The following is a 55681-nucleotide window of genomic DNA, read 5'->3' as shown; positions in this document are numbered from 1 at the left end:
GCAACGGACAGGCGGACATGAAGCCGCCCGCCACCGATCCCGGCATACCCGTCCCGCCTGTGCTGGACGCCTTCTTCGCCGCCGTGCAGGCGCTGGTCGGCGACAGCAGCGACACCGCCGAGCCGGCGGCAGTCGATACCGTCGCCGTCACCATGCCGGAAGACGGCGAACCGAGGCCGCTGAAGTAGCGCGAAGCACGACGGCACCCACCGCGCCGGCATCGATCCGCGTCGACGCCGGCGCCGGCGGGCGCAAAGCAAAGCAACGCAACGCATTTCATTTCATCAGGACCGACCATGGCACATTCAACCATTCACGCTCTGGCGACCTTGCTGGCATTGGCGGCATTGGCGCCAGCGCCGGCATCCCAAGCCGCGCCCTACATTCCGGCCAACGGCAGCCAAGTCGTCGAGCTGCTGCCGCGCCGCGCCGACGCCACCCAGCGCGAGCTGCGCGAGTTGCGCGACTCGCTCAGCGCGCATCCCGCCAACCTGGCGCTGGCCACCGACCTGGCGCAACGCTACATCGCGCTGGGCCGCGCCAGCAGCGATCCGCGCTACCTCGGCTACGCGCAGGCGGCGCTGGCGCCGTGGTGGCGCCTGGCCGCGCCGCCGCCCGAGGTGCGCCTGCTGCGCGCCACGCTGCTGCAAAGCGCCCACCATTTCGACGCCGCGCTGGCCGACCTCGACCAAGTGGTCGCGGCGCGGCCCAAGCTGGCCCAGGCCTGGCTGACGCGCGCCACCGTGCAAACGGTGCGCGGCGACTACGTCGGCGCCACCGCCAGTTGCGCCCGCGTCTCCGCGCTGGCCAACGAACTGGTCGCCGTGACCTGCCTCGCCAACGTCGGCGCCGTCACCGGCCGCGCCCAGCACAGCGAGCAGCTGCTGGACTTGACGCTGCAACGCAGCGCCGGCGCGCCGCCCGAGGTGGCGGTGTGGTCGCTCACGCTGCTGGCCGAAATGGCCGCCCGGCGCGGCGCCGCCGACGTGGCCGAGACGCGCTTCCGCCGCGCGCTGGCGCTGGCCCCGCGCGACGGCTACCTGCTGGGCGCCTACGCCGACTTCCTGCTCGACCAACAGCGGCCGGCCGAGGTGCTCGCCCTGCTGCGCGAGCACACTCGCGTCGACGCCCTGCTGCTGCGCCGCGCCCTCGCCCTGGCCTTGGCCCTCACCTCGCAGCAGACGCCAAACATGGCAGCCGCGCTGGCCGCCGACGTGAGCGAGCTGGCCGCGCGCTTCGACGCCGCGATGCGGCGCGGCGACAACTTCCACCAGCGCGAGCAGGCGCGCTTCGAGTTGTCCCTGCGACGCAATGCCAGCGCGGCCCTGGCACTGGCGCGGCAGAACTGGCAGGTGCAAAAGGAACCGGCCGACATCCGCATCTACCTCGACGCGGCGCTGCATGCGCACAATGCCGGCGCGGCGCGGCCGGTGCTCGACTGGATCGCCGCCCACGGCAGCGAGGACGTCGCCATCGCCCGGCTAGCGCGGCAATTGAAAGGCGGTGTGTGATGGGCCATTTGCGCAGAGGATGGGCGCTGCCGACATCGACGGCGGTTGACGAATACCGTGCGGCGAGCGGCCCGCACAAGCCACCGTCGTCGCCGGCGCTGCACGCTCGGCAGCGTTTTCTACACTTGCCTCGCTTGCCGCAGTTGCCGCAGTTGCTGCACTTACTGCTCCTGCTGCTTCTGCTGTGCTGCCTCGCCCCGCCCGCCCACGCCCACAAGCCCAGCGACAGCTACCTGTCGCTGACCGTGGACGGCACGCACATCGACGGCCAGTGGAACATCGCGCTGCGCGACCTGGACTTCGCCATCGGCCTGGACGGCGACGGCGACGGCCGCCTGACCTGGGACGAGATCCGCGCCCACCACCCGGCCATCGCCGCCTACGCGCTGCGGCACCTGACGCTGGCCAGCGCGCAGGGCGCCTGCACCGTCGCCGTGGTCGAGCAGCTGATCGACCGCCACACCGACGGCGCCTACAGTGTGCTGCGGCTGCGTGCCGACTGCCCCGGCGCCATCACCGCGCTGAGCGTCGGCTACCGCCTGTTCGCCGAGCTCGACCCGCAGCACAAGGGCCTGCTGCGCCTGGTCCACGACGGCCGCACCAGCAGCGCCATCCTCGATCCGGAACACGCGCGCCAGACCTTGTCGCTGGCCGCGCCGGACCGGCTGGGCCAGTTCGCCGCCTACGTCAAGAACGGCGTCTGGCATATCTGGATAGGCTACGACCACATCCTGTTCCTGCTGTCGCTGCTGCTGCCGGCCGTGCTGGCGGCGCCGGGCGCGCCGGCGGCCAGCCTGCGCGCCGCCTTTGTCGACGTGCTCAAGGTGGTCAGCGCCTTCACACTGGCGCACTCGCTGACACTGACCTTGGCCGGCCTGCAACTGGTGGCGCTGCCCTCGCGCTGGGTCGAGTCGGCCATCGCCGCCTCGGTACTGCTGGCCGCGCTGAACAACCTGCTGCCGCTGTTCCGTGGCCGCCGGCCGCTGGCCGCCTTCGCCTTCGGCCTGATCCACGGCTTCGGCTTCGCCAGCGTGCTTGGCGACCTGGGTCTGGCGCGGGCGTCGCTGCTGAGCAGTCTGTTGGGATTCAATCTGGGGGTGGAGGCGGGCCAGTTGTGCATCGTCGCGCTGTTCCTGCCGCTGGCCTTCGCGCTGCGCGCGACACGCCTGTATCGCGGCGTGTTCAGCGGCGGCTCGGCGGCCATCGCACTGCTGGCCACTGTGTGGCTGGTCGAACGCGCCTTCGACCTGCGCCTGCTCGGCGGATGAGGCCGCAGTGTTGTGGCGCCCGCCATGAAGTGTTCCGTTTTGTCGTCACCTTTCTAGAAGTGGAGACAAAATGGAACATGCTCCATGCCGGTAGGTGGCCGCCTTCCGGCTAGCCGCCCTGCCCCAGCCCCAGCTTCTCGGCCAGGCCGATGCGCTGCAGCTTGCCGGTGGCGCCCTTGGGGATCTCGTCGAGGAAGACGATCTTGCGCGGCACCTTGAAGTCGGCCAGGCGGATCGCGGCGAACTCGCGCAGCTCCTTCTCGCTGGCGCTGTGGCCCTCGTGCAGCACCACCGCCGCGCCGACGTCCTCGCCCAGCTTGTCGTGCGGGATGCCGAAGGTGACCACCTGCTGCACCGCCGGATGGTCCATCAAGATCTCGTCGACCTCGCGCGGCGAGATCTTCTCGCCGCCACGGCTGATGATCTCCTTGAGCCGGCCGGTGATGCGCACATAGCCCTGCTCGTCCATCACGCCCTGGTCGCCGGTGCGGAACCACTGGCCGACATAGGCCTCGGCATTGGCCTTCGGGTTGTTCTCGTAGCCGGCCGTGACGTTGGCGCCGTGGATGACGATCTCGCCGGTCTCGCCGGCCGCCAGCAACTGGCCCTGCTGGTCCATGATGGCCACCTCCGGGCCGGCCGCCAAGCCCACCGAGCCGGGCACGCGCAGCGCCGGCGGCAGCGGGTTGCAGGCCATCTGGTGCGCCGCCTCGGTCATGCCGTAGGCCTCGATCAGCGGCGCGCCGAAGGCCGCCTCCAGCTCGGCGATCACCTGTGGCGGCATCGACGCCGACGACGAACGCAGGAAGCGCAGCGGGTTGGCCAGGATCACCGCGCTGTTCTGCGGCGCGCGCGCAAGGATGGTCTGGTGCATGGTCGGCACCGCCGTGTACCAGCTCGGCTTGGCCTCCTGCATCCAGCCGAAGAACTTCAGCGCGTTGAAGCCGGGCGTGCAGAACACCGCGCCGCCGGCCGCCAGCGGCGCCAGCAGGCCGGCGATCAGGCCGTGGATGTGGAACAGCGGCATGATGTTCAGGCCGGTGTCGGCGGCGTCCAGCCGCAGCGAGGCGCCGACGTTGCGCGCCGAGGCGCACACGTTGGCCTGGGTCAGCGGCACGATCTTCGGCCGCGAGGTGGTGCCGGAGGTGTGCAGGATCAGCGCCAGGTCGCCGGCGGCGGCGACGCTGGCCGGCGCCGCCACCAGGCCGGCCGGATCGGCCTTGAGCGGGCGCAGGCGGAAGGCGCCGGCGCCCTCGTCCGACGCCAGCAGCTCGAGCACCAGGATGCCCAGCTTGTCGGCCACGGCCAGCGCCGCCGACTCGCTGCCGTGTTCGACGATCAGCGCCTTGGCGTTCAGGTCACCCAGGTAGAACTCGAACTCCTCGGCGCGGTAGCCCGGGTTGAGCGGCGCGGCGCAGGCGGCGGCGGCGACGCCGACGAAGGCGCTGGCCATCTGCGGCCCGTTCGGCAGCACGATGGCGACGCGGTCGCGGCGGCCCACGCCGAAGGCGTTGAGCGCGGCGACGGCGGCCGCCGTGTTGCGCCGCAGCGCGGCGTAGCTGAGCGGCTGCGCCAGCGGGGCGCGGATGGCGACGGCGTCGTCGGCGCCGCTGTGCAGCAGCTCGGGGATGGTGGTGTAGGCGGACATGGCGGCTTTCTAGGTAGAGGAATTCGGGATGGCGGCCGGGCTAGCTTAGCTCAACGGTCGGCGGGGGCGATGCGCAGGCTGCCGTGCTGCCCCTGCACGCTTTGTGCCAGCAGCGCGGCAAGGGCGTGCACGGCGGCGATGGTCGGCGTCGGCGTGTCGGTCAGGCGGCCCATTTCGAGCACGCTGCCGACCAGCGCGGCCAGCTCCATCGGCCGGCCGGCCTCCAAGTCCTGCAACATCGAGGTCTTGTGCTGGCCGACCGCCGCCGCGCCGTCGATGCGCCGCTCCAGCGACACCTTGAAGACGACGCCGAGCTGCTCGCCGACGCGCTGCGCCTCGCGCATCATGTCGGCGGCCAGCGCGCGGGTCGGCGCGTAGGCGCAGATGTCGGCCAGCGTGGCGTGGCTCAGCGCGCTGATCGGATTGAAGCTCAGGTTGCCCCACAGCTTGACCCACAACTCGCTGCGGATGTCGGCGCTGATCGGCGTCTTGAAGCCCACCGCGCGCATCGCCTCGGCCAGCGCCTGGATGCGCGGCGTGCTTTGGCCGTCCAGCTCGCCCAGCGAGAAGCGGTTGCCCTCGATGTGCCGGACCACGCCGGGCGCCGCCATCTCGCAGGCCGGGTAGACGATGCAGCCGATGACGCGCTCGACATCGAGCGCGGTCGAGACCACGCCGCCCGGATCGACCGCCTCGACGCGCTGGCCCTCGTGCGGCCCGCCGTGTTTGTGGAAGTACCACCAGGGCACGCCGTTCTGCGCCGTGACGATGATCGTGTCCGGCCCCAGCAGCGCCGGGATCTGTGCCGCCACCGGCGCCAGCTGGTGCGCCTTCATGGCCAGGACCACCACGTCCTGCGGCCCCAGCTCGGCGATGTTGTCGCTGGCGCGCAGCGCGGCGCGCGACTCGCTGCCGTCCGCCTGGCGCAGCACCATGCCGTGCCGGCGCACCGCGTCCAAGTTGGCGCCGCGCACCACCACGCTCACCTCGTGCCCTCCCTGCGCCAGCCTGACGGCCAACAGGCCGCCGATGGCGCCGGCCCCCACCACACATATCTTCATATTTCCTGACATTCCCATTGATCGACGGCGCGCGGTCGCGGCCAGCTTAGCACAGGGATTCTAGCGCGCTGGTCGCTTCTTTGCTTGCATTAAAAGCAAAGTGGCCCAAAAGCAACAATTTTCCACGAAATGAATTATTTGCAATTAATTTCCATTGTTAAACATTGCTTTTTATACTATCGTTGACCGACTCACCCCGTTCGCGCGGGGGCGGGTCGACGCGGCGCCTCCAGCCCGCGTCGCGCCGTCCGCCACTCCAACCAAGGATACACAGCATGACTACACTGACTCAAGTGCGGCAAGCCGACGCCGGCGCGCCCGCGCCACGCCGCTGGCTGCAGCTCATCATGGGCATCGTCTGCATGGCCATGATCGCCAACCTGCAGTACGGCTGGACCCTGTTCGTGCTGCCGCTGGAGCAGAAATACCACTGGGGCAAGGCGGCGATCCAGGTCGCCTTCACCATCTTCGTCGTCACCGAGACCTGGCTGGTGCCGGTCGAGGGCTACCTGGTCGACCGCTTCGGCCCGCGCATCGTGGTGATGGTCGGCGGCGTGCTGGTGGCCATCGGCTGGGTGATGAACTCGATGGCCGACAGCCTGCCGCTGCTGTACGCGGCGGCCGCCGTGGGCGGCGTCGGCGCCGGCGCCGTCTACGGCACCTGCATCGGCAACGCCCTCAAATGGTTCCCCGACCGCCGCGGCCTGGCCGCCGGCCTGACGGCGGCCGGCTTCGGCATGGGCTCGGCGCTGACCATCATCCCGATCTCGGCGGTGATCAAGGACAGCGGCTACGAGACGGCCTTCTTCTACTTCGGCCTGGCCCAGGGCGCGGTGGTGTTCGTCCTCGCCTTCTTCCTGCGCGCGCCGCTGGGCGAGGCGCTGCGCGGCGCCGCCAAGGTGGCGCAGAGCGCGGTGAGCATGAAGTGGAGCGAGATGGTGCGCACGCCGGTGTTCTGGGTGCTGTACCTGATGTTCGTGCTGATGGCCGTCGGCGGCCTGGTCGCCACCGCCCAGCTGGCGCCGATCGCCAAGGACTTCGCCATCGCCGACGTGCCCGTCTCCATCCTCGGCCTGACCCTGCCGGCGCTGACCTTCGCGCTGTCGCTCGACCGCATCCTGAACGGCCTGACGCGGCCCTTCTTCGGCTGGGTGTCCGACCAGATCGGCCGCGAGAACACCATGTTCATCGCCTTCGGCCTGGAGGCGGTCGGCATCGTCCTGCTAAGCCAGTTCGGCCACGACCCGTTCTGGTTCGTCGTGCTGACCGGCCTGGTGTTCTTCGGCTGGGGCGAGATCTACAGCCTGTTCCCGTCGACCTGCGGCGACACCTTCGGCAGCCGCTACGCCACCACCAACGCCGGCCTGCTGTACACGGCCAAGGGCACGGCGGCGCTGCTGGTGCCGTTCAGCAGCCTGATCACCGCCGCCACCGGCAGCTGGCACACGGTGTTCTACGTCGCCGCCGGCATGAACGCGCTGGCCGCCGCGATGGCCCTGCTGGTGCTCAAGCCGCTGCGCGCGCGCATGCGCAACCTGCGCCCGGTCAAGCCGGAGATGCTGGTGGTGCACGGCGCCAGCGCCAACGGCTGAGCCTACAACGACACTTGGTTTGGCGGAACAGGGAACGGCGGCCCAAAGCCGCCGTTTGCCGTTAACTCGACGGCTTGCGCGTCAAACGGAATTCCGGCAAGTCGATGGCGCCGGGACCAAACAACGCTTCCAAACGGTCGAGCGGAATAGCTTTCCCACTCAGGACGGCGCGGATTACCCCATCCGATGGCAATACTTCCCCCTCAATGGGGCGCTTGTTGGCGACGAGCTTGGCACGAAACTCGGCGGCGGCAAGCTTGTAGGCTTTGCCGGCATCCGTCGGAGGGTTTTTTACGCGAGTCATGATTAGTCTCCCGCCAGATTCTTGTATAAATAGTGTAGCAGAATCGACCAAGAGCGGCTCCCGGGTGCCAGATCGAAACGCATTGCCCGCGCCGTGCCATTGTGGCACCACCAGTCCGCTTCGAGCGTCAAAATATCCTGCACCGTGTGGCAATTCGCCAGTCCGTTGATGGGCCGCCGGTTCAACTCAACGGCATTGACCTCGGCATCGAAACCAAATTTCGGCCACACCAGGTAACCGACAAAGGCATCGGAATGCTCTGGCGGCAGAGGTCCGTGACCGGCCGCGAACAAACTGATCCACTCAAAGCCCAGGCGGAACGCTGTCACCGCCATCAAACCGAACGCCACGGTGCCCAGCCGTTCCGGTGCATGCTCGGCCAACATCATCCTGTGAATGTGAAGCGCGTCCAACCAAACCTCCGGACCGGCTTCGCCTCGATAGACGATGGCGCTGTTCTGTTCACCTTCGGCCAACAGTGGGCTTGCCGACCGCACGTCCAACCCCGCCGGAGTACCTTGATTTTCTCCCACGGCCAAAGCCCACACTACTGAGCCATCTGGAATCATGAATAGGCGTCCGCATCTGACTTCGTCAAGCTCGAGCTTGCCAACGTTCAACGTATCAATCGTCAAGGCCGTCAGGCGGCCCCCATCACGGCTGTACAGCTCGCCTTGGAAGTACACACGAGCAATCTCATGCTGTAGAAGAATCGCTTCCACACGCCGTACGTTCAAGTCATCAAATTTCTTGTCAGTCGCCATTGAGAAGCTCCGCTCCAGACAATCCATGCTAGCGGCTTACGTGGGTTAAGGCATGACGGCTGTCAGACACTTCACGAAGGATCGGACCGCTGTTTTCGACTGCGTTGCAGGTCGCCAGTTTTCCCCGGCATGCAATCGCAAGAAACGGGGTGCCGCCATCGTTCTACACCGCTAATCTACTGCTTCTTTTACTGACATCGAAGGAGTGAAGATGAATGCATTGAGCGACAAGGTGGCGATCATTACCGGCGCCAGTTCGGGCATCGGCCTGGCCACGGCGCGGCTGTTCGCGCAGCACGGCGCCAGGCTGGTGCTGGTGGCGCGGCGCCGGGCCGAACTCGACGCGCTGGTCGAGCAGCTCGGCGCCGAGCGTGCCGTGGCCTACGTCGGCGACGTCGCCGAGGAGGACTGCGCGCGTGGCGCCGTGGCGCTCGCCGTGGCGCGCTTCGGCGGCCTCGACATCGCCTTCAACAACGCCGGCACGCTCGGCGCGATGGGGCCGACGCCCGGCCTCGACGCCGACGACTGGCGCCGCACGCTGGAGACCAACCTCACCGGCGCCTTCCTCGGCGCCAAGCACCAGTTGCCGGCGATGCTGGCGCGCGGTGGCGGCTCGCTCATCTTCACCTCGTCCTTCGTCGGCCACACGGTCGGCATGCCCGGCATGGCCGCCTACGCCGCCACCAAGGCCGGCCTGGTCGGCCTGACGCAAAGCCTGGCGGCCGAGTTCGGCGCCCGGGGCGTGCGCGTCAACGCCATCCTGCCCGGCGGCACCGACACGCCGATGGGCCGCGCGTCGGCCAACAGCCCCGAGGCGCTGGCCTTCGCCGCCGGCCTGCACGCCCTCAAGCGCCTGGCCGCGCCGGAGGAGATCGCCCGCTCCGTGCTCTACCTGGCCTCGGACGCGTCCAGCTTCACCACCGGCGCGGCGATGCTGGTCGACGGCGGCGTGTCGATCAACCGCACCTGAGCTTGACGGCGCTCAAGCGCGCGCCGGCCGGACGCAACGCCGGCGCCGCCCGCCTGTCCAACCCGGTGGAAGGGGAACGGCATGCGCCTGGCGGAATTCATCACCAACAACATCGACGCCCTGCTCGAGGAGTGGCAGAACTACGCCCGCACCATCAGCGCGGCCGAGAAGATGGACCCGGCCGCGCTGCGCGACCACGCCCGCCAAATGCTCGAATGGATCGCCGCCGACCTGGCCTCGCCGCAGACCGAGGAACAGCAAATCGGCAAGTCGCGCGGCGTGGCGGCGTCCGCCGGCGGGGCGTCCGGCCGGCCCGACACCTCGGGCCGGCAACACGGCGCCGGCCGCTTCGGCTCGGGCTTCAGCATCGAGGACGTGGTGGCCGAGCTGCGCGCGCTGCGCGCCAGCGTGTTGCGCCTGTGGAAGCGGGCCTCGCCGCCGACCATCGCCACCGAGCTCGACGACATGACCCGCTTCAACGAGGCGCTGGACCAGGAGCTGACCGAGTCGGTGGCCAGCTACACGGCGCACAAGGACCAGCAGGTGACGCTGCTGCAGACCATTTTGTCGGCCTCGCCCGACCACAGCTGCGTGCTGGACCGCGACGGCCGCTTCCTGTTCGTCAACAAGTCGCTGGCCGAGCAGTACGGCCTGCCGCCGCGGCGGCTGATCGGCAAGAGCCTGTTCGAGCTCGGCCTGGACGGCGCGGCCGACCTGCGCCACAAGATCGACCAACTGGTGCGCAACCGCGCGCCGCTGCGCGGCGAGCTGAGCTACCCCGCCGACAACGGCAAGGCGCAATGCTACGAATACATCCTGACCCCGGTGCTCGACCGCGAGGGCGAGGTGGAGGCGATCGCCAGCACGGCGCGCAACATCACCGAGCGCAAGGCTTGGGACGAGCGGATCTGGCGCCAGGCCAACTTCGACGCGCTCACCGGCCTGCCCAACCGCAGCCTGTTCCGCGACCGCCTGGAGCAGGAGCTCAAGCACTCCGAGCGCAACGGCGTGCCGGTCGCCCTGCTGTTCATCGACCTCGACCATTTCAAGGAGGCCAACGACAAGCTGGGCCACGACGCCGGCGACACCCTGCTGCAACACGCCGCCGAGCGCATCCGCAGCTGCCTGCGCGAGAAGGACACCGTGGCCCGGCTGGGCGGCGACGAGTTCACCGCCATCCTCACCGACATCGGCGGCGCCGACCACGTGCAGAACATCTGCAACAAGATCCTCGGCGAGCTGGCCCGTCCCTTCGCCATCGGCCCGGAGCGCATCGGCGTGTCCGGCAGCATCGGCGTGACGGTGTTTCCGCAGGACGCCACCAGCGCCAGCCACCTGCTGCGCGGCGCCGACCGGGCCATGTACGCGGCCAAGAACAACGGCGGCAACCAGAGCCGCTTCTTCGCGCGCAACATGCACAAGGCCTCCCAGTTGCGCTACCGCCTGATCGCCGACCTGCGCCAGGCCCTGCCCGCCGGCCAGCTCAGGCTGTACTACCAGCCCATCGTCGAGCTCGTCGACGGCGGCATCCGCAAGGCCGAGGCGCTGCTGCGCTGGTCGCACCCGCAGCGCGGCCTGCTGCCGCCGGCCGAGTTCATCGGCCTGGCCGAGGAGATCGGCCTGATCAACCAGATCGGCGACTGGGTGTTCACCGAGGCGGCGGCGCAGGCAAGGCGATGGGGCGAGCTGCTCGGCGGCAGCTTCCAGGTCAGCGTCAACAAGTCGCCGGCGCAGTTCGCCGCCCACGCCCAGCGCCTGAGCTGGGCGGCCCACCTGCGCCAGCAGGGGCAGGCCGGCAACAGCGTCTCGGTCGAGTTCATGGAGGGCGTGCTGACCAACGTCTCCGAGGCGGCCGGCGACGAGCTGGCCAGCCTGCACCAGGCCGGCATCGAGCTGGCGGTCGACCACTTCGGCGCCGGCGCCTCGTCGATCGCCACGCTGAAGAAGTTCGACGTCGACTACCTGAAGATCGACCGCTCCTTCCTCCACGACATGGCCGCCGACGCTGGCAAGCAGACCATCCTGGAAACCATGATCGCCATGGCCCACAGGCTGGGGCTGAGGGTGATCGCCGAGGGGGTGGAGACGGCCAAGCAGCGCGACTGGCTCAGGGAGGCCGGCGCCGACTACGCGCAGGGCTTCCTGTTCTCCGAGCCGGTGCCGGCCGAGCAGTTCAGCGCGCTGCTGGGCGGCGGGCAGGCGCGGCATTGATGTTCGGTTCGGACCTCGACAAGCAAGTTCTGCGGGCTTCCAATTCCGGGTTCCGCCGCCGGCGCCTCGGCGCGCTGGATGCCGTCACTCGTCCGCTATATCGGTGCCTACCTCAAGCACCTTCGGCCCATTGCCTGCATTGCCTACCTTTGCGACGGCAGGCCGAGCACGCTCTACCTGTACTTTGGCGGCTTGGAGAAGGCGCAAGCCCTCCGCCTGCATCACAGCAGGGTCAATGCCTTCCAGCACTTGGTCATCGGACATCGCGAGTAGTTCATCCACCACCGTGTCGATGAAGCTGTCGAATTCGTTTGTCGCTTTGATCGTCATGTTTTTCGCCGGTCAGGGTCCAGCTCGGATTCTGGAATAGCAGACATAGATAGGGCTTCCTCTCTAGTACTCTCCAACAGCTGACCGTGGACACTACTGCCGTAAGATTTTTTCGCTCATGTGTTATCAAAATCTAGACAATTCGAAAGATCGCCTCGCATATACTTCCACTGTACCGTGCCGGAGAGTCATCTGCTATGTCATTCCGCATTTCGAAGACACCAACCTGCTATCACTGCGACGCCGAAGGCACTGGGCGAGAACACGTGCCGCCTAAATGCCTGTTTCCGAAGGGCGGCGACTGGTCGGGCTTGATGACCGTGCCGTCCTGCGTGGCGCACAACAACGCCCACTCGAAGGCAGACGATTATTTGAAGTTTTTGTTGGGTGCAATCGCCTTGAACATCCCAGGCGCCATCACGAGCAGCGCGGCTAGAAGCGTTGTAAGGCTTGCGCAGATGGGCAGCGGCAACCTGCATAAGTATGGATTTCATCGGAACGGCGACGTTCTGGTGATCGACAACGTTTTTTCGCTCGACTTCGAACTCTTGAGCGCGTGCCTAGAAAAGATGGCGCGCGCAATTTATTTCTATCACCTCAGCGGTCGACGAAAGCTCTTGGGCGACCTGCAGGTCTGGCCACTATTCATTCCTATCGATCCTCGGATTGCCCCCGAACTCGCATCGGCGGTGGCCACAGTTCAGGCCTCGACAGCCCAGGATTTCGAACAGCATGCAAAGCTTGGGTTGCACCAGGATATTTTTGCGTACCAAGTCTTCGAAGGACCGGGGAGCGTTGCCATCAACATGGAGTTCTACAGAGGGCATCGGGTCTCGGTCATGGGCGTGGCGGAGCAAGCTGTGACGCGCATAGGCGCGGGTAACGCCCGCTAGCGCCCCCATTGACCCGCCGAATTCAGCACAGCGTTGTGTGGGTGCCAAAGGCTCCGGCCCCCGGTCACTCCCGAACATTCAGGACTAATGCAGGAAATCCCATATCGCTGCCGGTGCTCTCCGCTGCTGAGGCTACATGCGGGATTTTCCCGCATGTACTGGAATCGACCGCGCATACGATGGCTGGGCGGCATATCATCCAAAAGCTGGGTAGTTCAGACAGACAGTGGACCTAGCCAATCGCTGCCGTGACGCGCTCAAACTTGAGCGCATCTCCTCGGGCTTTAGCTGGTTGCGCGCTGGCCGCTTGAGTGCGGCGATGAGCCACTTACCTTGCTACAGGGCGTGGCGTAAGTAAGGTTGGGCAGGCGGTACGCAATTCATCCGCATATGAATAGAGACAGGCTAGGGCGTGCTCTTCTGTCCGCCCTGGGCCAAAAGCATTCCGGAGAACGCCATCACATGCGCTGCCGGCAGTTAGCTTTATCGATAATTCCGAAAAATCGCTGTTATGCATCAAACCAATGACGAGCTCTTCAAAACAGAGGACTCGTCCAGCTAGCGCGGATTTTATCGGTCCATCAGCCATCGTATTTAGTGCTCTAACGACCCGCTTATCTCCAGTAATAAGATAAGCGCCGGGTGTCATAGCCACCGTTGCCGCAAGGATAGCCTCGCCGGCGTCAGCACCAGTTTCCATTATGGCTTCGAGGACATCGATATCCACTTCGTCATGAGTGATAATAGTTACTAACTGGCAAAACCTTTCCAATCTAGCCAGAACCTCAGGATTGTTCCTTAACGTCTTCCTCATCTTAAAAATGCAGGTATGAAGAATTGCAATTGATTTCACTGGAAGCTGTATGTATGCCAGGAACTCGTCAAAAAGGTCGCAGTGGGCAAGCTTAAAGAGAATATTGTTATCTGACAAAACAATCATTTTGTCTCGATATTCAAGCGTGTGCCGCAAGGGCCTTAGTCAGCAAAGATGCTTGGTCATCAGACAGGGAATCTTGGTCTATATGTGCGAGCAAATTATTATTGACTACGCTGGTGTCCGTCGCAGTGGCGGGGAGCAGCTTAAGAGCAGCGTTCGCCAGCGCGAAAATTTCTGCGGCATGAGCGAAATTTAGAATGATATGACCGGGATCAATCTTGTTTTTCTGGCCATAAGTGATGGCTGCGTTGGCCAACTTAGCCGCAGTGACATATTTTCCGCCAGACGAGTAGCGAATGTCACTTCCATTTAATAGCTGAACAGCAAAGGAATCCGCCGCACGCTCATCAGCGTCTGCCGTATTGCTAGTAATAGCAGCATCTATAAGCGTGCCATCGTCACTTCCCAAATGTCCTAATGCAATATGTCCGATTTCATGCGCAAGATGAAACAGTAAATATGGAGCCGCTTTTTTAGTGCAAAGAACAATGGCACTGCGCCCATGATGCCGAATTGCTACGGCATCCATTTTTTTTCCCGGTAACTCAGGCATGTGAAGTACTGGAACACCTATGCGGTTGCAATAATCCAACAACGCGGACAAATCAATACACTTATGATTCAGCAACAGCGCATTTCGAATATCCAATGCGCTTGGTGGCGGTGGGATATAGGCGGATGGAACTGCTTGAACGGCCAACTTGGCAATGCCAGTGGCATACTCAGCGCTAAGTTGAATGCTGGGCTCATCAACGGCCTTGCTGAATTTAAACTTGCGCCGCGCTGCCTTAAACTCAATTTGAGCAGATGCATCCCGCAGCGAGCGCAGTTCGAAATTCATCCCTGAGGAGATGATAAGCTGGGCTTGTAGTAAGGCACTAGGGGTGGCCGCCAGAGAGTCGTCCCACCAATCAGGAAGCAGGCGACGAGCAAACGCTTTCGTCACGCCTTTTCTGCCCAAACGTGCGTACAGGGAGTCCATTGGATTAGTCATCACGGTCTCCTTTCTGTCTTCGAACGCCGTTCTCGCGCCGAACTAGCGCATTACATCATACCAAATATCCAACTTGTAGTGTCAGTTTCGATTCTGCCAGCGGTACATGCAGCACTCGTTTTGCAGCAGCAAAAGATGCTCACCTACCAGCGTGCCCAGGGACAGATTTCCAATCAAAAACAGGGGCTGTTCTGGATGCGAACGACTAAATTGACAAGCATAAGACCCAAGGTTGCAACAACCATCAAGCCCTGGGGCGTTCGGAAGCATACCGAGCAGAAAAATTTCTCCCAGAAAAGACAAAAGGGCTACACGCCGAAGCATGTAACCCTTTGATCCCACTGCAAATTCCTGGTGCCGCTTGCCGGAATCGAACTGGCGACCTTTTCATTACGAATGAACTGCTCTACCAACTGAGCTAAAGCGGCGAAGTCGCATATTCTAACAAGAAAAACTCGACACTGGCTAGTCCGGACGCAATTATTTTTCGTCAAGCTGACAAATTGTCATTGCATTCGGACGCCGTCGAGCTTGCCTCAAGCCTGGTGGTAGCCGGTCACCACCGCCACCTCGTCGCGCGAGCCGAGGAACACCGGTACGCGCTGGTGCAGCTTGTGCGGTTGGATGTCCATGATGCGGTTGACGCCGTCGGTGGCGGCGCCGCCGGCCTGCTCGACGATGAAGGCCATCGGGTTGGCCTCGTACATCAAACGCAGCTTACCCGGCATGCTGGTGTCGCGCGTGTCGGCCGGGTACATGAAGATGCCGCCACGGTTCAGGATGCGGTGCACGTCGGCCACCATCGAGGCGATCCAGCGCATGTTGAAATTGGTGCCGCGCGGGCCGGTGTCGCCGGCCAGCAGCTCGTTGACGTAGCGCGTGACCGGCGGGTGCCAGTGGCGCATGTTCGACATGTTGATGGCGAACTCCTTGGTGGTGGCCGGGATCTTGATGTCGCGCTGGGTCAGCACCCAGGAGCCCATCTCGCGGTCCAGCGTGAAGCAGTTGACGCCGTTGCCGGTGGTCAGCACCAGCATGGTCTGCGGGCCGTACACGGCGTAGCCGGCGGCGACCTGCTTGGTGCCGGCCTGCATGAAGTCGGCCTCGGTCGGCTGGCCCATGCCGTCGGGCGCCTTCAGCACCGAGAAGATGGTGCCGATGGAGACGTTGACGTCGATGTTGGAGGAGCCGTCCAATGGGTCGAACAGCAGCATGTATTCGCCTTTTGGATAGCGGTTCGGGATCGGATGGATCGATTCCATCTCTTCCGACGCCATGGCCGCCAGGTGGCCGCCCCATTCGTTGGCCTCGAGCAGGATCTCGTTGGAGATCACGTCCAGCTTCTTCTGCACTTCGCCCTGGATGTTTTCCGTGTGGGCGCTGCCGAGGATGTCGCCCAGCGCGCCCTTGCCCACCGAGTGGCTGATGGTTTTGCAGGCGCGCGCCACCACTTCGATCAACAGGCGCAGTTCGGCCGGGATCGTGTTGTTGGTGCGTTGTTCTTCGACCAGATATTGCGTGAGGCTGATGCGTTTCATGTATTCCCTTGGTTGATTGGGGTTGCTGAATGGACGTAGTTTATCTTACCGGGCGCCGGCCAGCGCCTTGCTGACCACTTCCAGCACGTCGTTGGACAGTCGGGCGTGCGCGGCCACGCGTTCCAGCGCGCGCTGCATGTGCGCCTGCAGGGCCGGCGTGTAGCGGCGCCAGCGGTCCATGCTGCGCGCCAGACGGGCCGCCACCTGCGGGTTCAGCGCGTCCAATTTGATGACGTGCTCGGCCCAGAACTCGTAGGCGCTGCCGTCGGCGGCGTGGAACTGCGACGGGTTGCCGTTGGTGAAGTTGAAGATCAGGCTGCGCGCCCGGTTCGGGTTCTTCAAGGTGAAGGCCGGGTGCTCCATCAACTTGCGCACGGCGGCCACGTCGGTGCCCGGCGCGGCCGCCTGCATGGCGAACCACTTGTCGACCACCAGCGCCTCGTGCTCGAAGTCCTGGTAGAAGCTGTGCAGGTGTTCGCCGACCTCGGCGCCGCTGTGGATCAGCGCGACCAGCGCGGCGGCGCGGTCGGTCATGTTGCCGGCCTCGGCGAACTGCTGCCGCGCCAGCGCCAGCTCGGCCTCCTGCGGCGCGATCAGCAGGTAGGACAGGGCCAGGTTCTTCAGCGCGCGCTTGCCGGCCGACAGGGCGTCCGGGCTGTAGGCGCCGGGCGTCTGGTTGGCGTGGTACTGCGCCAGCAGCTCGGGCTTGAGGGCGGCGGCCAGGGTGCGGCGCATGAACTGGCGCGCGCTGTGGATGGCCTGTGGCTCGACCACTTCCATCTGCTCGGCGATGATGGTCTCGGACGGCAGAATCAACGCCAGCTCGCGGAAGGCCGGGTCGAGCGTTTCGTCGACCAGCAGCGCGCGCTGGGCGGCGATGAAGGTGGCGTCCAGCGCCAGCGGCTTGCCGGTGGCGACGGCGGTGGTCAGCTTGAGCAGGCGTTCCATGGCCAGGCGCTGGCCGGCCTCCCAGCGGTTGACCGGGTCGCTGTCGTGGCTGAACAGGTGCAGCAGCTCGGCGTCGGTGTAGTCGTACTCCAGCACCACCGGGGCGGAGAAGTCGCGCAGGATGGACGGCGTCGGCCGCTCGGCGATGTCGTGGAAGCGGAAGGTCTGCTCCTCGCCGGTCAGCTCCAGCACCACCGTGGCCTGGCCCTGGCGGTCCTTGGCGTCGGTGCTCAGCGCCAGGTCGCGCCCGTCGGCGCCGAGCAGGCCGACGGCCACCGGGATGTGGAAGGGCAGCTTGTGCTCCTGGCCGGCCGAGGCCGGGCAGTGCTGGCGCAGCGTGATGTCGAAGGTGCGGGCGATGGCGTCGTAGTTGGTCTCGGCGCGCACCACCGGCGTGCCGGCCTGGCTGTACCAGCGCTCGAACTGGCCCAGGTCGCGGCCGTTGGCGTCGGCCATGGCGGCGCGGAAGTCGTCGCATTCGACGGCCTGGCCGTCGTGGCGCTCGAAGTACAGGTCCATGCCCTTGCGGAAGCCGTCGCGGCCCAGCAGGGTCTGGTACATGCGCACCACCTCGGCGCCCTTTTCATAGATCGTCACGGTGTAGAAGTTGTTGATCTCGACGAAGGAGTCGGGCCGCACCGGGTGCGCCATCGGGCCGGCGTCCTCGGGGAACTGGGCCTGGCGCAGGGTGCGCACCTGGTCGATGCGGGTGACGGCGCGGCCGCTGTCGGTGCCGATCATGTCGGCGGAAAACTCCTGGTCGCGGAACACCGTCAGGCCTTCCTTCAGCGACAGCTGGAACCAGTCGCGGCAGGTGACGCGGTTGCCGGTCCAGTTGTGGAAGTACTCGTGGCCGACCACCGCCTCGATGCCGGCGTAGTCAATGTCGGTGGCGACGCGCGAATTGGCCAGCACGAACTTGGTGTTGAAGATGTTCAGGCCCTTGTTCTCCATCGCGCCCATGTTGAAGTCGCCGACGGCGACGATCATGAAGCGGTCCAGGTCCAGCTCCAGGCCGAAGCGCTGCTCGTCCCAGCGGATGCTGTTCTTGAGCGACTGCATGGCGTAGTCGGTCTTGTCGAGGTTGCCCTCCTCCACCCACACCTGCAACAACACCTCGCGGCCCGACTGCAGCGTGTAGCGCTCCTCCTGGCAGACCAGGCGCGCCGCCACCAGGGCGAACAGGTAGGACGGCTTCTTGAACGGGTCCTCCCACTTGGCGTAGTGGCGGCCGTCGCCCAGCTCGCCCTGTTCGATCAGGTTGCCGTTGGACAACAGCACCGGGTACAGCGCCTTGTCGGCGCGCAGCATCACGGTGTACTTGGCCATCACGTCGGGACGGTCGGGGAAGTAGGTGATGCGGCGGAAGCCCTCGGCCTCGCACTGGGTGAAGAAGTTGCCGTTCGATACGTACAGGCCCGACAGCGTGGTGTTCTTCACCGGCGCCGTCAGCGTCTCGATCTCCAGCACCACCGCCAGCGGCGCCTTGCGGATGGTCAGCGTGCTGCCGCTCAACTCGTACTGGCCGGGCCGCAGCGTCTTGCCGTTCAGGCGCAGTTGGACCAGCTCGAGCGCCTCGCCGTGCAGCACGATGTCGCGGCTCTTGCTGGCCGGGTTGTGGCGCAGCGTGACGCGGCTGGCGACGATGGTGCGGGCCGGGTCGAGGTCGAAGCCGAGCTCGACGGTGTCGACCAGGTAGCTGGGCGGAAGGTAGTCTTTGCGGAAAATCGTCTGGGGGCTGCTGTCGGTGCGCATAGGGGCTCGGGAGGGGGACGAAGACAAAGGGCTATTTTACCAACTTCAACGGCCGGCGACGGGCGTTTTGCGCCGCGCGCCGGGGCGAGTTTCTGCGAAGTTGCTAGTTTCCCGCCCGCCGTAACAATCTGTAATAATCAAGCGGGTGCCTATGCATCGTCGTAAACTGGGTTTTACCCATCATCGTCACTGATTCGTCACTGATCGGAGAGCAATATCATGAAATATCTGGCCATCCTGGTGGCCGCCGCCAGCCTGCTGCTGAGCGGCTGCGCCACCACCATCCGCAGCAACGTCACCGCCTTCAACGACTGGCCGGCCGCACCACAGGACAAATCCTATGTGTTCGAGACGCCGCCGACGGCCGAGGACACCCTCGAATACCACAGCTATCAAGTGCTCGTGAGCAACGAGATGGCCAAGCTGGGCTTCCGCCAGACCAACGACCCGGCCAGCGCCGGCCTGCGCGTCGGCATGCACTTCTCCACCACCGACGTGCCGGTGCGCGTGTTGCAGGCCAACGACCCGTTCTGGGCCGGCCCGGTCTGGCCGTACAGCCGCTACGGCTTCTACCGCTACGGCTACCGGCCGTTCTACTACGACCCGTGGCGCTACAACGCCTACGAGGTGGAGGAAGTGGTCAAGCACAACTACGAGCGCCTGCTGCGCGTGACCATCAACGGCCGCGACGGCCGCAAGCTGTTCGACGTCACCGTCACCAACTCCAGCCGCGTGCAGGCCACGCCGCACGTCATGCCGGCGCTGGTGCAGAGCGCCTTCACCGGCTTCCCCGGCCAGAGCGGCGTGCCGCGCCGGGTCGACCTGAAGATAGCACCGCAGGCTGGCGACGACGGCGCGGCAGCGCCGGCCAGCCCAAGCGCACCGGTGCCGGCGGCTTAAACCCCCACCCCGCAACCCAAGGGGACGGACCCCGTACGGGGTCCGTCCCCGGCCGCCGCGCTTTGCGGGGTAACAAAAAAAACGCGCCTAGGCGCGTTTTTTCATGTCCGCGGCCGTCGGCTAGGAGTAGTAGGCCTCGGCCGTCAGCGTGATCACGCCGATCAGCGCCACCGCCAGCACCAGCACGATCAGCAGGCGGCCGAACTTGGGCGAGCCGTCGTCGGGCGCCGCCGGCTTGGCGGATGGGGTGCTGCTGTCGGTGTGGTCGGTCATGGCGATGGCGGTTTCTCTGGTGGGCGGATCAAGGCAGCAAAATGGACGAGCCGGTGGTCTTGCGCGCCTCCAGTTCGGTATGGGCGAGCGCCACCTGGTCCAGATTATAGCGCTGGCGCACCTCGATCTTGACTTCGCCGCTGGCCACCACGCCGAACAGCGACTTGGCCGACGCCTCCAGGTCCTCGCGCTTGGCCATATAGCTCATCAAGGAAGGCCGGGTGATGAACAGCGAGCCGCGCGAGGCCAGCTCCTGCAGGCTGAACTCGGGCACCGGGCCGGAGGCGTTGCCGAAGCTGACCATCATGCCCAGCGGCGCCAGGCAGTCCAGCGAGCCGGTGAAGGTGTCCTTGCCGATCGAGTCGTAGACCACCGAGACGCCCTTGCCGCCGGTGAGCTCGCGCACCCGCTCGACGAAGTTCTCCTTGTTGTAGTTGATGACGTGGCTGGCGCCGTGCGCCAGCGCCAGCGCGCCCTTCTCGTCCGAACCGACCGTGCCGATCAAGGTCACGCCCATCACCTTGGCCCACTGGCAGGCGATCAGGCCGACACCGCCGGCGGCGGCGTGGAACAGCACCGTGTCGCCGGCCTTCAGCGCCACCGTGCGGTGGAACAGATACTGCACCGTCAGCCCTTGCAGCATCATCGCCGCGCCGGTCTCGAAGCCGATCGAGTCGGGCAGCACCAGCAGCACGTCGGCCGGCATGTTGCGCGCCTGCGCGTAGGCGCCGTTGGGCCGGCCGGCGTAGGCGACGCGGTCGCCCACCTTGACGTGGCTGACGCCCTCGCCCACCGCCTCAACCACGCCGGCGCCCTCCAGGCCCAGGCCGGCCGGCAGCGGCTGCGGATACAGGCCTGTGCGGAAGTAGACGTCGATGTAGTTGAGGCCGATGGCCTCGTGGCGCACCTGCGCCTCGCCCGGCCCCGGCGCGCCCAGCGCCACCTCGACCAGTTCCATCACCTCGGGACCGCCGACGCGGTTCATGCGGACTACTTTTGTCATGTTCACTCCTGTGTGGCGATCTGCGTGGGCGGCGCGGCGGCGCGGCCGCCGCGTAAAGTCTAACGCGTTTTACAGCGGCGCGACGGACTGCTGGGCGGCGCGCAGCTGTAGCTGCGACAGCACCAGGTGGGCCGAGGTCATGTTGGTGGCGCAGGGGATGTTGTGCACGTCGCAGGCGCGCACCAGGGCGTTGATGTCCGGCTCGTGCGGCTGCGGCGTCATCGGGTCGCGCAGGAAGATCACGCAGTCGATGCGGCCCTCGACCAGCAGCGAGCCGATCTGCAAATCGCCGCCGAAGGGGCCGGAGTGCTTGCGCTCGACCTTCAGGCCCAGCTCGTTGGCGAGGCGGCCGCCGGTGGTGCCGGTGGCGGTCAGGCTGCAGCTGCGCAGGAAATCGAGGTACTCGCCGGCCAGGGCGATCATGTCGTCTTTTTTCTTGTCGTGGGCGATCAGGGCTATGCGGGTGGTCATGGCGGCTTCCGTGGTGATGGGTGAAAAGAAAACGAGCTAAACTATTTATTCTTCGACAACTGGTAGATCCCCGCCAGCACCAGCGAGGTGCCGGCCAGCTGCCACGGCGTGATGCTCTCGCCGAGGACCAGCGCGCCGAGGAACAGGGTCGACACCGGGCCGATCATGCCGGCCTGCGAGGCGGTGCCGGCGCCGATGCGGGCCACGGCGATCATGGTCATGAACACCGGCATCACCGTGCACAGGATGCCGTTGACCAGCGACAGCCAGTACACCGGCGCCGGCTGGATCAGCAGGGAAGCCGGGCGCAGCAGGAAGAACTGGGCGATGCAGGCGACGCTGGAGACGCACATGGCGTAGGCCACCAGGCGCAGCGCGCCGAGGCGCTTGACCATTTCGCCCGACAGCAGCAGGTAGACGGCGTAGGAGGCGGCCGAGCCGAGCACCAGCATCGAGCCGAGCGCCACGTTGCTGGCGCCGCCCTTCAGGTCGTGCAGGAACACCAGCACGATGCCGCAGTAGGAGATCAGCAGCGCCAGCCACTGCTTGCGGCTGATGTGGCGGCGCAGGAAGACGGTGGTCATCAGCAGCACGAAGGTGGGCGTGAGGAACAAGATCAGCCGCTCCAGGCCGACCGAGATGTATTGCAGGCCGAGGAAGTCGAGGAAGCTCGACAGGTAGTAGCCGATCAGGCCCATGCCGACCAGGCGCCAGCGGTCGGACACGCTGAGCGGCGGCCCGCTGCGCATCTGCCAAACGGCGACGGCGGCGAACACCGGCAGCGAGAACAGCATGCGGAAGGCGATCAGGGTGACCGCGTCGATGTGGTAGCGGTACAGCAGCTTGGCCACCACCGCCTTGGTGGAGAACAGCACGGCTCCGCCAATGGCCAGCAGCAGCCCGCCGAGATAGGCGCGGCGCGCGTGGGCGCCCTGCGGGGCGTGCGATAAGCTTTTTTCCATGCCCAGATTGTAAGGGCAAACGGCGCAGGCCGCTCGGGACGGGCTTGCAACGCGGAAAGGCCGGCCGTGGCGGTGGAACCAGGGCCGGCCATTGGACGCCAAGTTTAGGCGCAGGCGGATACAACAACACCAGCGGCAGAGAGCCAGGGTCAGCCAGGGTCAGACCCTAGGGTCTGACCCTCAATGCGCACCGCTGGGTTTTCTCCGGCCGGCCTACGTCTTAGGCGACAGTTACCGCCGCCTTGCCAGCCTCGACGGTGGCGGTGGTGACACGGGCCACCACGTTGCTCGGCGCGTTGCCGCCGACCAGCTTGTTGACCTGCTTGAACTGCGCCACCAGCTTGCCCGGGGTCAGCGTGACCACGGTGTAGCCCTGGGCGTCGGTGTTCAGGTGCTTGAGCCACGGGTTGTTGCCCAGCGAGGCCAACTGCTGCGCCAGACCCAGCAGGGTGACGCTGAAGGCGCTGTTGGCCTTCAGGCCGGCCAGCACGGCGGCCACGGTCGGGTCGAGCTGCGCCTCCGGCAGACCGGCCGCGCCCAGCATGCCGCGCAGTTGCACGCGGATCTGTTCTGCCAGCGTGTCGACGGTCGGCGCCGCCTTGCCCATGGTGTAGTCGAGCAGGTTCAGCGGCAGGGTCAAGGTGCCCACGCCCGGCACCGGGATCGGCAGCGGGTAGGTGACCAGGGCGGCGATGTCGCCCAGGCTGTCGGCGGCCGACTTGATGTAGGTGTAGAAGGAGTCCGAGCTGACGCCGGCCGAGACCAGGTCGACCATCACCGGCGTGCCGCCGCCGGCGGCGTCGAAGTCGTCGTTGACGGTGCCGGCGAAGAAGGAGTGGATGTCGCCGGTCAGCGCCACCACGTTGGCCACGTTGTTGCTCTTCAGGTGGGCCATCAAGTCCTTGCGCTCGGCGTTGAAGCCGTCCCACTGGTCGCAGTTGAGCAGGAAGCGGGTGAAGAACGGCGCCAGCGCGGCCTGCTTGCCGGAGGCCACGACGAAGGCCGAGGCGGCCTTGTTGGCCTGGATGTCCGGCTTGATCCAGCCGAAGGCGATGGTCTGAGCGGCGGCGGTGGCCTGCGCCTCGGCGCCGGTGGCGGCGGCAGCGGCGCCGAAGGTGGCGGCGGCGATGCCGGCCTGGGCCGCGCTCAAACCGGCGCCGACGGCGGCGGCGGCACGCGCGGCGGTGGTGGCGGCGGCGCCGGCGATGGCGCCGGCGGCGGCCTGCGCCACGGTGCTGCTGGCGCCGGCGGTGACGCCGGCGACCAGGGCGGCGGCCACCGGCACGTTGCCGCCGACGGCGGCGGCGGTGCTGCCGACCTTGCCGGCCAGGGTGGCGATGGAGTTCAGCGCCAGCAGCGTGGCGATGGCGTCGCTGCCGTTCAGGCCCATGCGCAGCAGCGAGACCTCGTTACCCCACAGCTTCCAGGTGCTGGTGGCGGACTTCATCTTGTCCTTCCACCAGGCGCGCTGGGTGGTGCCGAGGATGCCGACAATGCTCAGCGGGTCGGCGCCGATGCTGGCGCCGCCGGCCATCTTCTTCGCCTCGGCGCCGGCCAGCACGTCCTGCGGCACCATGTAGCGCGCGCCCAGGCTGCCCAGCGGCTTGCCGGTGGCCGGGTTGATCGCCGCCTCGGGGATGGCGTGGTCGGAGCGGTACAGGCGCTCGTCGGTCATCACCAGCTGCATCAGCTTACCGAACTGGAAGTCGCGGTAGATCTTGATGTTCTGCACGCTGTCGCTGGCCGCGTCGAAGCTGACATCGGCCGGCATGTACTCGAACCAGGCCTGGTTGGCGCTGCGCCGGCGCTGCGGCTGGTGCAGGTCGCTGCCGTCGGCGTTGAAGCTGCCCTCGTAGGTCTCGGCGTCCTGCCAGCAGTCGTCGGAGAACTCGTGGTCGTCCCAGATGGCGATGAAGGCGAAGCGCTCGTGCACCGCCTGCAGGCGGCTGTCGGTGCGGTATTTCTTGTACAGGTAGCGGTAGTCGGCCAGCGTGGTGGCGTAGCGCGCGCCGGAGCTGCCGTTCTTGAAGGTGCCGTCGGGCAGCTTGAGCTTGTCGTGGCGGCTCTCCACGGCGCCGCTCTGGAAGTCCTCGCCGACCGTCTCGTAGATGTAGTCGCCCAGGTGGACGATGAAGTCGAGCTTTTCGGTGGCGGCGATGTTGGCCAGCGCGCCCCAGTGGTTGACGCTCCAGTCCTGGCAGGTCAGGTAGGCGAACTGCAGCTGGGCGACGTCGGCGTCGGCCGCCGGCGCGGTCTTGCAGCGGCCGACGTTGGAGCGCACGTCGCCGGCGACGAACTGGTAGTAGTAGACGGTGTTGGCGTTCAGGCCGGTGACCTTGTGGCGCACGGTGTTGTCGAAGGCGGACTTGAGGGCCAGCGTGGTGTCGACCACCATGGTGCCGCTCAGCGCGGCGTTGCTGCCCAGCGCGGCGGCGTTGTCGGCGGCGGTGACCAGCACGCGCAGGCCGACGTCGGCGGCGCTAGGCGCCTGGCCGACCGGATCGGCGCCGGCCGGCAGCGCGCGCGTCCACAGCATCACGCTGTCGGCGCGCGGGTCGCCCGAGGCGATACTCTGCGGGAAGGTCCAGTTGGCGCCAGCGGCCGGCGGCAACGCCGGGTCGACCTGGGTGCTGCCACCGCCACATCCGGCCAGGCCGGTGGTGGCGGTCGACACGGTGATGAAGCCGCTGTATTTCAAAAACTGCCTTCTGTCCATCTTGCTGTCTCCCGAGGAAATATTGCCAAAAGGTGATCCTAGCACCGCCAGATGACAGCTTGCCTACAAGAAATTGAGTCTTTCCTCTATTGCTGCGGCGCAGCGCGAGCTTTGCTGCGGCGCAGCGCGGCCGTTGTCGCGGCGCGGCGAAAGAGGCCGGCGGGCGCGGTTCCGCCCCTGCCGGTATGCTAAAATACCGGCCTCACCGACACACCGCCGAAGGAAGATCGAACATGGCTGGACACAGCAAATGGGCCAATATCAAGCACAAAAAGGCCGCAACGGACGCTAAACGTGGAAAAATCTGGACGCGCCTGATCAAGGAGATCACCGTGGCCGCGCGCATGGGTGGCGGCGACATCGCCACCAACCCGCGCCTGCGCCTGGCGGTCGACAAGGCGGCCGACGCCAACATGCCGAAGGACAACGTGTCGCGCGCGGTCAGCCGCGGCACCGGCGGCGAGGACGGCGCCGCCTACGAGGAGGTGCGCTACGAGGGCTACGGCATCGGCGGCGCCGCCATCATCGTCGACTGCATGACCGACAACCGGGTGCGCACGGTGGCCGAGGTGCGCCACGCCTTCAACAAGCACGGCGGCAACATGGGCGCGGAGAACTCGGTGTCCTTCATGTTCAAACACTGCGGCCAGCTGCTGTTCGCGCCCGGTGTCAACGAGGACGCGCTGATGGAAGCGGCGCTCGAAGCGGGCGCCGAGGACGTGGTGGCCGACGACGAGGGCGGCTTCGAGGTGTTGTGCCCACCCAACGACTTCGCCGGCGTCAAGGACGCGCTCGACGCGGCCGGCTTCAAGGCCGAGGTGGCCGAGATCATCATGAAGCCCGCCACCGAGACCGTGTTCACCGGCGACGACGCCGTCAAGATGCAAAAGCTGCTGGACGCCCTGGAAAACCTCGACGACGTGCAGGAAATCTATTCGAACGCGCTGATCGAAGACTGATCGGCCCTAGCTCTCCCTTGGACGGCGGCCGCGAGGCCGCCGTTTTCCGCTCTCCTTTTGAACGAACGGTCCTATGAAAATTTTGGTAGTCGGCTCCGGCGGCCGCGAACACGCGCTGGCATGGAAATTGGCGCAGTCCGAGCGCATCCAGATGGTGTATGTCGCCCCAGGCAACGGCGGCACCGCGCGTGATTCGCGCCTGGTCAACGTCAACATCACCGACCTGCACGAGCTGGCCACCTTCGTCGAGCGCGAGCACATCGGCCTGACCGTGGTCGGCCCGGAAACGCCGCTGGCCGGCGGCATCGTCAACCTGTTCCGCTCGCGCGGCCTGAAGGTGTTCGGCCCGACCAAGGAAGCGGCCCAGTTGGAGTCGTCGAAGGACTTCGCCAAGGCCTTCATGCAGCGCCACGGCATTCCGACGGCGCGCTACCAGACCTTCTCCGAGGTCGCCCCGGCGCACGCCTACATAGCCGCGATGGGCGCGCCCATCGTCATCAAGGCCGACGGCCTGGCCGCCGGCAAGGGCGTGGTGGTCGCCATGTCGCTCGACGAGGCGCACCAGGCGGTCGACGACATGCTGGCCGACAACCGCTTCGGCGACGCCGGCGCCCGCATCGTCATCGAGGAATTCCTCGCCGGCGAGGAGGCCAGCTTCATCGTCATGTGCGACGGCAAGAACATCCTGCCGCTGGCCACCAGCCAGGACCACAAGCGCCTGAAGGACCACGACCAGGGACCGAACACCGGCGGCATGGGCGCCTATTCGCCGGCGCCCATCGTCACGCCGGCCATGCACGCCCGCGTGATGCGCGAGATCATCGACCCGACCATCGCCGGCATGGCCAAGGACGGCATCCCCTTCACCGGCTTCCTCTACGCCGGCCTGATGATCGACGACAAGGGCACGCCGCGCACGCTGGAGTTCAACTGCCGCATGGGCGACCCGGAGACGCAGCCGATCATGGCGCGCCTGAAGACCGACCTGCTGACGGTGATGGAGCACGCCGTCAACGGCACGCTCGACGCCGTCGAGCTGGAATGGGACCGCCGCACCGCCGTCGGCGTGGTGCTGGCCGCCGAAGGCTATCCGGACGCGCCGCTGAAGGGCGCCGTGATCGACGGCATCCCGGCCGAAACGGCCGAGTCGGTCACCTTCCACGCCGGCACCGTCGAGGTCGACGGCCAGTTGCAGGTCAGCGGCGGCCGCGTGCTGTGCGTGGTCGGCCTGGGCGACAGCGTCAAGATGGCGCAGAAGCAGGCCTACGAGACGGTCGACCAGATCGCCTTCGAGGGCATGCAGTGCCGCCGCGACATCGGCTGGCGCGGCCTGAAGCACTAAGCGCCCGCGGCAAACCCGCCGGCGGCAATCGAGGACCCTAGGGTCAGACCCTAGGGTCTGACCCTGGTGCTGCGCCCTCGGCTGATTTGACGCTCCGCCCCCCTCCCCCATTCGCAGCTATCACAAAAACGCGCAACAGGGTACAATCGACCCTTACTTTTTGTTTTGCGCCGCACAATGTCGTTTTCCCCCAATCCTCCCGCCGTCAAAGCCTATCTGCTTGAGCTGCAATCCCGTATCGTCCAGGCGCTTGAGTCGCTGGACGGCAAGGCCTTCCTGCGCGACGAATGGGAGCGCCCGGGCGGCGGCGGCGGCATCACCCGCCTGGTCGAAGAAGGCAACGTGATCGAGCGCGGCGGCGTCAACTTCTCGCACGTCACCGGCCCGGCGCTGCCGCCGTCCGCCTCGGCGCACCGGCCCGAGCTGGCCGGCCGGCCGTGGGAGGCGATGGGCGTGTCGCTGGTGCTGCATCCGCGCAACCCGCACGCGCCGACGGTGCACATGAACGTGCGCTTCTTCTCCACCAGCACGGCCGACGGCACGCCGGTGTGCTGGTTCGGCGGCGGCATGGACCTGACGCCCTACTACGGCTACGCCGAGGACGCCACCCACTTCCACCGCGTCTGCCGCGACGCGCTGGCGCCGTTCGGCGACGAGCTGCACCCGCGCTACAAAAAATGGTGCGACGAGTACTTCTACCTGAAGCACCGGCGCGAGGCGCGCGGCATCGGCGGCATCTTCTTCGACGACTACAACGCCGCCGGCTTCGAGCAAAGCTTCGCCATGGTGCGCAGCGTCGGCGACGGCTTCCTCGACGCCTACCTGCCGGTGCTGGCACGGCGCAAGGACACGCCCTACGGCGAGCGCGAACGCGACTTCCAGGCCTACCGGCGCGGCCGCTACGTCGAGTTCAACCTGATCTTCGACCGCGGCACGCTGTTCGGCCTGCAGTCGGGCGCCGGCCGCACCGAGGCGATCATGATGTCGATGCCGCCGATCGTCAAATGGCGCTACGAATGGCAGCCGGAGGACGGCACGCTCGAGGCGGCGCTGTACACCGACTTCCTGCCGCCGCGCGACTGGCTCACCACGTGAGGCCATGCGTCGTGCTGCTGGGAGGCAGTTTCGATCCGGTCCACCACGGTCATGTCAGCCTCGGCGCCCACTTCGCAGCACTGCTGCAGGCGACCCAGCTGCGTGTGATCCCGGTCGGCCGCCAATGGCAAAAAGACAGCGTGCAGGCCACGCCGGAACAACGCGCCGAGATGGCGCGCCTGGCCTTCGCCGAGCTGGCCGTGCCGGTCGTGATCGACACGCAGGAAATTGAACGCAGCGCCAACGGCGCGCCCAGCTACACCATCGACACGCTGCGCGCGCTGCGCGCCGAACTGGGGCCGCAGGCCTCGCTGGTGTTCGTCGTCGGCGCCGACCAGCTGCAACGGCTCGACACCTGGCACGACTGGCGCCGGCTGTTCGACTACGCGCACATCGGCGTCGCCGCGCGGCCCGGTTTCGAGCTGGCCAAGGCCGGGCTGCCGGCCGCCGTGGCCGCCGAGTTTTCCACCCGACTAAACAGTATTGAACAAATCCGCAACACGCCGCACGGTCTGACTTATCTGGCACAAGACTTCGCGGTGGATATCTCCGCCACCCAAATACGTGCGGCATTACAACGGGGGGATAAGGCAAACTCGCTTATCGCGCCGCTAGTGCTAGACTATATTGAACAACATAATCTATACAAAAGCTAAATGGACATCAAAAAACTGCAAACCCTCGTCGTTGACGCCCTCGAAGACGTCAAAGCGCAAGACATCGTCGTATTCGACACCGTCCACCTGACCAGCCTGTTCGACCGGATCGCCATCGCCTCCGGCACCTCGAACCGCCAAACCAAGGCGCTGGCCGCCTCCGTCCGCGACAAGATCAAGGCCGCCGGCGGCGAAGTCTACGGCATGGAAGGCGAGGACACCGGTGAATGGGTGCTGGTCGACTTGGGCGACATGATCGTCCACATCATGCAAGCACCAATCCGCGCCTACTACCGCCTGGAAGAAATCTGGGGCGACAAGCCGGTCAAACTGGGCGCCGAGAAGCGTGCCAAAAAGGCCGAGGGCGACGTGGAACCGAAGAAGACCAGCGGCCACTTGGCTGCCTCGAAGGCGGCAGTGTCGGCCAGCCCGGTGATCGAGAAGAAAGAGAAGAAAGCGCCGGCCAAGAAAGCCGCCACCACCGCCGCCAAGAAGCCGGCCGCCAAAAAAGCCGCCACCCCTGTCGGCAAAGTCGTCAAGGTCGCCTCGACCAAGAGCGCCACCGCCGCGGCCGCCGCCTTGAAGGCGCTGCCACCGAAGCCGAAAGCACCGAAGGCGCCGAAAGTCGCCGCCGAGGCGCCGGCCAAGACGGTCATCAAGCGCATCAAAAAAGTCGCCGAGTAAGGCTCGATGCAGCTCCTTATCGTCGCGGTCGGCCACAAAATGCCGGCCTGGATAGAGACGGGCTTCGCCGAGTATGCCAAGCGCATGCCGCCGGAACTACGCATCGTGCTGAAGGAAATCAAGCCGGTCGACCGTTCCGGCAGCAAGACCGCCGCCACCGCCATGGCGCTCGAACGTGAGCGCATCGAGGCGGCGCTGCCCAAGTCGGTGCGCATCATCGCGCTCGACGAGCGCGGCAAGGACCTGACCTCGGTCGGCCTGTCGCAGCAGCTGGAAAACTGGCAACAGGACGGCCGCGACACGGCCTTCCTGATCGGCGGCGCCGACGGCCTCGACCCCGAGCTGAAGGCGCGCGCCGAGGGCTTGATCCGCATCTCCAGCATGACCCTGCCGCACGGCGTGGTGCGGGTGATGCTGGCCGAGCAGCTCTACCGCGCCTGGTCGATCACCCAGAACCACCCCTACCACCGCGTCTAAGGCGCGGGCCGAATACAGGGTCAGACCCTCAGGGTCTGACCCTACGGTGCGCCGCTGGGGTTTCTCCGCGACACGGGAGGCCCCCGCGCCCCGTCCGACTTGCCCTTGCGGCAACTTGGCACTACACTCCTACGATGAAACCCATCGACAAGACGATCTACCTCGCCTCCAAAAGCCCGCGCCGGCGCGAACTGCTGCGCCAGATCGGCATCGATTTCGAACTCCTGCTGCTGCGCAGCGACGGCCCGCGCGGCGCCGACGTCACCGAGGAGGTGCTGGCCGCCGAGGCGCCGGCCGCCTATGTCGAGCGGGTCGCGCGCGAGAAGGCCGCCTTCGCCTGGAACCTGGTGCAGCGCCGCCACCTGCGGCCGCGCACCGTGCTCACCGCCGACACCACCGTCACCATCGACGGCGCCATCCTCGGCAAGCCGGCCGACCGCGCCGAGGCCGTCGCCATGCTCGAGCAGCTGTCCGGCCGCACCCACCAGGTGCTGACCGCCGTCGCCGTCCAGCACGCCGAGTTCAGCGGCCAGATCACCCAGGTCTCCAACGTGCGCTTCGGCGTGCTGTCGGCGGCCGCCATCGCCGCCTACTGCGCCACCCTGGAGCCCTACGACAAGGCCGGCGGCTACGGCATCCAGGGGCCGGCGGCGGCCTTCATCGAGCACATCGAGGGCAGCCATTCCGGCATCATGGGCCTGCCGCTGTACGAAACGGCGCAATTGCTGCGCCAAGCCGGTTTGCCATTGCCATAAGCCCGTGTATGATCGTCGTTCGCCTCCCCCACCCAACAGCAGGCAAACGAGACACATGAACGAAGACATACTGATCAACATCACCCCGCAGGAAACCCGGGTCGCCCTCATCATGCAGGGCGCGGTGCAGGAGCTGCACATCGAGCGCACCCTGACGCGCGGCCTGGCCGGCAACGTCTACTCCGGCAAGGTCGTGCGCGTGCTGCCCGGCATGCAGTCGGCCTTCATCGACATCGGCCTCGAGCGCGCCGCCTTCCTGCACGTCGCCGACATCTGGGAGGCCCGCCCGCACGACGGCCAGAACGCCGCCCCCACGCCGATCGAGAAGATCCTGTTCGACGGCCAGGTGCTGACGGTGCAGGTGATCAAGGACCCGATCGGCACCAAGGGCGCGCGCCTGTCGACGCAGATCTCGATCGCCGGCCGCATGCTGGTCTACCTGCCGCAGGATTCGCACATCGGCATCTCGCAGAAGATCGAGAAGGAGTCCGAGCGCGAGGCCCTGCGCGGCCGTCTGCAGGGCCTGCTGCCGGCCGACGAGAAGGGCGGCTACATCGTGCGCACCCAGGCCGAGGACGCCTCCGACTCGGACATCGGCGCCGACGTCGAGTACCTGCGCAAAACCTGGGCGAGCATCGGCAACGGCGCCCGCACCAAGCCGGCCACCACCCTGCTGCACCAGGACTTGAGCCTGGCGCAGCGCGTGCTGCGCGACTTCGTGCATGAAGAAACGGCGAGCATCCAGGTCGACTCGCGCGAGAACTTCATCAACCTGTCCGAGTTCGCCAAGACCTACACGCCGAGCGTGCTGCCGCGCCTGCAGCACTACACCGGCGAGCGGCCGCTGTTCGACCTGTACGGCGTCGAGGAGGAGATTTTGCGCGCGCTGGGCCGGCGCGTCGACCTCAAGTCGGGCGGCTATTTGATCGTCGACCAGACAGAGGCGATGACCACCATCGACGTCAACACCGGCGGCTTCGTCGGCGGGCGCAACTTCGCCGACACCATCTTCAAGACCAACCTGGAGGCGGCCCACGCCATCGCCCGCCAGCTGCGCCTGCGCAACCTGGGCGGCATCATCATCCTCGACTTCATCGACATGGACAACGCCGAGCACCGCAACGCCGTGCTGCTCGAGCTGAAGAAGACGCTGTCGCGCGACCGCACCAAGGTCTCGGTGAGCAACTTCTCGGCGCTCGGCCTGGTCGAGATGACGCGCAAGCGCACCCGCGAGTCGCTCGCCCACATCCTCTGCGAGCCCTGCCCGGCCTGCGCCGGCAAGGGCCAGGTGAAGACCTCGCGCACCATCTGCTACGAGATCCTGCGCGAGCTGCTGCGCGAGGCCAAGCAGTTCAACCCGCGCGAGTTCCGCATCCTCGCCTCGCAGGAGGTGGTCGACATGTTCCTCGAGGAGGAGTCGCAGCACCTGGCGATGCTGGGCGACTTCATCGGCAAGAAGATCTCGCTGCAGGTCGAGACCGCCTACCACCAGGAGCAGTACGACGTCATCCTGATGTAGGCAAACCTGTGCGGCTGTGCGCGCGCCAAGGAACACATGCAGGACAGCGATACGCCGCCCCCGGCGGCCGGCGCGCTAGCCGCCGGGCTAGCCGCCGGGCTTGCCGTCCGACGCCGCCATCGCCCGCGCCGGCTCGCCCAACTGGCGCGCCGATTCGGCCGGCGCCGCCTGCTTTTCCTTGTGCGCGCGCAGCGCCGCCAGGTAGTGGCGGTAGGCGCTGCCGACCGGGTCGTCGCGGCCGGCGTCGGGGCCGGCTTGCTCGTTCGCTTCCATCATCCGCACCTCGTCCTCATCCAAGCCGAAAACATTGATCGATGAACCATATCGCTATGGTTTCAAGAACATAAAAACAACAGCTTCACCCCTTCGCCGCCTGCACCAGGCAGTTCGACAACTTGTCGAAGTGCAGCAGCGCGGCCTGGGTCAGCTCGATCTGCTTGCGCCGCGTGTCCTCGGTGTCGGACAGCATGATCCAACCCTTCTCGCGCATCGCCGTCAAGCGGCTGTGCAGCGTGGCCGGCGAGCCGAGCTCCTTCTTGCCCATCATGTCGCGCACCGACAGGCGCTGCTGTTCCTGGCCGGCGCGCGCGATGATGGCCAGGATGCGCTCCTCGAGCGGGTCGAGCGAGGGCAGCGAAGGCAATCCGCGCAGCGCCTCGGCCAGTTGCAGGAAGCGCAGATAGATGTCGGCCGGGCGTGTGGATTTTTTCATCGAAGCTTATACTGGTGGTCCATGTCGCTTGTATACTGCTATAGATTTTAAACCATTGCAAGCGTTCCGACCGTCCCATTCGAAGAGCACCGCCCATGGCCCGTATTCGTCTGCACGCCCTGTTGATCCTCTCCTCGGCGCTGTTCTACTACCTGCTGGCGCGGCTGCAGGACCTCGCCTTTCCGCACGTCGAATTCAGCCGGGGCATCGGCTGGATCTACCTGCCGGCCGGCGCCCGCCTGCTGTGCCCGCTGCTGTTCGGCTTTTCCGGCGCGCTCGGCGTGATGCTCGGCTCCTGGGTCATCTGCTTCTTCTACCTGTATCCGGACGATCCGCTGCGCTCGCTGGCCGGCGGCGTCAGCTCGGCCATCGCGCCCTACCTGGTCTACCGCCTGTCGCTGGCGCTGTTCGGCATGCAGGACTCGCTGCGCCAGCTCAGTTCGACAAGGTTGTTGATGCTCGTGCCGATCTTCGGCGTGGCCAGCCCGCTGATGCACCACCTGTGGTTCTGGCTGCACGGCGACGCGGTCGACCTGGGCCGCGGCTTCGCCGTCATGGCGGTCGGCGACATGGCCGGCGCCCTGCTGGTGATCTACGCGCTGAAGGCGCTGCTGGGCCTGTGCGCGCCCGGGCCGGAGGCGCTCAAGTAGCTGCCGCGACGCGGAATGTGGTTCCGTCACAACGCAATAAGGCGTGCGTCTGTCCGAGGGGGAAGGTGCTAGAGTCGTTGAATTGATTTATACCAATCCGGCTTTCAAACCGCAATCAGGGAGTTACACCATGCGCTTCTCCGACCTTGGCATCCGTGCCAAACTCTACCTCGGCTTCGGCGCCGTCGTCTTTATCATGGCGGCGCTGCTGGGCAGCTCCTACCTCAATTTCACCAGCCTGTCGCAGGCCAACGGCTGGAACATCCACACCTAACAGGTGATGGCGGAAACCCAGACCATCCTGGAGAGCCTGATGAACATCGAGACCGGCGAGCGCGGCTATTCGCTGACCGGCGACGAGGCGGCGCTGGCGCCGCTCAAGCAGGGCATGGCCGGCTTCAAGACCCACCTCGACAAGGCGCGCTCGCTGACCTCGGACAATCCGGCCCAGCAGGAGCGGCTGGCGCAACTCGAACAAGCCCAGGCCGCCTGGCTCGGCCAGGCGATCGAGCCGGTGCTGGCGCTGCGCCGCGCGGCCGGCGACGGCGACGTCGCGCCGGTGCTGGCCTTCGCCAAGACTGGCAAGGGCCGCGCCGGCATGGACAAGATGCGCGCCCTGCCGGGCCAGATCAGCGACGCCGAGGAGGGCCTGCTGGCGGTGCGCGCCAAGGAGGCCCGGGCCCTGCAGGGCCGCACCGCCAACACCATGCTGTTCGGCGGCGCCGCCGCCGTGGCGCTGGCCGGCGTGCTGGCCTGGCTGTTGAGCGGCAACATCGTCACGCCGCTGGCGAACGCCGTGCGCATCGCCCAGACCGTCGCCGGCGGCGACCTGAGCGGGCGCATCGAGGCCCACTCGCGCGACGAGACGGGCCAGCTGCTGGCGGCGCTGGGGGTGATGAACAGCAGCCTGGTGGGCATCGTCGGCGAGGTGCGGCGCGGCACCGACACCATCGCCACCGCCAGCGGCGAGATCGCGCGCGGCAACGCCGACCTGTCGGCGCGCACCGAGCAGCAGGCCAGCTCGCTGGAGGAGACCGCCTCGTCGATGGAGCAGCTGACCGGCACCGTCAAGCAGAACGCCGACAACGCGCGCCAGGCCAACACCCTGGCGGCGACGGCCTCGGCGGTGGCGCTGCGCGGCGGCGAGGTGGTGGCCCAGGTGGTCGACACGATGAGCTCGATCAACACCTCGTCGCGCAACATCGTCGACATCATCGCCGTCATCGACGGCATCGCCTTCCAGACGAATATATTGGCGCTGAACGCGGCGGTCGAAGCGGCCCGGGCCGGCGAGCAGGGGCGCGGCTTCGCCGTCGTCGCCACCGAGGTGCGCAACCTGGCGCAGCGCTCGGCGGCGGCGGCCAAGGAGATCAAGGGGCTGATCGACGACTCGGTCGACAAGGTCGAGGCCGGCAGCCGGCTGGTCGAGCAGGCCGGCACGACGATGGGCGAGATCGTCGACAGCGTGCGCCGCGTCACCGACATCATGCTGGAGATCTCCTCGGCCAGCGCCGAGCAGATCGCCGGCATCGAGCAGATCAACCAGGCCATCGGCCAGATGGACGCGGTGACCCAGCAGAACGCCGCGCTGGTCGAGCAGGCGGCCGCCGCCGCCGAGGCGCTGCAGGAGCAGGCCGCCCACCAGGCGCAGGTGGTCAGCGTGTTCCGCCTCGACCAGTCGGCGGCGCCGGCCGCCGTGGCCGCGCCGGCGCGCCGCGCCGCCATCGCGCCGGCCGCGCCGCCACGGGCGCGCGCGCCGGTCACGGCGCTGGCGCTGACGCGCAAGGCGGCGCCGGCGCGCACTGCGCCGCCGGCGCCGGCGCGGGCGGCGGCGAAAAAGGTCAGCAACGAAGAGTGGGAGGAGTTCTGATCAAGCGCGGTTTCTGCAGCCGGGTACGGTTGATGTTTCCATTGTGCGCCGAATTCAGGCGTCGAGTTTGAGGAACACCTCGGGGTCGGGGGCGAAGTTGACGTACAGCGGCAGCAGGGCGCCGCCCAGCGCGCGGGCGTCGGCGCCGATGGTGCCGGCCAGCACCTGCGGACAGCGCGCGCCCTCCCAGTTGTAGCGCCGCAGCGCCGCCGTCACCGCCTCGAGCAGCAGCTCGAGCAGGGCGCGGCTGCAGGAGCCGTCGACGATGGCGCCGTCCAGGTCGAGCAGGCAGTTGGCGCTGGCCAGCGCCATCGCGATGGCGGCGCCGCCCTGCTCGGCCCACACCGCGCTGTGTTCCAGCCAAGGCGCCTGCATGGCGCGCTCGTCGGTGGCGGCGGTGGGGTCCAGGCCGGCTTGGCTGAAGCGCTGCTCCAGGCCGAGCAGCGAGGCCACGCTGAGCAGCTGCGCCGGCTGCGCGGCGGCGGTGCCAGCAGCAGCACCGGCGCCAGTGGCACCATCTGCAGAAGCGGCGCCGTCGGCAAGGCCAACGCCGGGGCCGACGCCACCACCTGCCCCATCCCCTGCGCGCTCGCCCGCGCCGCCGGCCACCGCCAGCGGTAGCGAGCCGACCGCGCCGGCGTTGCCGTGCAGGCCGGCGTAGAGTTGGCTGTCGAGCACCAGGCCGCCGCCGATGAAGGTGTCGACGAACAAATACAGGAAGCTCTTGACGCTGCGGCCGCGCCCGGCCACCAGTTCGGCGACGCAGGCGGCCGCCGTGTCCTTGGCGAAGCGCACCGGCAGGCCGGTGTCGGCGGCGATGCGGGCGGCGATGTCCTGTCGCTCCCAGCAGCCGGCCTGGCCCGGCGGCGTGCCCATCAGCGCGTGCCAACGGTCCAGCTGCAGCGGCGCGGCCACGCCGACGCCCTGCAGGCGGGCGCGCAGCGCGGCCGGCAGCGCGGCGCGCATGCGCGCCACCTCGGCGGCGATGGCGGGGAACACCACCTCCTGCTCGGGGAAGCGGTAGGCCAGCGAGGCGCGCTGGCGCACCACGCCGGTGAAGTCGATCAGCAGCACGTCGAGGCGGCGCCGGCCGATGTTGACGCCGAAGGAGAAGGCGCCGTCCGGATTCAGGGCGATCGGCACCGAGGGCTGGCCGATCTTGCCGCGCAGCGGGGCGTGCTTGTGCACCAGCGCGTCCTGTTCGAGGCGGGCGACGATCAGCGCCACCGTCTGCGTGCTCAGCGCGGTCAGGCGCGCCAGCTCGGCCTTGGGCAGCGCGCCGTGCAGGCGCATGGCCTGCAGCACCACGCGCTCGTTGAACTGGCGCAGGCCGGTCTGGTTGGAGCCGCGCGGACGCAGATGGTCGGCGGCGCCCGCTTCGGGGTCTACTGCGGCCGATGGTGGTGTGTGCTGCATGTGTCCTGCTCCCGGGCCGCGCTTGGCGCGCCCCTGTGTGATGGTTGCAACAAAAGCGCGAGTCTGCACCATCGCGCCGGCCTTGGCAACCGGCCAAGGCGCGTGGCACCGCGCTGACCTTGTTGCGGCATCAGCCCAGCACCAGATCGGCGCGGGCGCGGCCCTGCTCGATCAGGCGCGCGTTGGGCTCGTCGGTGGACTCGATCCAGGCCCGTGCGTCGGCCTCGTCGCGGCCGAAACGCATGTGGCGTTCCAGCAGCCGACGGCGGCGCAAGTCCGGCTCGATGTCGATGTAGCAGACGGCGTCGAGCAGCGGCCGCACGCCGCCCCAGTGGTCCTGCTCGAGCAGCAGATAGTTGCCCTCGGTGATGACCAGTTCGACCGACTCGGCCACCGCGATGGCGCCGGCCACGCCCTCCTCCAGCTCGCGCCGGTACTGCGGCGCGTACACCGTCTCGCCCGCCGCGTGTTGGCGCAGCCGGGCCAGCAGGGCGACGTAGCCGGCGCTGTCGAAGGTGTCGGGCGCGCCCTTGCGGCCGGCCCGGCCCAGCCGCGCCAGCTCGCTGTTGGCCAGGTGGTAGCCGTCCATCGGCACCACCACGGCGCGGCCGGGCAGGCTCTGCACCAAGCGCTCGGCGACGGTCGATTTGCCGGCGCCGGGCGCGCCGACCAGGCCGAGCAGGAAGCGGCGGCCGGGCACGGCGCGCGCGGCCAGCAGCGCCAGCAAGGGGGCCAACTGGGGATCGGACTGCGGGTCCGGCAAATGCGGGATGGTCAAGGGCGCTCCGGTGAAAACGGGGTTGGGGACCGGCTCTGCTGCCGGCTTGCGGTCCAGCTTAGCGCGCCGCGCCGGGCGCCGTCAATCGCCGCACAGGCCGCTGTTTCCCTGCCGCACGATTAAATAAAATAACTTGATTTATTAATTATTCGAGCCTATATTTCCTATCAGCGCCGGCAATATGATCGGCCAAGACGACGCACCCATAATAATTTTTGGAGACAAGTATGAACGCAAGGCACCACCTCGTCCTCGGTTTGCTCGCATCCCTCGCCGCCGCCGGCGCCATCGCCGCCGACCAGCCCGTCGTCGGCCTGATCACCAAGACCGAAACCAACCCCTTCTTCGTCAAGATGAAGGAAGGCGCCCAGCGCGCCGCCACGCTGCAGGGCGCCAAGCTGCTGACGGCGGCCGGCAAGGCCGACGGCGACAACGCCGGCCAGGTCGGCGCCATCGAGAACATGATCTCGGCCGGCGCCAAGGCCATCCTGATCACCCCCAACGACTCGAAGGCCATCGTGCCGGCCATCAAGAAGGCGCGCGCCCAGGGCGTGATGGTGATCGCCCTCGACAGCCCGGCCGACCCGATCGACGCCACCGACGCGCTGTTCGCCACCGACAACTTCCAGGCCGGCCTGCTGATCGGCAAGTACGCCAAGGCGGCGCTGGGCGGCAAGCCGGCCAAGATCGCCACGCTCGACCTGTTCCCCGGCCACCCGGTCGGCGTGTCGCGCCACAACGGTTTCCTGGCCGGCTTCGGCGCGGCCGACATCACCGCCAAGACCGTCGGCCTGGCCAAGACGGCCGAGGTGGTCTGCATGGCCGACAGCTTCGGCGACCAGGGCAAGGGCCAGACGGCGATGGAGAACTGCCTGCAAAAGAATCCCGACATCAACCTGGTCTACACCATCAACGAACCGGCGGCGGCCGGCGCCTACAAGGCGCTGAAGGCGGCCGGCAAGGAAAAGGGCGTGATGATCGTCTCGGTCGACGGCGGCTGCGCCGGCGTGCGCGACCTGAAGGCCGGCGTGATCGCCGCCACCGCGCAGCAGTACCCGCTGAAGATGGCCGGGCTGGGCGTGGACGCCGGCGTGGTCTACGCCAAGACCGGCAAGAAGGCCAGCGGCTACCTCGACACCGGCGTGACGCTGATCAGCGACAAGCCGATGGCCGGCGTCGACAGCAAGGACAGCGCCTTCGGCCTGAGCGCCTGCTGGGGCAAATAGGCTAGCCAAGCAAGGTAGGCAAGTAAGGTAGCTAACAAGTAAGCCAGGTCCGGGCCGGCGCGCGCCGGCCCCCACACTGAAAGGACGCCCATGAACTCCACGCTCCACCCCGCCGCCGGCCAGCCGGCCGCGCCCTCCCCCGCCGTGGCCGCCGCCGCGCCGGCCGCGCAGCGCCTGAAGCAGCTGCTGCCGCCGGTCAACGTGCTCGGCCCCGTGCTGGCCCTGCTGGCGGCGAGCATCTTCTTCGCCAGCCAGTCCGACCGCTTCCTCAGCGGCCAGAACTTCTCGCTGATCCTGCAACAGGTGATGGTGGTCGGCGTGATCGCCATCGGCCAGACCCTGATCATTTTGACCGCCGGCATCGACCTGTCCTGCGGCATGGCGATGGCGCTCGGTTCCGTCGTCGCCACCAAGTTCGCCGTCGACTACGGCCTGCACCCCTTCCTGGCGGTGCCCTGTGGCATGGCCGCCTGCGTGCTGATCGGCTACCTCAACGGCGCCCTGGTCACCGCCATCAAGCTGCCGCCCTTCATCGTCACGCTGGGCACGATGAACATCGCCTTCGCCGTCACGCAGATCTACTCGCAGGCGCAGACCGTCACCGGCCTGCCCGAGGCGATGACCTTCTTCGGCAACACCTTCCAGCTGGGCCAGACCAGCATCACCTACGGCAGCGTGCTGATGCTGGCGCTCTACCTGCTGACCTGGCTGTTCCTGCGCGAGACGGCGCCCGGCCGCCACCTCTACGCGGTCGGCAACAACCCCGAGGCGGCGCGGCTGACCGGCATCGCCACCAAGCGCGTGCTGCTCGGCGTGTACATGACGGCCGGCCTGTTCTACGGCATCGCGGCCATGCTGTCGGTGGCGCGCATGGGCGTGGGCGATCCGCAGGGCGGCCAGACCGACAACCTCGACAGCATCACCGCCGTGGTGCTGGGCGGCACCAGCCTGTTCGGCGGGCGCGGCTCCATCCTCGGCACCCTGGTCGGCGTGCTCATCGTCGGCGTGTTCCGCAACGGCCTGACCCTGATGGGCGTGCCCTCGGTGGTGCAGATCCTGGTCACCGGCGTGCTGGTGATCCTGGCCGTGGCCACCGACCAACTGACCCACAAGAAAGGCTGAGCATGGACACGACGACAGACATCTTCCAGGCGCGCGGCCTGGTCAAGCGCTACGGCGGCGTCACCGCCCTCGACGGCACCGACTTCAACCTGCGCGCCGGCGAAATCCTCGCCGTGATCGGCGACAACGGCGCCGGCAAGTCCTCGCTGATCAAGGCGCTGTCCGGCGCCATCGTGCCCGACGAGGGCGAGATGCGGCTGGACGGCCAGCTGGTGCGCTTCAAGACGCCGATCGACGCGCGCCGCCACGGCATCGAAACGGTCTACCAGGACCTGGCCGTGGCGCCGGCCATGACCATCGCCGAGAACCTGTTCCTCGGCCGCGAGCTGCTGCGTCCCGGCCTGCTGGGCAAGTGCCTGCGGCTGATCGACAAGAAGCGCATGCTGGCCGAGGCGGCCGGCCACATGGCCGACCTGAAGATCGGCATCCGCTCGATGAAGCAGGCGGTCGGCACCCTGTCCGGCGGCCAGCGCCAGGGCGTCGCCGTGGCGCGCAGCACCGCCTTCGCGCGCCACGTGGTGATCCTCGACGAGCCCACCGCCGCGCTCGGCGTCAAGGAGGGCAACATGGTGCTCGAACTGATACGCCGGGTGCGCGAGCGCGGCCTGCCGGTGATCCTGATCAGCCACAACATGCCGCACGTGTTCGAGATCGCCGACCGCATCCACATCCAGCGCCTGGGCAAGCGGGTGGCGGTGGTCGACCCCAAGCACATCAGCATGTCCGACACGGTGGCCGTGATGACCGGCGCCAAGGACCCGCGCGACTTGGCGGAGGCGGCCCATGCTTAAAGGCATCGATCCACTGCTCAGCCCGGAACTGCTGAAGGTGCTGGCCGAGATGGGCCACGGCGACACGGTCGCCCTGGTCGACGCCAACTTCACCGCCACCACGCTGGGCCGGGGCAAGCCGGTGCTGCGCCTGCCCGGCGTCGGCCTGGCGCGCGCCGGCGCCGCCCTGCTGTCGGTGCTGCCGCTCGACGTGGCCGAGCGGCCGGTGGCCTTCATGGCCGTCGGCGGCGAGCCGGACGGTTACCGCTCGGCGCTGCAGCGCCAGCTGATCGCGCTGTGCGTGGACAGCGGCGGCGCCGCCGCCGAACAATGCGAGGCGGTCGAACGCTACGCCTTCTACGAACGGGTGCGCGGCGCCTACGCCATCGTGCAAACGGGCGAGCTGCAACCCTACGCCAACTTCCTGTTCAGCAAAGGCGTGCTGACCGGCGATGGCGAAGCCGGGACGGCGCCCCGCACTGCGGCCGAAAGGGGTCAGACCCCGTACGGCGCCAAGGCGGGGGGCTGACCCCGGCGTCCGGTTTGCGGGGTCAACGCCCGGGCGGCCGCCAAACCAGGCAGAACAACAAACTTTTAGCGCCGGCACCGCCGGCCGCTGCTACATATCAAGGAGTGGAACATGGTGGTAACGTATGGCGAAGCACTGGTCGACATGATTGAAATGCCGGACGGACGCTTCGCCGCCGTGCTGGGCGGCTCGGTGTGCAACTTCACCCAGGCGATGGCGCGCCAGGGCCTGGCGGTCAGCTATTTGAACCCGCTGTCGCGCGACGAGTTCGGCCGCCGCTTCGCCCGCCTGCTGGGCGGCGCCGGCGTGCGCCTGGCCAGCCCGGCGCCGAGCGCGCAGCCGACCTCGCTGGCGGTGATCACCCTCGACGCGAACAAGACGCCGTCCTACGTCTTCCACCGCCACGGCGTGGCCGACCGCGACATCACGGCGGCGCAGGCCTGCGCCCTGCTGCCGGCGGCGCCACGGCTGTTCCACAGCGGCGGCCTGGCGCTGGTGACCGAGGACGTGGCGGCGGCGCGCGCCATCGCCGCGCAGGCCAAGGCGCGCGGCGCGCTGGTGTCGATCGACGCCAACATGCGGCCGCTGGTCTGCCCCGACGTGGACGGCTACGCCGCCGGCGTGCGGCGGATGTTGGCCGAGGCCGACCTGGTCAAGGTCAGCGAGGAGGACCTGGAGCACCTGGGCTACGCCGGCCGGGCGCCGCTGGAGGCGGCGCGCACGCTGCTGCACGCCAGCGGCGCCAAGCTGCTGGCGCTGACCCTGGGCGCCGACGGCGCCGTGCTGCTGACGCCGCACGCCGCCGTGGCGCTGGCCGCGCCGGCCGGCCTGGCGGTGGTCGACAGCGTCGGCTGCGGCGACAGCTTCTGGGCCGGCCTGCTGTCGAGCCTCGACGAGGGCGGCCAACTGGACGGCGCCGCGCTGGCGGCGCTCGGCCCGGCCGCGCTGGAGCGCGCCTTGCGCGCCGCCGTCGCCTGCGCCAGCCTGAACCTGATGCGCGAGGGCTGCCAGCCGCCCGACCGCGCCGAGCGCGACGCCTTCCTGCGCGCCGGCCTCCTGGGCGCCGCGCGCGCCGTCTAAGCCGCCGCTTTTACGCGGCCCCGGACCCGGGGACCCGGGGTCAGGGACCCGGGGTCAGTGCCGACATTCGGACACAGACTCAGCAGTAAAGAGCCTCGGCGGCATGGGCAATGGTTGAGGTCGTGTCCGAATGTCGGCACTGACCCCGGTGGTGACCCCGGTGGCTGACCCCGGTGGCCGACCCCGGTGGCGCGGTGGCGGTGGCCTTCAGGTGGTGCGCGGCGGCGGCGGCGGTTCGGTCGCCAGGCGCGCCAGCACGGGCGCGCGCGCCACCCGGTTGCGGCCGTCCGACTTGGCGCCGTACAGCGCCTGGTCGGCGGCGTCGACCAGCATGCCGGCCAGGTGCACATCACGCTGCGGCATCAGCGTCGCCACGCCGGCACTGATGGTCACCACGCCGAACGGGCTGGCCGCGTGCGGCAGCTGCAGCGCCTCGACGGCGGCGCGCACCCGCTCGGCCACGGCGTGGGCGCCGGCCAGGTCGGTGTCGGGCAGCAGGATGGCCAGCTCCTCGCCGCCGTAGCGCGCCGTCAGGTCGCCCGGCCGCTTCGGCGTCTGCGCGCGGATCTGCGCGCAGACGGCGCGCAGGCAGTCGTCGCCCTTGCTGTGGCCGTATTCGTCGTTGTACTGCTTGAAGTAGTCGACGTCGACCATGACGAAGGCCAGCAGGTGCTGGTAGCGCATGGCGCGGCTGAACTCGTTGCCCAGCGTGACGTCGAACTGGCGCCGGTTGGCCAGCCCGGTCAAGCCGTCCTGCATGGCCTGCCGCTCCAGCGTGCGGTTGACCTGCTCGAGCGCGTCGCGGGCGGCGCGCAGCTCGCCCTCGGCGCGCTCGCGCAGCCCGATCTGGCGCACCAGGCGCTGGCCGAACAGGCCCAGCATGGCCGCCAGCAGCAGCACGCCGAGCGAGCGAAGGAAGGTGTCGCGGCGCCACTGCGCCAGCATCTCGTCGCGCGACAGCGCCGCCGTGACGAACAAGGGATAGTGCTGCAGCGGCCGGTAGCTGTTGAGCCGCACCTGGCCGTCCAGCGGCGACAGCAGCGAGGCGCTGCCGGCCAGGCGCTGCGGCATGAAGGCGGCGTACAGGTTCGAGCCGCGCAGGTCCTGGCCGATGGTGGCGTCGTCGAAGGGCCGGCGCAGCAGCAGCACGCCGGCGTTGTTGAACAGCGCCACGGCGCCGTGGCGGCCGACGTCGAGGCTCTGGTAGAAGCGGCGGAAGTGGTCCAGGTCGACGGTGGCCAGCACCACGCCGCCGAAGCCGCCGTCCGGCTTGTCGATGCGGCGCGACACCGGGATGATCCACTGCCCGGTCGAGCGGCTCACCACCGGCAGGCCGACGTAGGCGGCGCGGCCGGGATGGCTGCGGTGGTGGCGGAAGTACTCGCGGTCGGCGTTGTTGAGGGTGGCGTTGAGCAGCGGGCGCGAGTTGACCAGCCAGCGGCCCTGCTCGTCATAGGCGAACAGGCCGCCCAGCTGCGGCAGGTTGGCCACCTGCGCCACCATGCGCGTGTGCAGGCGCGCCAGCGCCGCCTCGCCCAGGCCGTCGACCTCGATGCGCTCGACCAGCTCGGCGACGCTGGTGTCGGCCGCCTTGATGCTGTCGTCGGCCTGCTGCGCCATGGCGCGCGCCAGGTTGAAGGTGGCGCGCTCCATCTCGAGCAGGCGCTCGGCGCGCGCGGTCCAGCTGCGCCAGCCGTCGATCGCCACCAGCGCCAGGCAGACCACGCCGACGAACACGCGGGCCCAGAAGACGATGGGGAAGCGTCTGTGCATGGCCGCCCCGCTCACCCTGGCGGCGCCGTCAGCAACTCGCCCAGGCGGCGCCAGACCAGCGCCGGCTCGATGCCGCGCATGCAGTTCTGGTGCCCCAGCGGGCATTCGCGCTGGCGGCACGGCGCGCAGTCGAGCCGCAGCGAGATGGCCGCCGAGCGGTCGGAGAACGGCGGCGCGTGGTCCGGGTCGGTCGGGCCGTACAGCGCCGCCACCGGCCGGTTCAGCGCCGAGGCGATGTGCAGCAGGCCCGAGTCGTTGGCCACCACCGCCTCGGCCTTGGCGATCAGCGCGATGGCTTCGGCCAGGCTGGTGCGCCCGGCCAGGTTGTGCACGGCGGCCAGGCCGCCGGCGGCGGCGGCCACCTCGGCGCACACCGCCTCGTCCTTGGGCGAACCGAGCAGCGCCACCTGGCGGCGCGGCTCGGCCAGCAACGCCAGCCGGGCCAGCGCGGCGAAGTGGGCCGCCGGCCAGCGCTTGGCGGCGCCGAACTCGGCGCCCGGCGCGAACACCAGCAGCGGGCGCTCGGCGTCGAGGCCGGCGCCGGCGCAGGCGCCGGCGATCTGCGCCGGCGCCACCGCCAGCGCCGGCCGTGGCGGCGCCGCGCCCAGCGGGCCGGGCGCGCCGGCCAGCGCGGCGTAGAAGGCCACCATCGGCCGCGGCGGCGTGTCGTCGCGGTGCATCACGTTGATCAGGCCGTGCCGGCTCTCGCCCTTGTAGCCGACCCGCCTGGGGATGCCGGCCAGCCAGGGGATCAGCGCGTACTTGAGGGTGTTGGGCAGCACGTAGGCGGCGTCGTAGCCGCGCGCGCGCAGCAGCCGGGCGTAGCGCCAGCGCTCGCGCAGCTGCAGCGCGCCGTGGCGGAACGGCGTCTGCAGCACCTCGTCGACCTCGGCCATCTGGCGCCACACCGGCGCCACCGGCGGCGGCGCCAGCACGTCGATCGGCGTGTCCGGCCGCGCCGCGCGCAGCAGCTGCAGCAGCGGCTGGGCCATGACGGCGTCGCCGATCCAGTTCGGCGAGATCAGCAGGATGCGCGGCGGCGCGGCGGCGCTCATGCCGCCGCCTTGTCGGCCGGCGCGGCGGCGGCGGCCGCCTCGTCCTGCGCGTTCAGGCACAGGCCCATCAGCAGGAACAGCATCAGCGCGTAGAACATCGTGCTGCGCACCGACCAGAAGATCACCTCGGTCAGGCCGAAGCTGAAATAGCACACCACCAGCAGCGCGCCGGCCAGCGCCGGCGCCAACAGGCCGGCGGCGACGGTCGGCCGGCGCCGCAGGATGCGCAGGAAGAACAGCAGCGGCAGCAGCAGCGTGGCGCCCCACGCCAGCAGGCCCAGCACGCCGCCGTAGACCAGCGCCTGCACCATGTCGTTGTGGAAGTGGTCGAACTGCAGCACGAAGGGGTCGATCTTGCCGTCGGCGGCCAGCTCGGCCAGTTCGGCCTTGACCTGGGGGGCCGCCGCGCCGCTCAGCGGGTGGCGTTCGATCAGCATCGCCGCGCCGCGCCACAGCTCGAGCCGCACGCCCATGTTGCTGTAGGCGTTGCCGCCGCCGTAGTAGCTGCGCACGTCGTCGATGCCCTGTTCGAGGCGCTGGCGGGCGCCGGTCTGCGGCACGAAGTAGCTGGCCAGCAGCAGCGCCAGCGCGGCCAGCGCGGCGCCCTGGCGCAGCCGGCCGCGCAGCACGTGGCCGTAGCGCACCATCAGCACGCCGGCGAACAGCACCGCCAGCCAGCCGCCGCGGGTGCCGGTGGCGATCGAGCCGGCCAGGCCGGCCAGCGCGCCGAACGCCGGCCACAGCGCCAGGCGGCCCTTGAAGTCGCTGCTGGCGGCCAGGCACATCAGGCCCATGCACAGCACGATGTCGCCGAAGGTGATCGAGTTGATCAGGCCGCCCGGGCGCTGCATGCCCATGCCCCAGCGCTGGTAGACCGAGAAGGCGGCGCCGGCCACGGCACCGGCGATCAGGCCCCACCACAGCGCGCGCCGGCTGGGCCGGCAGGCCAGCACGGCCAGCATGACGGTGGCGGCGGCCAGCATGCGGCCGGGCTTTTCCAGCGCGCGCAGGTGCACGCCGTGGCGCAGCACCATCAGCAGCACGGCGAAGGCCAGGCCCAGGCCGAAGGCCAGCAGCACGCCGCGCACCTGCGGCCAATGGCGCCGCAGCGCCGCCATGCCATCGCGCCGGGTCAGCACGGCCGCCAGCAGGAAGGCGAAGCTGCACAGGCCGACGCCGAAACTGCTGATCAGCGTCAGGAAGGGCAGGCAGAACAGCAGCAGGTGGATCAGCAGGGAGTTGCCGCGCGCCGGCCCGGATAAAGTATGATTCATTCTTGTTCTTGTCGGTTCTATTTGCAATCTATCAACACAGGCAGCGGACTTCATGCACCAGGCACCAACCATCTCCGTCATCATCACCACCTACAACCGTCCCGACGCGCTGCGCGCCGTGGTCGAGGCCTGTTTCGCCCAGGACGACCTGGATTTCGAAATCATTATCGCTGATGACGGCTCGGGCGACAACACACGGGCCTGCGTCGCCGCCCTGCAGGCCGCCGCGCCGGTGCCGCTGCGCCATGTCTGGCAGGACGACCTGGGCTTCCGCGCCGCCCGCGCGCGCAACCTGGGCACGCTGGCCGCCAGCGGCGACTACATCGTCTTCCTCGACGGCGACTGCGTGCCGCGGCGCGACTTCGTGCGCCGCCACCGCCGCCTGGCCCAGCCCGGCCACGTCGTCTGCGGCAGCCGCATCCTGCTCAGCGAGGCCGGCACCGGCCGCGTGCTGGCCGAGGGCATCGACCTGCAGCGCCTCGGCCTGGGCCGCATGCTGCGCTGGCGCCTGGCCGGCCACCTGAACAAGCTGCTGCAGCTGCTGGTCGGCTGGCCCGACCTGGGCCGCACCACGCGGCGCTTCTCCTGGCGCCGCATCAAGAGCTGCAACATGGCGGCCTGGCGCAGCGACCTGGAGCTGGTCAACGGCTTCGACGAGAGCTTCCTCGGCTGGGGCCACGAGGACTCCGACCTGGTGGTGCGCCTGTTCAACGCCGGCGTGATGCGCAAGGACGGCGCCTTCGCCACCGAGGTGTTCCACCTGTGGCACCGCGAGAACCAGCGCGACCAGGAGTCGAGCAACCGCCAACTGGTGCTGCGCCGCGCCGCCGAGCGCACCACCCTGGCGGTGCGCGGCCTGCGCGAGGAGGCGGCCGGCGGCTAGCCGCCGCACCCGCGCCGCGCCCGCTGGCGGCCGCGCTACTCGTCGAGCATGCTCAGGCGCACCAGGTCGGCCACGTTGTCGACCCCCAGCTTGCCCATCAGGCGCGCCTTGTGCACCTCCACCGTGCGCACGCTGATGCCCAGCGCCGGCCCGATGTCGCGGTTGTGCTGGCCCGTCACCACCAGTTGCATCACCTCGCGCTCGCGCGGCGTCAGCTCGGCCAGCAAGGCCAGGCCGCCGGCGCGGCGCTGCTCGGCGCCGCGCTGCTGGCGCTCGCGCGCGTAGGCCTCCTCGATGGCGGCGAGCAGCTTGACGTCGTCGAACGGTTTCTCGAGGAAATCGATGGCGTTGGCCTTGAAGGCGGCGCGCGCCAGCGCCACGTCGCCGTGGCCGCTGACGATCACCACCGGGATGGCGCAACCGAGTTCGGTCAGCCTGGCCTGCAGGCTCAGGCCGTCCATGCCGTTCATGCGGATGTCGGCCAGCAGGCAGCCGGCCCAGTCGCAGCGGCGCGCCGCCAGGAAGTCCTCGGCGCTGGCGAACATGGCGGTGCGGTAGCCGCGCACGCCCAGCAGCAGGCCGAGGGCGTCGCGCACGGCGGGGTCGTCGTCGACGATGAAGACGGTCAAATCATGGGGCAAGGTGGTCTCCGGGGGATGGTGGATTATTGTTATGGATTGTTGTTGTGTGTGCCGGCGTCGGCGGCGGGCGCGCCCAGCGGCAGCACCAGGCGGAACACGCCGTGGCCGCCCGCGTCGAAGCGCAGGCTGCCGCCGTGCGCCTCGGCGATGGCGCGGCTGAGCACCAGGCCCAGGCCCATGCCGCTGGCCTTGGACGAGACGAAGGGTTCGAACAGGCGCCCGGCCAGCCGCTCGGAGACGCCGCCGCCGCTGTCGACCACGCTCAGCTGCAGGCGCGCGCCGGCCAGCTGCTCGACGCTGACGCGGATGCGGCGCTGGCCGGCCGGCCGCGCCAACACGGCGTCGAGCGCGTTGCCCAGCAGGTTGCGCAGCACCAGCTCGATCTGCAGGCGGTCGGCCTGCACCGCCAGCGGCGCCGCCGCGTCGACGCTCAGCTCGACGCCGTGCTGGCGCAGCGCCGCGCCCTGCTGGGCGCAAACGGCGCCGAGCAGGGCGCCGATCTCGAGCGCCTCGAGGCGCATCGCGCCGGTGCGGAAGAAGTCGCGCAGCCGCACCACCACCTCGGCGGCGCGGCCCGACTCGACGATCATGCGGCCGATGGCGTCCTTCAGCACCGGCCCCGTCTCGCCGCGCCCGAGCAGGTGTTCGCAGGCCTTGCCGTAGGCCGACAGCGCCGTCATCGGCTGGTTCAACTCGTGCGCCAGCGCGGCCGCCATCTCGCCGGCGGCGGCCAGGCGCAGCGTCTGCTTGAGCTCGGCCGAGACCTGGCGCAGCTCGTCGACCACCGCGCCGATGAAGAAGCCGACCAGCGCCAGCATGGCGTCGAGCGTCTGCAGCTCGCTGCCGGCGATCTCCACGGCGGTGCTCCACTTGACCAGGCCGATGATGCCGGCCTGCAGCACGAAGACCATCAGCGCGGCGCCGTACAAGCCCTGGCGCGAGGCCGCCCAGATCACCGGCAGGAACAGGAAGTACAGGTATTTGAACTCGGCGTTGGCGACCGCGCCGAACACCGCGTACAGCACGCCCACGCCCAGCGCCAGGTAGGCCAGCGTCTCGCCGCGCCAGAGGATGGCGCGCAGGCCGGCGCGGCCGGCGGCGCTGGCCAGCATCCAGATCAGCGGCATCGACACCAGCACGCCGACCATGTCGCCGACGCCGAAGCGCAGCAGCGCCAGGCCCCACTGCGCCGGCGGCACCAGGCCGGCGGCGCACAGCAGGCTGATGTAGACCAGGGCGTTGAACAGGCTGCCGGCGGCGACGATGCCGCCCCAGCGGAACAGGCGGCGGCGGCGGTCGAACAAGGCGGCGCTGGAGAAGCGGCGGCGCAGCGCGGCGCCGATCAGGCCGTAGCCGGCGGTCAGCCAGAGCGCGCCGAGCACGGTGAGCCAGGGGCCGGCCGGCATGCCGCGCACCAGCACCTCGCCGCCCAGCAGGGCCAGGAACAACGGCAGCGCGGCGCGGCGGCCGTGCAGCAGCCAGAACACCAGGCCGAGCGCCGGATCGGGGTTCCACGGGGTGATGTTCAGGCCGTACAGGGGCTCGATGTAGGTGGCCCAGTCGAACAGCAGATACAGCGCGACGAAGGCGGGGTACTGCAGCGGACGGAGGAAGGCGGGACGCATAGGCTTGGGTTTGTATCGTTATGTTGCATTATGCACCGGCCGCGGCGTTGGCGCATTGCCAATTCCGCGTACGTGTTCCACGTAGTTTTGCGCGCATCGCACGCTATTTTGCGCGCAAACGGCGGCCGGCCGCCATCCCCGCCACTACGGGTATGCCGTAAGCCAATCCGCCAATTTACAGTACGTTACACAAGGAGTTACCATTCCACTATTGCTCATTGCGTCCAGGCATCCCCGCCCGGCGCCTGCGCCCGATTTCCCGCCCACCGGCCTACCCGAGATACCATACGATGTCGCCATTGATCACCCTACGCTCCGGTCTGAGCGGCACCGACGGCCTGGCGCACTTGCGCGAGACCATCAAGCTGTCGCTGCGCGCCTTCCTCAACCGCCAGGCCACCTACGGCTGGCTGCAGCTGCTCAACTCGCACCCGCTGTTCCACGAGCTGGTCAAGGCGCGGCCGCGGCTGGTCTACAAGATCTACCGCCCCTACCTGAGCAACACCTTCGACTGCGCCGAACGGCTGGCGCTGCTGCAGGCGCACTACCGCTTCATCTTCCGCCACGGCCTGGGCGCGCTGGTGGTGCGCGCGGCGCAGCAGCCGGTGCTGCTGGGCCAGGTCGAGGGCAAGGGCGGCGCGTTCTACGGCGTCGAACTGTGCGCCGTCGAGCCGCTCGAACGCGAGGGCGAGCTGGTGCTGCGCCTGGTGCAGGGCGCCGACCTGGTCTACTCGGTGGCCTTCTCCTTCTTCCGCGACGGCCCGCACATGGCGCTGGGCATCGGCTGCCTGCAGGGGCCGCAGGGCGAGCACGGCCTGGGCCTGATCCGCGAGGCCACCCGCGAGCTGCACGGCCTGCGGCCGAAGAACCTGATGGTGCGCCTGCTGGCCCAGCTGGGCCACGACTTCGGCTGCCGCCACATGCTGCTGGTGGGCAACCCGAACCGCGCCGTGCGCGCCGCCGCCCGCAAGGGCCGCGTGTACGCCGACTACGACGCGCTGTGGCAGGAGATGGAGGCGCGGCCGCGTCTGGACGGCGACTACCAGCTGCCGTGCGAACCGCTGTGCCCGCCCGACATGGCCGGGATCGCCTCGAAGAAGCGCTCCGAGGCGCGCAAGCGCTTCGACACCCTGCTGGCGCTGGCCGCCACCGTGCGCGCCGGCCTGCAGGCGCCGCACATCGAGGCGGTGGCCAGCGGCGTGGACGCGGCGCACGACTTCTCGGCGGCCGCCGCGGCGGCCGACGAGCTGAACTACGCTGGCGCCGCCCTGTAGCGCGGCGCTCCGGCCGCGCGCTTGACGCGCCGCGCGCCATACCCGCGCGCAAGGCGTAGAATCGGACCTGGCGCCGCCGCCGGCGGAGCCGCCCACCCCGCTGTGGGCTCACGTTGGCACAAGGGAGCAAGCACGATGCGCATGGACATCTACCGCAGGGCCGAGCACGACGGCATCTTTTCCTACCTGGCCGTACCCGAGGGCAAGCCGATCCCCGAGGAGGCCATCAACACCGACTGGCAGCGCGAGACCAGCGCGCTCGAGGTCGACGAGCTGGCCGCCGGCCTGCCCGGCTACCACATCGACCAGCCGCTCGAACAAATCCGCGCCAAGGGCTACGCCATCACGGCGCTCAAGGACATGGGCTAGGCCGACACGTCCCCCCGGCGCTGGCCGGGCTTGACCAGCCGAGCGGCGCTGGGTAGGATTAGATCCTATCAGGCGACAGGGGATCATCATGCGGACAACCCAGCAATTTAGCATCACCTTGCCGACGGAAATGGCTGAGATTGTGAAAACCAAGGTCGCCTCCGGCGAGTACGCCACCGAAAGCGAAGTGATTCGAGATGGCCTGCGCGCCCTGCTGGCGCGTGACCGCGCGATGGAGCAGTGGTTGCAGCAAAGCGTGCTACCCGCGTTCGACGCGCTCAAGGCCGATCCACAACGGGCCGTCAGCATAGAACAAGTGCGGGCCAGACTGGCCGCAGAGCACTTGAAGGCCACCGGCAAGACATAATGAGCCATACGGTCCTGTTCACGCCCGAGGCGGAGGAACAGCTAACAGCACTGTATCGCTATATTGCTGCGGCGGCCAAGACTATGCGAGCGCGCTGCAAAGCGGGCCGGACGAATAGTCTACGTATTGCGCCCGTCTGCGCCCGCCCCCACGAACGACCGCCGCCTGCCGCTCAGTCCAGATAGGCGGCGCGCAGCGCCGCCGCCTTGGCCAGCACGTCGGCCACGGCGAAGCCGTCCAGGCTGTCGGGGCAGTCCGACAGCACGCGCGCGCTCAGGCGCGAGCGCGGCCCCCACTCCACCTCCTTGACGCCGTTGTTCTGGTAGATGCCGACCACCGCCGTGTCGTAGGCCGAGGCGATGTGGATCAGCGCCGTGTCCGGGCTGATCACCAGGTCGGCGCGCTGGCACAAGCGCAGCAGGCGCGGCAGGTTGCCCTGGCAGTTGACCACCTGCCCGGCCGCCGCGCCGCCGGCCTCGGCCAGCACGGCCCCGGCCGCCGCCGCGGTCGCGTCGGTGCAGACCAGGCACAGCGCCGCCTGCGGCGCCAGCGCGCCCAAGCCGCGCAGCAGCTCGGCCGCCTGCGCCGCGCCGATGTTGCGCCAGGCGTCGGCGGCGAACAGGTTTACCACCACCACCTCGCGCCCCGGCGCGAACATCCGGTCGATCTCCGGACAGCAGGGCGGCATGCCGATGTCGTAGGCCAGTTCGGCCTCGCCGGGCAGGCCCATCTGCTCGAGCGCGGCGGCGCAGGCCGCCACCTTGTGCGTCGGCGGCCCACCGTCGAGGCCGCACAGGTCGATCACCCGGCCCGGCCGCGCCAGCCACAGCAGCAGCTTGCTCTTCTCCTTGCGCAGCCGCTGCCAGGTGACGATGTAGTCGTAGCGCTCGCGGCGCAGCGCCAGCGCGGTGCGCACAGTCTCGAGCCAGCCCGGCCGCTGCACGCGCCACAGCCGCGCCAGGCGCGCGTCCTGGCCCCAGAAGGCCGCCGTCGCGCCGGCCACGGTGGCGTGGATCTCGCAGTCGGGCGCGCGCGCGCGCAGGGCGGCGACAAAGGCGGTGTTGACCACCGCGTCGCCCAGCTTGCCGTCCTGCGAAAAGAACAGCACCTTGCGCGGCGCCGGGTACGGCCTAGTACTCAATGGCCACCTCGGTGGCGCCCAGCTGCTGCTGCAGCGCCAGCGTCAGCTCGTCGGACGGCGCCACGCACCAGGCCTCGCCCAGCTGCAGCACGCAGGCCACGCCCTGGGTGTTGATGCGCGCCTGCACCGGCAGGCCGGACTCGGAGCGGTGCGGCGCCAGCACCTCGGCGATCTTGCGGCTGTCCAGCGTGGCCGGCAGCGCCAGGCCGAGCTGGCGGCCGTACTGGATGCGCGCGGCGACGATGTCGAACACCTTCTCGGCCGAGATGCGCAGGCCGCCCGAGAAGCGGTCCTCCGACACCTTGCCGACCACGGCGAGGAACTCGTCCTCCTTGATGATCTTCTTGTTCTCCTCGTACACCTCGGAGTAGATGGTCACCTCGACCACCGCGCTCTTGTCGTCCAGGGTGACGATGAGCAGCTTGCCGCGCTGCGTCATCTGCGGCCGGATGCCGGTGATCACGCCGCACAGCATGCGCGGCTCGCGCGACGGCTCCAGCTCGGCCAGCTTGGTGCGGGCGAAGCGGCGCGCCTCCGGCGCGAACGAGTCGAACATGTGGCCCGACAGGTAGAAGCCGAGCGCGATCTTCTCCTCGGCCAGCTTCTGCCGGTCGCTGAACGGCGCGCACTTGACGTACTCGGGCGGCGCCACCAAGTCGCTGTCGTCGCCACCGAACAGGCTGACCTGGTTGGCCGCCTTCAGCTCCTGGTCGGCGCACTCCATGGCGAAGGCCACGCTGGCCAGCAAAATGGCGCGGTCGATGCCGAGGCAGTCGAAGGCGCCGCTGCGGATCAGCGACTCGATGGTGCGGCGGTTGATCTGCTTCTTGTCGACCCGCTTGCAGAAGTCGAACAGGCTGGTGAACGGCCCGCCGGCGCTGCGCGCGGCGATGATCGCCTCGATCGCGCTCTGCCCCGAACCCTTGACCGCGCCGAGGCCGTAGCGGATCTGCGTGACCTTCTTGCCCGTCACCGAAGGCGGCGGGCCGTCCGGCATGAAGCGGTAGTCGGACTTGTTGATGTCCGGCGGCAGCAGCGTCAGGCCGCAGATGTCGATGCAATCCTCGACCAGGATCTTCACCTTGTCGGTGTCGTCCATCGCCAGCGACATGTTGGCCGCCATGAACGCGGCCGGGTGGTGCGCCTTCAAATAGGCGGTGTGGTAGGACAGCAGCGCGTAGGCGGCGGCGTGCGATTTGTTGAAGCCGTAGCCGGCGAACTTCTCCATCAAGTCGAAGATCTCGTCGGCCTTGGCGGTGCTCAAACCGTCCTTGGCGGCGCCGTCGCGGAAGATCTGGCGGTGCTCGGCCATTTCCTCGGCCTTCTTCTTACCCATCGCGCGGCGCAGCATGTCGGCGCCGCCCAGCGAATAGCCGCCGACGATCTGCGCCATCTGCATCACCTGCTCCTGGTAGACCATGATGCCGTAGGTCTCGGACAAAATGGACTCGGTGCGCGGATCTGGATAGTCGAACTTTTCGCCGTGCTTGCGTTTGCAGAAGTCGGGGATCAGGTCCATCGGGCCCGGACGGTACAGCGCCACCAGGGCGATGATGTCCTCGAAGCGGTCGGGCCGGGCGTCCTTCAACATGCCCTGCATGCCACGCGACTCCAACTGGAACACGGCGACGGTCTTGGCCTTGGTCAGCAGCTCGTAGGACGGCCGGTCGTTGAGCGGCAGCTTGGCCAGGTCGAACTCGGACTCCTTCGGATCGAGCAGCTTGATGTAGCGCACCGCGCGGTCGAGGATGGTCAGCGTGGTCAAGCCCAAAAAGTCGAACTTGACCAGGCCGACGGCCTCCACGTCGTCCTTGTCGTACTGCGACACCACGCCACCGTCGCCGCCCTGGGTGTACAGCGGGCAGAAGTCGGTCAGCTTGCCCGGCGCGATCAACACGCCGCCGGCGTGCATGCCGATGTTGCGGGTGATGCCCTCGACCTGCTGCGCCAGTTCGAGCAGCTGAGCCACCTCCTCCTCGTTCTCCTGGCGCTCCTTGAGCATCGGCTCCTCTTCGATAGCGTCGGCGATGGTCACCGGCTTGCCCGGCTTGAACGGGATCAGCTTGGAGACGCCGTCGCAGAAGTTGTAGCCGAAGTCCATCACGCGGCCGACGTCGCGGATCGCGCCCTTGGCCGCCATGGTGCCGAAGGTGGCGATCTGCGACACCGCCTCCTTGCCGTACAGGTCCTTGACGTGCTGGATGACGCGGTCGCGCCCCTCCTGGCAGAAGTCGATATCGAAGTCGGGCATGGAGACCCGCTCGGGGTTGAGGAAGCGCTCGAACAGCAGGTTGTACTTGAGCGGGTCCAGGTCGGTGATCAGCAGCGAGTAGGCCACCAGCGAGCCGGCGCCGGAACCCCGGCCCGGTCCGACCGGCACGCCGTTCTCCTTGGCCCACTGGATGAACTCGGCCACGATCAGGAAGTAGCCGGGGAACTTCATGTTGCAGATGGTGTCGGTCTCGAACTTCAGGCGCGCCTCGTAGCGCGGCCGCTCCTTCTCGCGCCGCTCCGGGTCGGCGTACAGCTCGAGCAGGCGCTTCTCCAGGCCGGCCTTGGACTCGGCGACGAGGAACTCGTCGATGCTCAT

General features: G+C 68.2%; 52 protein-coding genes, 1 tRNA gene and 1 pseudogene (2 of these 54 only partly in view). 28 read left to right on the top strand and 26 right to left on the bottom strand.

Going from position 1 to position 55681, the window contains the following annotated elements; translation table 11 throughout:
• From BM252_RS02545 to BM252_RS02535, 3 genes are all read left to right on the top strand, one after another.
• Window positions 1–188, top strand: partial view of a hypothetical protein gene (locus tag BM252_RS02545; protein WP_093383166.1) — the 3' portion only. It extends 70 nt beyond the left edge of the window; 188 of the gene's 258 nt are visible here — the last part of the coding sequence; its start codon lies beyond the left edge, outside the window; the stop codon is at window positions 186–188.
• A 108-nt stretch (window positions 189–296) separates the two neighbouring features.
• A complete protein-coding gene (locus tag BM252_RS02540) occupies window positions 297–1511 on the top strand; it encodes a tetratricopeptide repeat protein (protein WP_093383163.1) in 1215 nt (404 codons plus the stop codon).
• 152 nt (window positions 1512–1663) lie between these two features.
• The gene (locus BM252_RS02535; RefSeq protein ID WP_245774048.1) at window positions 1664–2779 is read left to right on the top strand and encodes a HupE/UreJ family protein; all 1116 of its coding nucleotides are present in this window, start codon (window positions 1664–1666) and stop codon (window positions 2777–2779) included.
• A gap of 109 nt (window positions 2780–2888) precedes the next feature.
• Here the strand turns inward: BM252_RS02535 and BM252_RS02530 are convergent, their stop codons facing one another.
• Both BM252_RS02530 and BM252_RS02525 read right to left on the bottom strand, forming a co-directional pair.
• Window positions 2889–4427 carry an acyl--CoA ligase gene (locus BM252_RS02530; RefSeq protein ID WP_093383157.1) on the bottom strand — a complete coding sequence of 513 codons (1539 nt, stop codon included), beginning with the start codon at window positions 4425–4427 and terminating at the stop codon, window positions 2889–2891.
• 50 nt (window positions 4428–4477) lie between these two features.
• Entirely contained in the window at window positions 4478–5488 is a 1011-nt protein-coding gene (locus BM252_RS02525; RefSeq protein WP_093383154.1) for a 2-dehydropantoate 2-reductase, read from the bottom strand.
• Between the two features lie 275 nt (window positions 5489–5763).
• On the opposite strand from BM252_RS02525, the gene oxlT reads away from it, so the two are divergent.
• The gene (oxlT, locus tag BM252_RS02520; protein ID WP_093383151.1) at window positions 5764–7080 is read left to right on the top strand and encodes an oxalate/formate MFS antiporter; all 1317 of its coding nucleotides are present in this window, start codon (window positions 5764–5766) and stop codon (window positions 7078–7080) included.
• A 61-nt stretch (window positions 7081–7141) separates the two neighbouring features.
• Here oxlT and BM252_RS02515 read toward each other — a convergent pair whose 3' ends face one another.
• Window positions 7142–7384, bottom strand: a complete 243-nt coding sequence (locus BM252_RS02515; protein ID WP_093383148.1) for a hypothetical protein — start codon at window positions 7382–7384, stop codon at window positions 7142–7144.
• A 2-nt stretch (window positions 7385–7386) separates the two neighbouring features.
• A complete protein-coding gene (locus tag BM252_RS02510) occupies window positions 7387–8148 on the bottom strand; it encodes a hypothetical protein (RefSeq protein ID WP_139236247.1) in 762 nt (253 codons plus the stop codon).
• A gap of 211 nt (window positions 8149–8359) precedes the next feature.
• Here BM252_RS02510 and BM252_RS02505 point away from each other — a divergent pair, with 211 nt between their 5' ends.
• Together BM252_RS02505 and BM252_RS02500 are read left to right on the top strand one after the other, a co-directional pair.
• Window positions 8360–9118: an SDR family oxidoreductase gene (locus BM252_RS02505; protein WP_093383142.1), complete on the top strand. Its 759-nt coding sequence runs from the start codon at window positions 8360–8362 to the stop codon at window positions 9116–9118.
• Window positions 9119–9199: 81 nt separating this feature from the next.
• Window positions 9200–11329 (top strand): putative bifunctional diguanylate cyclase/phosphodiesterase, encoded by a 2130-nt coding sequence (locus BM252_RS02500; protein WP_093383139.1) that lies wholly within the window; start codon window positions 9200–9202, stop codon window positions 11327–11329.
• Window positions 11330–11413: 84 nt separating this feature from the next.
• Here the strand turns inward: BM252_RS02500 and BM252_RS02495 are convergent, their stop codons facing one another.
• On the bottom strand, window positions 11414–11659 hold the full coding sequence (locus tag BM252_RS02495) for a hypothetical protein (protein ID WP_093383136.1): 246 nt from the start codon (window positions 11657–11659) through the stop codon (window positions 11414–11416).
• Between the two features lie 197 nt (window positions 11660–11856).
• Between BM252_RS02495 and BM252_RS02490 the strand changes: the two genes are divergently transcribed.
• On the top strand, window positions 11857–12552 hold the full coding sequence (locus BM252_RS02490) for a hypothetical protein (RefSeq protein ID WP_139236246.1): 696 nt from the start codon (window positions 11857–11859) through the stop codon (window positions 12550–12552).
• 328 nt (window positions 12553–12880) lie between these two features.
• Here the strand turns inward: BM252_RS02490 and BM252_RS29865 are convergent, their stop codons facing one another.
• Entirely contained in the window at window positions 12881–13492 is a 612-nt protein-coding gene (locus BM252_RS29865; RefSeq protein ID WP_139236245.1) for a hypothetical protein, read from the bottom strand.
• A gap of 13 nt (window positions 13493–13505) precedes the next feature.
• Window positions 13506–14483 (bottom strand): ImmA/IrrE family metallo-endopeptidase, encoded by a 978-nt coding sequence (locus tag BM252_RS02485; protein ID WP_093383130.1) that lies wholly within the window; start codon window positions 14481–14483, stop codon window positions 13506–13508.
• A 135-nt stretch (window positions 14484–14618) separates the two neighbouring features.
• Between BM252_RS02485 and BM252_RS29860 the strand changes: the two genes are divergently transcribed.
• Window positions 14619–14819, top strand: coding sequence for a hypothetical protein (locus BM252_RS29860; protein WP_139236244.1), 201 nt, complete (start codon window positions 14619–14621; stop codon window positions 14817–14819).
• A gap of 16 nt (window positions 14820–14835) precedes the next feature.
• Here the strand turns inward: BM252_RS29860 and BM252_RS02480 are convergent.
• The 3 genes from BM252_RS02480 to pepN form a co-directional block, all read right to left on the bottom strand.
• Window positions 14836–14911 (bottom strand) — tRNA-Thr (locus BM252_RS02480).
• A 108-nt stretch (window positions 14912–15019) separates the two neighbouring features.
• A complete protein-coding gene (locus BM252_RS02475) occupies window positions 15020–16021 on the bottom strand; it encodes a class 1 fructose-bisphosphatase (protein WP_093383128.1) in 1002 nt (333 codons plus the stop codon).
• Window positions 16022–16066: 45 nt separating this feature from the next.
• Entirely contained in the window at window positions 16067–18724 is a 2658-nt protein-coding gene (gene pepN, locus BM252_RS02470; RefSeq protein WP_093383125.1) for an aminopeptidase N, read from the bottom strand.
• 219 nt (window positions 18725–18943) lie between these two features.
• Between pepN and BM252_RS02465 the strand changes: the two genes are divergently transcribed.
• The gene (locus tag BM252_RS02465) at window positions 18944–19624 is read left to right on the top strand and encodes a DUF4136 domain-containing protein (protein WP_093383122.1); all 681 of its coding nucleotides are present in this window, start codon (window positions 18944–18946) and stop codon (window positions 19622–19624) included.
• Window positions 19625–19744: 120 nt separating this feature from the next.
• Here the strand turns inward: BM252_RS02465 and BM252_RS30850 are convergent, their stop codons facing one another.
• The 5 genes from BM252_RS30850 to BM252_RS02445 form a co-directional block, all read right to left on the bottom strand.
• Window positions 19745–19897, bottom strand: coding sequence for a hypothetical protein (locus tag BM252_RS30850; protein ID WP_174900388.1), 153 nt, complete (start codon window positions 19895–19897; stop codon window positions 19745–19747).
• A gap of 28 nt (window positions 19898–19925) precedes the next feature.
• Entirely contained in the window at window positions 19926–20900 is a 975-nt protein-coding gene (locus tag BM252_RS02460) for a quinone oxidoreductase family protein (RefSeq protein WP_093383119.1), read from the bottom strand.
• Window positions 20901–20969: 69 nt separating this feature from the next.
• On the bottom strand, window positions 20970–21371 hold the full coding sequence (locus tag BM252_RS02455) for a methylglyoxal synthase (RefSeq protein WP_093383116.1): 402 nt from the start codon (window positions 21369–21371) through the stop codon (window positions 20970–20972).
• Window positions 21372–21412: 41 nt separating this feature from the next.
• Window positions 21413–22333 (bottom strand): DMT family transporter, encoded by a 921-nt coding sequence (locus BM252_RS02450; protein ID WP_093383113.1) that lies wholly within the window; start codon window positions 22331–22333, stop codon window positions 21413–21415.
• 220 nt (window positions 22334–22553) lie between these two features.
• On the bottom strand, window positions 22554–25049 hold the full coding sequence (locus BM252_RS02445; RefSeq protein WP_093383111.1) for an alkaline phosphatase D family protein: 2496 nt from the start codon (window positions 25047–25049) through the stop codon (window positions 22554–22556).
• Window positions 25050–25282: 233 nt separating this feature from the next.
• Between BM252_RS02445 and BM252_RS02440 the strand changes: the two genes are divergently transcribed.
• The 8 genes from BM252_RS02440 (at window position 25283) to rng (ending at window position 32536) form a co-directional block, all read left to right on the top strand.
• Window positions 25283–26008 (top strand): YebC/PmpR family DNA-binding transcriptional regulator, encoded by a 726-nt coding sequence (locus BM252_RS02440; RefSeq protein WP_093383108.1) that lies wholly within the window; start codon window positions 25283–25285, stop codon window positions 26006–26008.
• A 73-nt stretch (window positions 26009–26081) separates the two neighbouring features.
• Entirely contained in the window at window positions 26082–27350 is a 1269-nt protein-coding gene (purD, locus tag BM252_RS02435) for a phosphoribosylamine--glycine ligase (protein ID WP_093383105.1), read from the top strand.
• A 177-nt stretch (window positions 27351–27527) separates the two neighbouring features.
• Window positions 27528–28445, top strand: coding sequence for an oxygen-dependent coproporphyrinogen oxidase (gene hemF / locus BM252_RS02430; RefSeq protein ID WP_093383102.1), 918 nt, complete (start codon window positions 27528–27530; stop codon window positions 28443–28445).
• Window positions 28442–29101 carry a nicotinate-nucleotide adenylyltransferase gene (locus BM252_RS02425; protein ID WP_245774047.1) on the top strand — a complete coding sequence of 220 codons (660 nt, stop codon included), beginning with the start codon at window positions 28442–28444 and terminating at the stop codon, window positions 29099–29101. The genes hemF and BM252_RS02425 overlap by 4 nt, the downstream gene beginning before the upstream one ends.
• Entirely contained in the window at window positions 29102–29785 is a 684-nt protein-coding gene (gene rsfS / locus BM252_RS02420; RefSeq protein ID WP_093383097.1) for a ribosome silencing factor, read from the top strand.
• A gap of 6 nt (window positions 29786–29791) precedes the next feature.
• Complete coding sequence (gene rlmH, locus BM252_RS02415) at window positions 29792–30262, top strand: 23S rRNA (pseudouridine(1915)-N(3))-methyltransferase RlmH (protein ID WP_093383094.1); 471 nt, start codon at window positions 29792–29794, stop codon at window positions 30260–30262.
• Between the two features lie 134 nt (window positions 30263–30396).
• Window positions 30397–31017: a Maf family protein gene (locus BM252_RS02410; protein WP_093383091.1), complete on the top strand. Its 621-nt coding sequence runs from the start codon at window positions 30397–30399 to the stop codon at window positions 31015–31017.
• Window positions 31018–31072: 55 nt separating this feature from the next.
• Entirely contained in the window at window positions 31073–32536 is a 1464-nt protein-coding gene (rng, locus tag BM252_RS02405) for a ribonuclease G (RefSeq protein ID WP_093383088.1), read from the top strand.
• Between the two features lie 87 nt (window positions 32537–32623).
• Here rng and BM252_RS02400 read toward each other — a convergent pair whose 3' ends face one another.
• Together BM252_RS02400 and BM252_RS02395 are read right to left on the bottom strand one after the other, a co-directional pair.
• A complete protein-coding gene (locus tag BM252_RS02400) occupies window positions 32624–32812 on the bottom strand; it encodes a hypothetical protein (RefSeq protein ID WP_093383085.1) in 189 nt (62 codons plus the stop codon).
• A gap of 82 nt (window positions 32813–32894) precedes the next feature.
• Complete coding sequence (locus tag BM252_RS02395; RefSeq protein WP_093383082.1) at window positions 32895–33248, bottom strand: MarR family transcriptional regulator; 354 nt, start codon at window positions 33246–33248, stop codon at window positions 32895–32897.
• 95 nt (window positions 33249–33343) lie between these two features.
• Here BM252_RS02395 and BM252_RS02390 point away from each other — a divergent pair, with 95 nt between their 5' ends.
• Together BM252_RS02390 and BM252_RS02385 are read left to right on the top strand one after the other, a co-directional pair.
• Window positions 33344–33898, top strand: a complete 555-nt coding sequence (locus BM252_RS02390; protein ID WP_245774046.1) for a hypothetical protein — start codon at window positions 33344–33346, stop codon at window positions 33896–33898.
• 130 nt (window positions 33899–34028) lie between these two features.
• Window positions 34029–35768 (top strand): annotated as a pseudogene (locus tag BM252_RS02385) (methyl-accepting chemotaxis protein).
• Window positions 35769–35822: 54 nt separating this feature from the next.
• Here the strand turns inward: BM252_RS02385 and BM252_RS02380 are convergent.
• Together BM252_RS02380 and BM252_RS02375 are read right to left on the bottom strand one after the other, a co-directional pair.
• Window positions 35823–37184, bottom strand: a complete 1362-nt coding sequence (locus tag BM252_RS02380; RefSeq protein ID WP_093383079.1) for an ROK family protein — start codon at window positions 37182–37184, stop codon at window positions 35823–35825.
• A 130-nt stretch (window positions 37185–37314) separates the two neighbouring features.
• Window positions 37315–37956 carry a nucleoside/nucleotide kinase family protein gene (locus BM252_RS02375; protein WP_093383299.1) on the bottom strand — a complete coding sequence of 214 codons (642 nt, stop codon included), beginning with the start codon at window positions 37954–37956 and terminating at the stop codon, window positions 37315–37317.
• 233 nt (window positions 37957–38189) lie between these two features.
• Between BM252_RS02375 and BM252_RS02370 the strand changes: the two genes are divergently transcribed.
• The 5 genes from BM252_RS02370 (at window position 38190) to BM252_RS02350 (ending at window position 42689) form a co-directional block, all read left to right on the top strand.
• The gene (locus tag BM252_RS02370; RefSeq protein WP_093383076.1) at window positions 38190–39188 is read left to right on the top strand and encodes a sugar ABC transporter substrate-binding protein; all 999 of its coding nucleotides are present in this window, start codon (window positions 38190–38192) and stop codon (window positions 39186–39188) included.
• Between the two features lie 90 nt (window positions 39189–39278).
• Window positions 39279–40310 (top strand): ABC transporter permease, encoded by a 1032-nt coding sequence (locus tag BM252_RS02365; RefSeq protein WP_093383073.1) that lies wholly within the window; start codon window positions 39279–39281, stop codon window positions 40308–40310.
• A gap of 2 nt (window positions 40311–40312) precedes the next feature.
• On the top strand, window positions 40313–41101 hold the full coding sequence (locus tag BM252_RS02360; protein ID WP_093383070.1) for an ATP-binding cassette domain-containing protein: 789 nt from the start codon (window positions 40313–40315) through the stop codon (window positions 41099–41101).
• Window positions 41094–41609: an RbsD/FucU family protein gene (locus BM252_RS02355; protein WP_093383067.1), complete on the top strand. Its 516-nt coding sequence runs from the start codon at window positions 41094–41096 to the stop codon at window positions 41607–41609. The genes BM252_RS02360 and BM252_RS02355 overlap by 8 nt, the downstream gene beginning before the upstream one ends.
• Window positions 41610–41720: 111 nt before the next feature.
• The gene (locus BM252_RS02350; protein WP_093383064.1) at window positions 41721–42689 is read left to right on the top strand and encodes a PfkB family carbohydrate kinase; all 969 of its coding nucleotides are present in this window, start codon (window positions 41721–41723) and stop codon (window positions 42687–42689) included.
• A gap of 207 nt (window positions 42690–42896) precedes the next feature.
• On the opposite strand, the gene BM252_RS02345 is transcribed toward BM252_RS02350, so the two are convergent.
• Genes BM252_RS02345 through BM252_RS02335 form a run of 3 tightly spaced genes read right to left on the bottom strand, consistent with a single transcriptional unit; the run spans window position 42897 to window position 46791 of the window.
• Window positions 42897–44462, bottom strand: a complete 1566-nt coding sequence (locus BM252_RS02345; RefSeq protein ID WP_093383061.1) for a GGDEF domain-containing protein — start codon at window positions 44460–44462, stop codon at window positions 42897–42899.
• An 11-nt stretch (window positions 44463–44473) separates the two neighbouring features.
• Window positions 44474–45517 carry a lipopolysaccharide heptosyltransferase II gene (gene waaF, locus BM252_RS02340; RefSeq protein ID WP_093383058.1) on the bottom strand — a complete coding sequence of 348 codons (1044 nt, stop codon included), beginning with the start codon at window positions 45515–45517 and terminating at the stop codon, window positions 44474–44476.
• Complete coding sequence (locus BM252_RS02335; protein WP_093383055.1) at window positions 45514–46791, bottom strand: O-antigen ligase family protein; 1278 nt, start codon at window positions 46789–46791, stop codon at window positions 45514–45516. Before BM252_RS02335 ends, waaF begins: the two co-directional genes overlap by 4 nt.
• A 52-nt stretch (window positions 46792–46843) precedes the next feature.
• Here BM252_RS02335 and BM252_RS02330 point away from each other — a divergent pair, with 52 nt between their 5' ends.
• Window positions 46844–47674, top strand: coding sequence for a glycosyltransferase family 2 protein (locus tag BM252_RS02330; RefSeq protein ID WP_093383052.1), 831 nt, complete (start codon window positions 46844–46846; stop codon window positions 47672–47674).
• A 35-nt stretch (window positions 47675–47709) separates the two neighbouring features.
• Here the strand turns inward: BM252_RS02330 and BM252_RS02325 are convergent, their stop codons facing one another.
• Entirely contained in the window at window positions 47710–48315 is a 606-nt protein-coding gene (locus BM252_RS02325; protein ID WP_093383049.1) for a response regulator transcription factor, read from the bottom strand.
• Window positions 48316–48344: 29 nt separating this feature from the next.
• Complete coding sequence (locus tag BM252_RS02320; RefSeq protein WP_093383046.1) at window positions 48345–49940, bottom strand: sensor histidine kinase; 1596 nt, start codon at window positions 49938–49940, stop codon at window positions 48345–48347.
• A 290-nt stretch (window positions 49941–50230) separates the two neighbouring features.
• Between BM252_RS02320 and BM252_RS02315 the strand changes: the two genes are divergently transcribed.
• From BM252_RS02315 to BM252_RS02305, 3 genes are all read left to right on the top strand, one after another.
• On the top strand, window positions 50231–51214 hold the full coding sequence (locus BM252_RS02315) for a VirK/YbjX family protein (protein WP_093383043.1): 984 nt from the start codon (window positions 50231–50233) through the stop codon (window positions 51212–51214).
• Window positions 51215–51349: 135 nt separating this feature from the next.
• Window positions 51350–51583 carry a DUF6139 family protein gene (locus tag BM252_RS02310; RefSeq protein ID WP_093383040.1) on the top strand — a complete coding sequence of 78 codons (234 nt, stop codon included), beginning with the start codon at window positions 51350–51352 and terminating at the stop codon, window positions 51581–51583.
• Window positions 51584–51671: 88 nt separating this feature from the next.
• Window positions 51672–51950: a ribbon-helix-helix domain-containing protein gene (locus BM252_RS02305; protein WP_093383037.1), complete on the top strand. Its 279-nt coding sequence runs from the start codon at window positions 51672–51674 to the stop codon at window positions 51948–51950.
• Window positions 51951–52122: 172 nt separating this feature from the next.
• Here BM252_RS02305 and BM252_RS02300 read toward each other — a convergent pair whose 3' ends face one another.
• A complete protein-coding gene (locus tag BM252_RS02300) occupies window positions 52123–53091 on the bottom strand; it encodes a glycosyltransferase family 9 protein (RefSeq protein WP_139236242.1) in 969 nt (322 codons plus the stop codon).
• A protein-coding gene (dnaE, locus tag BM252_RS02295) for a DNA polymerase III subunit alpha (protein WP_093383031.1) crosses the window boundary here: on the bottom strand, window positions 53081–55681 show its 3' portion. The gene runs 951 nt beyond the window's last position; only the last 2601 of its 3552 coding nucleotides appear in the window; its start codon lies beyond the right edge, outside the window — the gene reads right to left on this strand; the stop codon is at window positions 53081–53083. Before dnaE ends, BM252_RS02300 begins: the two co-directional genes overlap by 11 nt.

Source organism: Rugamonas rubra (genome assembly GCF_900114705.1).
GTDB lineage: Bacteria > Pseudomonadota > Gammaproteobacteria > Burkholderiales > Burkholderiaceae_D > Rugamonas > Rugamonas rubra.
The sequence above is the reverse complement of the archived record's forward strand: the minus strand, read 5'-3'. Positions and strand labels throughout refer to the sequence as shown.

What these genes read in the sequence shown, in the direction of transcription:
- BM252_RS02540 (WP_093383163.1), top strand. Translation starts at nt 297, where the DNA reads ATGGCACATTCAACCATTCACGCTCTGGCGACCTTGCTGGCATTGGCG.
- BM252_RS02530 (WP_093383157.1), bottom strand. Translation starts at nt 4,427, where the DNA reads ATGTCCGCCTACACCACCATCCCCGAGCTGCTGCACAGCGGCGCCGAC.
- BM252_RS02525 (WP_093383154.1), bottom strand. Translation starts at nt 5,488, where the DNA reads ATGAAGATATGTGTGGTGGGGGCCGGCGCCATCGGCGGCCTGTTGGCC.
- oxlT (WP_093383151.1), top strand. Translation starts at nt 5,764, where the DNA reads ATGACTACACTGACTCAAGTGCGGCAAGCCGACGCCGGCGCGCCCGCG.
- BM252_RS02515 (WP_093383148.1), bottom strand. Translation starts at nt 7,384, where the DNA reads ATGACTCGCGTAAAAAACCCTCCGACGGATGCCGGCAAAGCCTACAAG.
- BM252_RS02510 (WP_139236247.1), bottom strand. Translation starts at nt 8,148, where the DNA reads ATGGCGACTGACAAGAAATTTGATGACTTGAACGTACGGCGTGTGGAA.
- BM252_RS02505 (WP_093383142.1), top strand. Translation starts at nt 8,360, where the DNA reads ATGAATGCATTGAGCGACAAGGTGGCGATCATTACCGGCGCCAGTTCG.
- BM252_RS02500 (WP_093383139.1), top strand. Translation starts at nt 9,200, where the DNA reads ATGCGCCTGGCGGAATTCATCACCAACAACATCGACGCCCTGCTCGAG.
- BM252_RS02495 (WP_093383136.1), bottom strand. Translation starts at nt 11,659, where the DNA reads ATGACGATCAAAGCGACAAACGAATTCGACAGCTTCATCGACACGGTG.
- BM252_RS02490 (WP_139236246.1), top strand. Translation starts at nt 11,857, where the DNA reads ATGTCATTCCGCATTTCGAAGACACCAACCTGCTATCACTGCGACGCC.
- BM252_RS29865 (WP_139236245.1), bottom strand. Translation starts at nt 13,492, where the DNA reads ATGATTGTTTTGTCAGATAACAATATTCTCTTTAAGCTTGCCCACTGC.
- BM252_RS02485 (WP_093383130.1), bottom strand. Translation starts at nt 14,483, where the DNA reads ATGACTAATCCAATGGACTCCCTGTACGCACGTTTGGGCAGAAAAGGC.
- BM252_RS29860 (WP_139236244.1), top strand. Translation starts at nt 14,619, where the DNA reads ATGCTCACCTACCAGCGTGCCCAGGGACAGATTTCCAATCAAAAACAG.
- BM252_RS02475 (WP_093383128.1), bottom strand. Translation starts at nt 16,021, where the DNA reads ATGAAACGCATCAGCCTCACGCAATATCTGGTCGAAGAACAACGCACC.
- pepN (WP_093383125.1), bottom strand. Translation starts at nt 18,724, where the DNA reads ATGCGCACCGACAGCAGCCCCCAGACGATTTTCCGCAAAGACTACCTT.
- BM252_RS02465 (WP_093383122.1), top strand. Translation starts at nt 18,944, where the DNA reads ATGAAATATCTGGCCATCCTGGTGGCCGCCGCCAGCCTGCTGCTGAGC.
- BM252_RS30850 (WP_174900388.1), bottom strand. Translation starts at nt 19,897, where the DNA reads ATGACCGACCACACCGACAGCAGCACCCCATCCGCCAAGCCGGCGGCG.
- BM252_RS02460 (WP_093383119.1), bottom strand. Translation starts at nt 20,900, where the DNA reads ATGACAAAAGTAGTCCGCATGAACCGCGTCGGCGGTCCCGAGGTGATG.
- BM252_RS02455 (WP_093383116.1), bottom strand. Translation starts at nt 21,371, where the DNA reads ATGACCACCCGCATAGCCCTGATCGCCCACGACAAGAAAAAAGACGAC.
- BM252_RS02450 (WP_093383113.1), bottom strand. Translation starts at nt 22,333, where the DNA reads ATGGAAAAAAGCTTATCGCACGCCCCGCAGGGCGCCCACGCGCGCCGC.
- BM252_RS02445 (WP_093383111.1), bottom strand. Translation starts at nt 25,049, where the DNA reads ATGGACAGAAGGCAGTTTTTGAAATACAGCGGCTTCATCACCGTGTCG.
- BM252_RS02440 (WP_093383108.1), top strand. Translation starts at nt 25,283, where the DNA reads ATGGCTGGACACAGCAAATGGGCCAATATCAAGCACAAAAAGGCCGCA.
- purD (WP_093383105.1), top strand. Translation starts at nt 26,082, where the DNA reads ATGAAAATTTTGGTAGTCGGCTCCGGCGGCCGCGAACACGCGCTGGCA.
- hemF (WP_093383102.1), top strand. Translation starts at nt 27,528, where the DNA reads ATGTCGTTTTCCCCCAATCCTCCCGCCGTCAAAGCCTATCTGCTTGAG.
- rsfS (WP_093383097.1), top strand. Translation starts at nt 29,102, where the DNA reads ATGGACATCAAAAAACTGCAAACCCTCGTCGTTGACGCCCTCGAAGAC.
- rlmH (WP_093383094.1), top strand. Translation starts at nt 29,792, where the DNA reads ATGCAGCTCCTTATCGTCGCGGTCGGCCACAAAATGCCGGCCTGGATA.
- BM252_RS02410 (WP_093383091.1), top strand. Translation starts at nt 30,397, where the DNA reads ATGAAACCCATCGACAAGACGATCTACCTCGCCTCCAAAAGCCCGCGC.
- rng (WP_093383088.1), top strand. Translation starts at nt 31,073, where the DNA reads ATGAACGAAGACATACTGATCAACATCACCCCGCAGGAAACCCGGGTC.
- BM252_RS02400 (WP_093383085.1), bottom strand. Translation starts at nt 32,812, where the DNA reads ATGATGGAAGCGAACGAGCAAGCCGGCCCCGACGCCGGCCGCGACGAC.
- BM252_RS02395 (WP_093383082.1), bottom strand. Translation starts at nt 33,248, where the DNA reads ATGAAAAAATCCACACGCCCGGCCGACATCTATCTGCGCTTCCTGCAA.
- BM252_RS02390 (WP_245774046.1), top strand. Translation starts at nt 33,344, where the DNA reads ATGGCCCGTATTCGTCTGCACGCCCTGTTGATCCTCTCCTCGGCGCTG.
- BM252_RS02380 (WP_093383079.1), bottom strand. Translation starts at nt 37,184, where the DNA reads ATGCAGCACACACCACCATCGGCCGCAGTAGACCCCGAAGCGGGCGCC.
- BM252_RS02370 (WP_093383076.1), top strand. Translation starts at nt 38,190, where the DNA reads ATGAACGCAAGGCACCACCTCGTCCTCGGTTTGCTCGCATCCCTCGCC.
- BM252_RS02365 (WP_093383073.1), top strand. Translation starts at nt 39,279, where the DNA reads ATGAACTCCACGCTCCACCCCGCCGCCGGCCAGCCGGCCGCGCCCTCC.
- BM252_RS02360 (WP_093383070.1), top strand. Translation starts at nt 40,313, where the DNA reads ATGGACACGACGACAGACATCTTCCAGGCGCGCGGCCTGGTCAAGCGC.
- BM252_RS02355 (WP_093383067.1), top strand. Translation starts at nt 41,094, where the DNA reads ATGCTTAAAGGCATCGATCCACTGCTCAGCCCGGAACTGCTGAAGGTG.
- BM252_RS02350 (WP_093383064.1), top strand. Translation starts at nt 41,721, where the DNA reads ATGGTGGTAACGTATGGCGAAGCACTGGTCGACATGATTGAAATGCCG.
- BM252_RS02345 (WP_093383061.1), bottom strand. Translation starts at nt 44,462, where the DNA reads ATGCACAGACGCTTCCCCATCGTCTTCTGGGCCCGCGTGTTCGTCGGC.
- waaF (WP_093383058.1), bottom strand. Translation starts at nt 45,517, where the DNA reads ATGAGCGCCGCCGCGCCGCCGCGCATCCTGCTGATCTCGCCGAACTGG.
- BM252_RS02335 (WP_093383055.1), bottom strand. Translation starts at nt 46,791, where the DNA reads ATGAATCATACTTTATCCGGGCCGGCGCGCGGCAACTCCCTGCTGATC.
- BM252_RS02330 (WP_093383052.1), top strand. Translation starts at nt 46,844, where the DNA reads ATGCACCAGGCACCAACCATCTCCGTCATCATCACCACCTACAACCGT.
- BM252_RS02320 (WP_093383046.1), bottom strand. Translation starts at nt 49,940, where the DNA reads ATGCGTCCCGCCTTCCTCCGTCCGCTGCAGTACCCCGCCTTCGTCGCG.
- BM252_RS02315 (WP_093383043.1), top strand. Translation starts at nt 50,231, where the DNA reads ATGTCGCCATTGATCACCCTACGCTCCGGTCTGAGCGGCACCGACGGC.
- BM252_RS02310 (WP_093383040.1), top strand. Translation starts at nt 51,350, where the DNA reads ATGCGCATGGACATCTACCGCAGGGCCGAGCACGACGGCATCTTTTCC.
- BM252_RS02305 (WP_093383037.1), top strand. Translation starts at nt 51,672, where the DNA reads ATGCGGACAACCCAGCAATTTAGCATCACCTTGCCGACGGAAATGGCT.